This window comes from Jatrophihabitans sp. (assembly GCF_035474675.1).
In the GTDB taxonomy this organism is placed as follows: Bacteria; Actinomycetota; Actinomycetes; order Mycobacteriales; family Jatrophihabitantaceae; genus Jatrophihabitans_A.
Map to the genome: position 1 here is coordinate 1 of NZ_DATINC010000050.1, position 41,913 is coordinate 41,913.

The following is a 41,913-nucleotide window of genomic DNA, read 5'->3' on the forward strand; positions in this document are numbered from 1 at the left end:
CACCGCCGACCAGGGCAGCACCACGGCGGCGGCCACGAAGCCGGCGGCGAGCCAGCCGGACAGGGAGAAGGTGCTGGCAGCGCCGATGATGCAGGCCGCCCGCAGCGTCATCATCACCAGGTACCGCTTGCGCCGGCGATCGTATTCGTCGTCGGCATTGACCGGTGCCTCGGTGATGAGGATCGGCCGGTCGGAGGAACTTCTCGACGGGCGCACCAGTCCATGGTGCCACCGCAGTCGGAGCGGCGGGGATGTGAGATACCAGTCCAAACCGATCGGGCCGGGACTCCGAACAGCCGCCCGGACTCCTCGATGCCGGTGCCGATCCCGCTGCGGCACGATAGGCCGATGCCCCGGTTACCCATCGACGTGCCATGAGCGTGCGACCACTCCTGCCCGCCGCGGTCTGCGACCAGCTCGGCCAGGCGGTGGCCGACCGGTTCGGCTCGGTCGCGGTGAGCGAGGCGCTGGGCCTGGCCGGCGAGGCGGCCATGTCGCGCGGGGACCTCAGCGGTGCCGACCGGCTGACCCGGCAGGGCTCGGACACCGAGACGCTGATCCGGCTGTTCCTGCTCGGCCTGCCGGTGCCGGCCGCCGCGGCCGAGGCGGCCCTGCGGCCGTTGCCGCTGGCAGAGGCCGAGGCCGCCGGCCTGCTCGAGCGCGCCGACGGCCAGCTCCGGGCGACGCTGGACCTGCGGCCGTACTCCGAGACCGGCGGCCCGGACTGGTGGGTGGTCTCCGACCTCGGGGCCGAGGTCCGGCCGGGCCCGTTGTACGCCGAGCACGTGCTCGGCATCGGCTCGGCCGGGCTGACGCTGGCCGAGGCGACCGTGCGCGGTCCGGTGCGGCACGCCCTGGACGTCGGCACCGGCTGCGGGGTCCAGGCGCTGCACCTGTCCGAGCACAGCGCGACCGTGACCGCCACCGACCTCAGCGACCGGGCGCTGCGGATGGCCGCCACCACGGCGGCGTTGAACGGCAAGCACTGGGAGTTCCGGCAGGGTTCGCTGCTGGAGCCGGTGGCCGGGCGGCAGTTCGACCTGATCGTGTCCAACCCGCCGTTCATCGTCGGGCCGGGGTTCTCCCCCGGTGCCGGCGGCTTCCGCTACCGCGACAGCGGCCTGCCCGGGGATGCGGTGTGCGCCGAGCTGGTCGGCGGCCTGCCGGCCCGGCTGGCCGAGGGCGGCACCGGGCAGGTGCTGGCGAACTGGATCATCGACGGCTCGCGGAGCTGGCAGGAGCGGGTGACCGGCTGGTTGCCGGCCACCGGCTGCCAGGCCTGGATCTGGCAGCGCGAGGTGGCCGAACCGGGCGAGTACGTGGCGCTCTGGCTGCGCGACGCCGGCGAGCAGCCGGGTACCGCGGCCTGGCGGCAGCGCTACGACGACTGGCTGGACTGGTTCGCGGCGTCCGGGGTGGCCGGCATCGGAATGGGCCTGGTCAACGTGCGGCGCACCGGGCAGGAGGTCTCGGAGGTGGTGTGCCAGGACGTGCCGCAGCCGCACGAGCACCCAGTCGGCCCGGCCATCGAGGAGTGGTTCGGCCGCGCCGCGTGGCTGCGGGACCGCCCGGTGGAGCAGCTGCTGCAGGCCCGGCTGGTTGCCGTGCCCGGCCTGGTCCGCTCGTCCCACGCGCTGATCACGGACGAGGGCTGGCAACCGGCGCTGGTGCAGCTGCGGCAGGCCGGCGGCCTGCGCTGGGAGCTGGAGGTCGACGACGCGGTCGCCGGGCTGGTGGCCGCCTGCACCGGCCGCACTCCGCTCGGCGTGCTGCTCAGCCTGCTGGCAGCGGGCGTGTCGGCTGGTACCGACGAGGTGATCGCGGCGCTGTTACCTGTCGTCCGCGATCTTGTCGAACGCGGTTTTCTCGTTCCCGCCGAACTGGTGCCGGCCGGAGTGCCGGCCGGGGGCGCCGTGCCTATCGAGGGTGCGGCTGTCGGGGGTGCGGCTGTCGAGGGTGCGCCCGAGCCGGGGGCGGGCCGATGAGGGCGGTGGTGCAACGGGTGACCAGCGCCTCGGTGACGGTGGCCGGGGAGGTGGTCGGCCGGATCGGCGCCGGCCTGCTGGTGCTGGTCGGCGTCACCCACTCCGACACCGAGGCCGACGCCCGATGGCTGGCCGGCAAGGTGGCCGGGCTGCGGGTGCTGCGCGACGGCCACCGGGACGAGGCCGCGGCGAGCGCGCTGGGCGCGCCGGTGCTGGTAGTGAGCCAGTTCACGCTGTACGCCGACCTCAACTCCGGACGCCGGCCCAGCTGGTCGGCGGCGGCGCCGGGGCAGCAGGCCGAGCCGCTGGTCGCCGCGTTCTGCGCCGAGCTACGGGCCCTCGGGCTGCCGGTCGAGACCGGCCGGTTCGGGGCGAGCATGGCGGTACAGAGCGTCAACGACGGGCCGCTGACCTTGCTGGTGGAGACGCCGGCCCCGCGCTGAGCCCGCCAGCAGTCGTCACCGGCTGTGACCGCTCGGTCGCGCATCGCATCGGCGGCACGCTCGCGGGGCGGGATGCGGGTACTTCAAGGTTGCCGAATATATCTCCGGAGCGTCCGAGGTCAGGATCTGGGAACGTTTCGGGCTCCGAATCCGTTCTACAGACCGGGAGAACAACACCCCGAATCAGTGGACGGGACCCCAACGTGACGCAGCCAGCCATCAAGACACCTGCTAAGCCGACCTCCAAGAGCACCGCATCCAAGCGCCGCAACGCGGCCTCGCACACCCTTCCCGGGCACCGGGCCACCCGGACCGCCACGCCCGCTCCGAACGTACCCGTCGAGACCGACGACCTGACCGCCGACGCGCTGACCGCCGATGCCCTGACCGCGGAGGCGCTGGCCGCCGACACCGAGACCACCCCGGACGACAACCCGGTCGAGGCGACCGCCGATCTGGACGAGGTGGTCCAGGCGGCCGACCTGGTCCGCTCGTACCTCAACGAGATCGGCAAGGTGTCGCTGCTCACGGCGGTCGAAGAGGTGGAGCTGTCCAAGCGGATCGAGGCCGGCCTGTACGCCGAGCACCTGCTGGGCACCAGCAAGCGGCTGGCGCTGCCGCGCCGGCGGGAACTGCAGTCGTTGGTGGCCGACGGCGAGACCGCCAAGGACCTGCTGCTGCGTGCCAACCTGCGGCTGGTGGTGTCGCTGGCCAAGCGCTACACCGGACGCGGCATGCCGTTCCTGGACCTGATCCAGGAGGGCAACCTGGGCCTGATCCGGGCGGTGGAGAAGTTCGACTACACCAAGGGCTTCAAGTTCTCCACCTACGCCACCTGGTGGATCCGGCAGGCGATCAGCCGGGCGATGGCCGACCAGTCGCGCACGATCCGGCTGCCCGTCCACCTGGTCGAGCAGATCAACAAGATGCAGCGGATGCGGCGGGAACTGGGCCAGAACCTGGGCCGGGACGCCACCGACGCGGAGCTGGCCGGCGAGCTGGACATCACCGTCGAGCGGCTGCACGAGTTGATCGACCATGCCCGTGACCTGGTCAGCCTGGATCAGACGGTCGGCACCGACGAGGACTCCGCGCTCGGGGACTTCATCGCCGACAGCGAGGCCACCAAGCCCACCGAGGCGGTCGAGTTCGACCTGATGCGCCGCCAGCTCACCGCGATCCTCAACTCCCTGGAGCCGCGAGAAGCCGCCGTGGTTCGGCTCCGGTACGGGCTGGCCGACGGCAACCCGCACACCCTGGACGACATCGCCAAGAAGTTCAACCTGTCCCGCGAGCGAATTCGCCAGATCGAGCGCGAGACGATGGCCAAGCTGCGCCACCCGTCCCGGGCCCAGTCGCTTCGGGACTACCTGGACGCCTGATCGGTGGTGTCGCCGGCCGGGGTTGGCCCCGTCGGCCTCCGTCGGCCGGGTGTGAACCTGCTGGCCTCCGCCGACTGAGCTGATCGGCCGCTGAGCTGATCGGCTGGCCCTGAGCCAGTTGCGCCGGACCGCCCGGCACCCGCGATCCCCCTCGCCGGTGCCGGGCGGTTCGCTGTCGGGGTGTGGCTCACCGGGTGCCGGGGGCTCGGATGCGCCCCGACCTCGGGCTCTCTACGGTGTGCTGGTGGACCCTGTCGCCGCCCTGCGCCGGATCGCGTTCCTGCTGGAGCGCAGCGGCGCGCCCACCTACCGGGTGCGGGCCTTCCGCCGGGCCGCCGAGGTAGCGCTGACCAACGCCGCGCAGCTGCAGGAGCGGCTGGCGGCCGGCACCTTGGCCGACCTTCCCGGCATCGGGCAGGTGACGGCCGCGGTGATCACCGAGGCGGCCGCCGGCCGGGTGCCGGACTACCTGGTCAAGCTGGAGGAGCGCGAGGGCGCGCTGGTCGACCTGGATGCCGCCGGGGAGCAGCTGCGGGCGGCGCTGCGCGGTGACCTGCACAGCCACTCGGACTGGAGCGATGGCGGCAGCCCGATCGAGGAGATGGCGGTGACGGCCCTCGAGCTCGGGCACGACTACCTGGCCCTCACCGACCACTCGCCCCGGCTGACGGTGGCCAACGGGCTGACCCCGGAGCGGCTGGAGCGCCAGCTGCGAATCCTCGCGGCGCTGGCGCCCCGGCTGGCACCGTTCCGGCTGCTCAGCGGCATCGAGGTCGACATCCTCGACGACGGCGGCCTGGACCAGACCCCGGAGCTGCTCGGGCAGCTCGACGTGGTGGTGGCCTCGGTGCATTCCAAGCTGCGGATGGAGTCCGCGGCGATGACCCGGCGGATGCTGGCGGCCATCGCCAACCCGCACACCAACATCCTGGGGCACTGCACCGGCCGGTTGATGGGCGGCAAGCAGCGCCCGCAGAGCACCTTCGACGCCGCCGCGGTGTTCGCCGCCTGCGCCGAGCACGGTGTGGCGGTAGAGATCAACTGCCGGCCGGAACGGCTGGACCCGCCCCGGGACCTGCTCCGGCAGGCGGTCGAGGCCGGCTGCCTGTTCAGCATCGACACCGACGGCCACGCGCCCGGGCAGCTGGACTGGCAGCCCTACGGGTGCGCCCGGGCCGCCGAGTGCGGAGTGCCGGCGGACCGGGTGATCAACAGCTGGCCGGTGGACGAGCTGCTGGCCTGGTCCAACCGCAACCGCTAGCCCACCGGGATCGCCCGGACCACCAGGGCAGCGGCATCCGGTCAGCCGGTCGCCGGATCGCCGGTCGCCGGGCCGCCGGTCTCCGCTGGGCGACTCGGGTCGCCGGTCTCCACCGGGCGGCTCGGGTCGGTGATCCACTCGCTCCACGAGCCCGGGTACAGGACGGCGTCGATCCCGGCCGCCCGCATCGCGAGCACCGTGTGGGCGGCCGTGACTCCCGAGCCGCAGTACACCCCGACCGGGGCCGGCTCGCCGGCCCCGTCTCCTCCGTCTTCCCGGGCCTCGCCTCCCTGGGCTTCGGTTTCCCCGGCCCCGTTTCCGGACGCGCCGGACCCGCTCGGATCTCCACCGACCCGCTGGCCCACCGCGCCGGCCGCTTCGAACCGCTGCCGCAGCTCCGCCTCGGGCAGGAAGTGCCCGGACGGCTGCACGTTGGCAGTGGTCGGCAGGTTGACCGCTCCGGGGATGTGCCCGGCCACCAGGTCGATCGGTTCCACCTCGCCCCGGAACCGCTCGGCGGCCCGCACGTCGAGCAGCCGGCCGGCCCGGCCCCAGGCGGCCGCGGTGTCGGCGTCCAGGGTGGGCAGGCTGCCCGGCCGCACCGTGATCGAACCGGCGGCCGGTGCCGGCACCTCGGTGGACACGGGCTGGCCGCCGGCCAGCCACGCCTGGTAGCCGCCGTCGAGCACCCGCACCCCGGCCACCCCGGCCCAGCGGAGCACCCACCAGGCCCGGGCGGCCGCCACCGAGTTGCCCTGGTCGTAGACCACCACCTCGGACTGCTCCTCGATGCCCCAGGCGCGCAGTGCCACCTCCAGCCGGCGCGGATCCGGCAGCGGATGCCGGCCACCCGGACCCGGCGGGTCGGCCAGGTCGGACTCCAGGTCGCACCAGCGCGCTCCCGGCAGGTGGCCGGCCAGGTATTCCGGGTACTGCGACGGGCCACCGAGCTGCCAGCGGACGTCGAGCAGCACCGGCCGGTCGCCCCGGTCGAGAGCGGTCGCCAACTCGGCCACGCCGAGGAGGACCTGCTGGAAATGTTCTGCCATGCCGACGGTTCTAACATGGGTGTCAGCTACCGGGACGCGGCAGCACCCGTACGGGGCGGGACTGGTCGGGCACCGGAGCTTGGAGAGGGGTCGGCACGTGAATCATCACCACAGCGACCTGATCGACACCACCGAGATGTACCTGCGCACCATCTACGAGCTCGAGGAAGAGGGCGTGGTGCCGCTGCGCGCCCGGATCGCCGAGCGCCTCAACCAGTCCGGCCCGACGGTGAGCCAGACGGTCGCCAGGATGGAGCGGGACGGGCTGCTGCAGGTCGAGGCCGACCGCCACCTGCAGCTCACCGAGCGCGGCCGGCACCTGGCGGTGTCGGTGATGCGCAAGCACCGGCTCGCCGAGCGGCTGCTGCACGACGTGATCGGCCTGGAATGGGACCAGTTGCACGTCGAGGCCTGCCGCTGGGAGCACGTGATGAGCGACGCCGTCGAGCGCCGGATCGTCGGGATGCTCGACGGGCCGCTGGTCTGCCCGCACGGCAACCCGATCCCCGGCCTGGAGGATCTCGGGCTGCCGGCCGGCACCGAGGCAGCCCTGCTGCCGACGCTGGCCGACTCGGTGGCAACCGACGCCGTCACCGTCCGGATCGAGCGGATCAGCGAGCTGCTGCAGCCGAACGTCGAGCTGATGCGCCGGCTGTCCGACGCCGGCGTCACCCCGGGGCTGTCGGTGGCGGTGACCCGGACGCCGGCAGGCTTCCAAGTGGCCGGCGCGCCGGACGCCGAACCGGTGTCGGACGAGGTGGCCCGGCACATCTTCGTCTCGGTGCCGGCCTGATCCGCTGACCGGACCAGCCAGGCCAGCACCAGCTAGGCCGGCACCAGCCGGGCCCGTACCTGTCGCGATCATCCGAACCGGCCCCGGATCAGCACCGGCACCGTGCGCGGATCCAGCCCGCGCTGCGCCGCGGTGGCCAGCAGTTCCGCCGCGGAGTACCCCGGCTGCGACCGCAGCGCCCGGTCGGCCGCCATCGCCGCCAGCGTGGCGTTGCCGGCCCGCCACAGCGACCAGCCGTAGAGGAACAACGGCGCGGCGTCGTAGGGAGCGGGCAGCCGGGCATGCCACTCGCCCATCAGCAGGGCGGCCTCGGTGCATCCCGAGTCGATGGCCAGCCACAGCGCGTCCCGCACCGCCGGGTCGGTGAGCGCCACCGCGTGACCGGCCAGCTGCTCCGGCCCGGCCGGTGCCCGTTCCACCGCCGCGAGCAGTCCGGCGATCTGCGCCCGCCGCCACTCGGCCAGCCGGTCCGGCGGCACCGCCGCCCGGCGCCGCTCGGCCTCATCCAGCAGCGGCAGCAGCGCCGACCGCTGCTCGGCCCCGTGGCCGGCCAGGGAGGCGACCAGCGCCTCCCGGTCGGGCAGCGCCACCAGGCCGGCGAAGATGGCCTGGGCAGCTGCCACCGAGCTACCCGGCAGGCGCTGGTTCCCCTCGCCCGGGCAGCAGTCCGGCTGCTCGCAGCACAGCGACCACCAGCGCCGGTCGGTGGCCACCAGCACGTCGAGGACCTCGATGTCGGCGGCGGCCATCGCCACCGCCAGCAGGTCCCGGCAGGCCAGCAGGCCGCCGGCGGCCCGCGGGTCACCGGCCACCGAATCGGTCACCAGCACCGCGGCCACCGACCGGCAGCCGCCCCGCTGCAGCACCTCGCCCAGCGGTGCCAGCGCCTCGTCGTCGAAGCCGTCCGGCAGCCTGGCCGGCAGGTCCAGCCGGACGGTCACCTGCACCTGCTGCGGCCCGGCCGAGACCGCGGTGCCGGCGAAACCGATCAGCACCAGGCTCTCGTGCGGGTGAAAGCTCAGCAGGTAGGGCAGCGCGTCGATCAGCTCGGCGGGGTCGCTGATCCGGATCCGGGGCAGGTCACACGAGGTCATGCGGCCAAGCCTGGCCCGCCGGAGCTGCTCCCGAGCCGCCGATGAGCAGGTTGTGGACAACGTCGCGGGCTGTGTACAGCCCCGCCACATCCCCTACAGCGGGTTCTTGCGCCAGCTCTGCGCGGCCACGGTCAGCCCGTCGGCCACCTCGTCGTTGCGGTCGGCCAGCTGCCGTTCCCGCTCCCCCTCCGGACCGGGCTCGGCGGTCTCGCGCCGGCCGGTGGCGATCACCCGGAAGAAGGCCGCCGCACGTTCCAGCGCGACGTCGAACTCGCCCTGGTAGGCGCCGTGCAGCACCGCATCGGCGAGCGCCCCGATGGCCGCCGGGTCGGCGTCGTCCGACACCCCGGCGACCACCTCGTCGGCGGGTGCGTAGGGCCGCCCGGCGCGCCACAGCCGGGTCAGCTCGGCACCGTTGCCCTGGCACCACCGGCGCAGCAGGTAGAGCGCCCACAGGGCCCCCGGCAGGCTCGAGGGCTGCTCGTGCCGCCACAGCTCGGCGAGGGTGTCCAGTCCCACCCGGTCGGCCAGGTCCACCAGCGACTCCGAGTCCGCCGAGCGGCCGTGGGTGATGACCGCCGCGGCGGTGGCAGCAGCCAGCTCGGCCCGTTCGAACGGCTCGAACTCCTCCGACCCGGCAAGTGCTGCGAGGTCGGGCCGCCGGATCGGGCGGTGCGGGCGGTCAGCTGGTGGCACCCGTCCAGGGTAAGTGAGCCGGCCGCCGCGGCGCGGAATCCGGCTCGCCGGACCCGCCCCGACCGCGGGCGTTTTTGCCCTTTCGGCAAGGGTGTGGCCGGCGACTCGGCTGCCAGCGGCAGATCAGCGGCTAAACTGGAGCACGGCGTCGGCCCGATCCATGGCCCCCGGTCCCACAATCGCCGCCACGAGCGGCCTTCCGCCGAGAGGCGACCTGGCGGGTCGGCGTCACATCAGACTTTCGAACACAGCCCACCGGACCGCCGGACGAAGGACAGCCCCATGAGTTCCGGTGACGGCTGGACGACCTGTGCGGCAGGCCACCGGCACTGGGGCCTGTTCGGCGCCGCCGGGCTGCTGCTGGTGGGCGAGGACCGGGTGGTGCTGCAGCACCGCGCGCCGTGGACCCACCAGGGCGACACCTGGGGCATTCCGGGTGGCGCCCGGGACAGCCACGAGGACGCGGTGACGGCCGCGTTGCGGGAAGCCCGTGAGGAGGCCCGGCTGGCGGCGGCCGACATCGACCCGATCGGCACCTACGTCGACGACCACCAGGGCTGGAGCTACACCACGGTGGTGGCCCGGGCCGTCCGACCGGTCCGGCCGGTCGCCGCGAACGCCGAGAGCGTCACGGTCCGCTGGCATTCGGTCGCCGACGTCGCGGGCCTGCCCCTGCACCCCGGCTTCGCCTCCGCCTGGCACCGGCTGCGCGACGTCCCGCCGCCGCTGTTCCTGGTGGTGGGCGAGGCGGCCGCCGGCGACCCGCTGCTCACCCGGCTGCGCGAGACCGGAGTGGCAACCGACCGGCTGCCGGCCGGCCTGGTCGGCGGTGGCCTGACCCGGCTGCTGCCGCACGTGGTGCACGCCGGCCACCGCGCTGCCAGCGTCGCGCGCGACTACGCCGGCCGTGGCCAGGTGCTGCTGGCGCACGAGCCCGCCGACCTGCGTTCACTGGTCTGACCGGGCCGCGCCGGTTCCGTCTGACCGGGCCGCGCCCGGTTTCGTCGGAGCGCGCCGCTAGCGTTCCGGGCATGCGCATCCTGCTGCCGCCCAGCGAGGCCAAGAATCCGGGCGGGCGGGGCCTGCCGCTGGCCCGCCGGCAACGCCGGCAGCCGATCGAGGACAGCCGCGAGCTGGTGCTGCGGGCGCTGGAGGAGCTGCTCGCCGGCACCGCAGGAGCCGACCCGGCCCGGTCGCTGCTGCTGCCGGACTCGGTGGCCGACGCCGCGCTGGCCGACAACCGGCGGGTCCGCACCGCGCCGACCATGCCCGCGCTGGACCGCTACGCCGGCATCGTCTACGACGGGCTGTTCCTGCAGCCGCTCAGCGACGCCGCCCGGGCGGTGGCCAACCGCGAGGTGCTGATCTTCTCGGGCCTGTTCGGGGTGCTGCGCGGCGGCGACCCGGTGCCCAACTACCGGGTGCCGGCCAAGGCCTGGTTGCCCGGCCTGGGGGTGCTGTCGACGTTCTGGCGGCCCCGGCTGGACGCCCTGGTGCCGGACCTGCTGGACCGCGGCCCGGTGCTCGACCTGCGCTCCGGCGACTACGCCGCGATGTGGCAACCGGCCGGGCCGGCCGGCCGGCTGATCGAGGTCCGGGTGCTCTCGCCCCGTCCGGACGGGACGCTGGGCGTGATCTCGTTCGCCTCCAAGCTCGCCAAGGGCCGGCTCACCGCCGCCCTGCTGGAACGGCGGGCCGCGGGCCTGCCGGTCCGGACCGTCGCCGACATCGCCGCCGCCTGGCAGGTGGCCGGCGGCAGCGACCTGGTCGAACGCCGGACGCCCCGGGGTAGCGCGCTGGACCTGGTCACCCCCACCGCGGCGGGCCCGGCCGGCTCCACCGGCTCGGCGCGGGCACACCGGGCACGCAGCGCCGGAAAGGGTGCATAGCGCAACTCCAAGCCCACCCCGGTGGCCGCCTGCATTCTTGCCTCAGCCAGTATCGACGGCATGCGATTGGACCATCTCTCCTACGCCGCCGGCCCGGAAGGCATCGCCTCCTGCGTGCAGCGGCTAGGTTCCCAACTCGGCGCCGGGTTCACCGACGGCGGGATACATCCACGCTTCGGCACCCGCAATTTCGTGCTCCCGCTGGCCGGCGGGATCTACCTGGAGGTGGTCGAGGCGCTGGACCACCCGGCGGTGGAGTTCGCGCCGTTCGGCCGGGCGGTGCGCGACCGCAAGCTGGCCGGCGGCGGCTGGTTCAGCTGGGTGGTGGCGGTCCCCGACATGGCAGCCATCGAGCAGCGGCTGGGCCGCCGGGCCGTCCCCGGCCACCGCCGGCGTCCGGACGGCTTCGACCTGTGCTGGCGCCAGATCGGCGTGCTGGACGCCGCCAGCGACCCGCAGCTGCCCTTCTTCGTCCAGTGGGAGTCCGACCGGACCGAGCACCCGTCCGCCCCGGGCGGCACGGTGAACCTGGAACTGCTCGACATCGCTGGCGACCGGTCCCGGGTGGTGGAGTTCCTCGGCGACCGGGCGACCAAGTCGCTGGAGGACCTCAAGGTGCGCTGGCTGCCGGTGGAGGACAACGACGGCGAGAGCGGCATCGTGGCGGCGCACTTCATCACCTCCCGCGGCGTCGTCGTCATCGACTGAGGCCGCGGCCCGCCCGCGCAGGTGCCCCCGGGTCAGGCAGCCGCCACCGGGGTGATCTCCTCGCTGCGGTTGGCGGCGACCGTCCGGGACCGGCGGGCGGCCAGGATGGAGCCGGCCAGGATCAGCGGGAAGCCGACCAGCATGCCCGCCGTGATGTTCTCGCCCAGCACCAGCACGCCGAGCGCGATCGCGACGGCCGGGTTGACGTAGGTGATCACGGTGGAGCGGGTCGGCCCGATGGTCGCGATCAGCTGGAAGAAGAGCAGGAACGCCAGCGCCGTGCACACCAGCGACAGCACCACCACCCCCGACACCGCCGAGGCCGGCAGGTGCTCGGGCGGCTGCAGCAGCAGGAACGGCAGGTAGCACACCGCCGTCAGCGCCATCGACACCGCGATCACCCCGGCGCCCGGCAGGTCCGCCAGTGAGCGGGTCAGCACGATCGGCCCGGTCGCGTAGCAGACGCTGACCACCGCCATCTCGGCGAAGGCGAACAGGTTCAGCCCGGAGAAGTCCAGCCCGACCAGCGCCACCACCCCGACGACGCCGAGCAGCAGGCCGGCCAGCTGGCTGCCGGTGACCCGGTCGGCCGGGGAGCTGAACCTGGCCAGCAACGCACCGACCAGCGGCACCGCCGCCACCAGCAGCCCGGCCAGCGAGCTGGACAGCTTCCGTTCGGCGTCGGAGAGCAGCAGCCACGGAAGCATCACCTCGATGGCGGTGAACAGCACCAGCGGCCGCCAGCGGGCCAGCACCGGGGCCACCTGGGACCGGGCCAGCGCCAGCGGCAGCAGCACCACGGCGGCGCCGGCGGTCCGGAAGAACACCAGCGTGCCCGGCGTCAGGTACTCCACCGCGATCCGGATGAACAGGTAGGGCAAGCCCCAGATCACAGACATTGCCGCGAAGAGCAGCCAGCCACGCCGGGACACGGGCCTCCTGTCGTCGAAGATGCCGGTAGTACCAGCAGCCACGCTATGTTCCGGCCAGCCCCCGGGCCAGCGGATATCGGCCAAGTTACGCCGAAGGACTGACAACCTCGCCGGCCGAACTATTCCTGCCCGGCCCGGGCGAACACTGCTGTCCGGACGATCACTGCGGGTGAGAAGATCGAGTCCCGACATCGCGGCAGGTGAGGCATGACGCTCAAGATCTCTCCCGGCTCCGGCCACCACGACGTCCGCACGGTGCCGATCGGCGACTACGGCTTCCTGTCCGACGGCGAGACCACCGCGCTGGTTTCCCCCGGCGGCTCGGTGGACTGGATGTGCCTGCCGCGGATGGACTCGGCGAGCATCTTCGGTGCCATCCTGGGCCGGCACGCGGGCTCGTTCCGGATCGCGCCGGCCGACGTGACGGTGCCGGCGGCGCGCCGCTACCTGCCCGGCACGATGATCCTGGAGACCAGCTGGGGCACCGCGACCGGCTGGATCATCGTGCGGGACGTGCTGGTGATCGGCCCCTGGCGCTACGAGAGCGAGGTGGCCCGGGACTACCGCCGCACCCCTACCGACTACGACGCCGAGCGGGTGCTGCTGCGCACCGTCCGGTGCGTGTCCGGCGAGGTGCAGACGGTGATGGAGTGCGAGCCGGTGCTGGACTACGGTCGCACCCCGGTGCGCTGGGCGCACACCGACAAGGGCTACCACCAGGCCCGGGCCGGCTCCCCGGACGGCACCGTCGAGCTGACCCTGACCACCGATCTGCGGCTCGGCTTCGAAGGCGGCCAGGCCACCGCCCGGACCCTGCTCAAGGAGGGCGACGTCCGGTACGTGGCGCTGTCCTGGGGCGGGCGCACCCCGCCGGAGGACTACGCCGACGCTTACTCCCGGCTGGTGTGGACCGCCCACCACTGGCAGCACTGGCTGGCCCGCGGCACCTTCCCCGACCATCCCTGGCGCAGCTACCTGCAGCGCAGCGCGCTCACCCTCAAGGGCCTGACCTACGCCCCGACCGGTGCGATCGCCGCCGCGGCCACCACGTCGCTGCCCGAAACCCCGGGCGGCGGGCGCAACTACGACTACCGCTACACCTGGATCCGGGATGCCACCTTCGCCCTGTGGGGGATGTACTCCCTCGGCTTCGACTGGGAGGCGCTGGACTTCTTCTCCTTCATCGCCGACCTCGCCGAGCGGGACCCGGACCTGCAGATCATGTACGGCATCGGCGGCGAGCGCGACCTCGAGGAGCACGAGCTCGACCACCTGCCCGGCTACGCTCACTCCCGGCCGGTCCGGATCGGCAACGCCGCCTACGCCCAGCGCCAGCACGACGTCTGGGGCGCGCTGCTGGACTCGGTGTACCTGCACTCGAAGTCCGCCGACCACCTGGACAACCGGATCTGGCCGATCCTGGCCAACCAGGTCAACGCCGCGCTCAAGCACTGGCGCGAGCCGGACGCCGGGATCTGGGAGGTGCGCGGCGAGCCCAAGCACTTCACCTCGTCCAAGATCATGTGCTGGGTGGCGGTGGACCGCGGCGCCCGGCTGGCCTCGATGATCGGCCAGGACGCCGAGGCCGCGCAGTGGGAGCTGGCCGCCGAGGAGATCAGGCAGGACGTGCTGGCCCACGGCCTGGACTCCCGCGGCGTGCTCACCCAGTACTACGGCGGCACCGCGCTGGACGCCTCGCTGCTGCTGGCGGTGCTGGTGCGCTTCCTGCCACCGGACGACCCCCGAATCCGGGCCACCGTGCTGGCGGTCGCCGACGAGCTGACCGAGGACGGCCTGGTGCTGCGCTACCGCACCGAGCAGACCGACGACGGCTTCACCGGCGAGGAGGGCAGCTTCACCATCTGCTCGTTCTGGCTGGTCTCGGCGCTGTGCGAGATCGGCGAGTACCACCGGGCCCGCAAGCTGTGCGCCAAGCTGCTGTCCTTCGCCGGGCCCCTGGAGCTCTACGCCGAGGAGATCGACACCCACACCGGCCAGCACCTGGGCAACTTCCCGCAGGCCTTCACCCACCTGGCCCTGATCAACGCGGTGCTGCACGTGATCGCGCTGGAACGGGCCGAGCAGGACGCCGCCGAGCACGGGCCGCCGGTGGCCAGGCCGGTCGGCTGAGGCGGGAGTACTTCAGCAGTGCCTCGAAGTGGGCCAATGAGCCGCATCCGCAGATGCCGTCGGAGATAGTGGGCAGGTGCAGAACATCCAGCTCGGCTGGCAACCGGCCGCCATGCTCTCCACCGGCCTGTTCACCGGCGCCCTCACCGGCACCGCGGTGGGCGGCCGGCTGCCCCTGGGCAGGTCGGCGCGGCTGGCCGGGCGGGCGGCTGCCTACCTGCGCGAGGCCGGCCTGGTGGCGGCGCTCTACACGCTGTGGCAGCTGGCCTGCTCGGTGTCGGTGCTGGGCAGTGCGGGCGCCTTCGAACGGGCCCGGCAGATCGCCCGGTTCGAGCACGCCGTCCGGCTGCCGGGCGAGGACCGCGCCCAGCGGCTGGTGGTCGGGCACCCGCTGCTGACCCAGGCGGCGAACTGGTACTACGCGGCGGTGCACTTCGCCGCGCTGGGGGTGCTGCTGGTGTGGCTGTTCAGCAGGCATCGCCAGCGCTACCCCGAGGTGCGCAACGTCCTGGTGCTGCTGACCGGCGCTTCGCTGCTGATCCAGCTGCTGCCGGTGGCGCCGCCCCGGCTGCTGCCGGGCTATGTCGACACCGCCGCCCGGTACGGGCAGTCGGTGTACAACCTGTCGGGCGTCTCGGTGGACGAGCTGGGGGCGATGCCGTCGGTGCACGTCGGCTGGGCGTTGCTGGTCGCCTGGGCGGTGCTGCGAGTCAGCCCCAGCCGCTACCGCTGGTGGGTGCTGGCCCACCCGGTGCTGACCATGGCCGTGGTGGTGGTCACCGCCAACCACTGGTGGCTGGACGGCATCGTGGCGGGCATGCTGCTGGTGCTGAGCATCGCGGTGGTGCGGCTGACAGCCACCGGGTTCACTGCCGCCCGGCTACCCCGGTTCGCCGCCGGGGTGGATGACGGTGATGCAGGCCGGCGCCGCGCCGGACATGGCCGCCAGCGCCTGCCCCACCCCGTCCAGGCCGATCACGCCGGTGACCAGCTCGTCGGGTCGTACCGCGCCGGAGCGGACTAGCTCCAGCATCGCCGGGTAGTCGTGGGCGGCCATGCCGTGGCTGCCCAGCCAGGAGAGCTCGCGGAACGCCAGCGAGGACATGTCCAGCCGCACCGGCTCGGGCAGCAGCCCCAGCTGCACGTGCCGGCCGCGTGGCCTGAGCGAGGCCAGCGCGGTCTGCACCACCGACTCGGCGCCGATGGCGTCCATCGTCACCGCCGCGCCGCCGCCGGTGAGCTGGCGGATCTGCTCGGCGGTGCCGTCGCCCGGGCCGGCGGGGTCGCCGGCGCGACCGGCCAGCACGGTGTGCCCGGCGCCGTGCCGGCTGGCCATCGCCAGCGCCGCCGGGTTGGTGTCCACCGCGATCACCTGGGCGCCGGCGGCCGCGGCGATCATCACCACCGACAACCCCACGCCGCCGCAGCCGAACACCGCCAGCCACTCCCCCGGCTGCACGTTGCCGACCGCGGTGACCGCCCGGTAGGCGGTGGCGAACCGGCAGCCGAGAGCCGCGGCGCTGTCGAAGCCCAGCTCGTCCGGCAGCGCCACCAGGTTCACCGCGGCGTACGGCACGGCCACGTACTCGGCGAACGAGCCCCAGTAGTCGAAGCCCGGCTGCAGCTGCCGGGTACAGACCTGCTGGTTGCCCTCCAGGCACTGCTCGCACTCCCCGCAGGCACAGACGAACGGCACGATCACCCGCTGGCCGGCCTGCCAGCCCGGCACCGCCGGGTCGATCTCGGCGATGGTGGCGGCCAGCTCGTGACCGGGCACGTGCGGCAGTGAGACGGTGGCGTCGTGGCCGAGCCAGGCATGCCAGTCGCTGCGGCACAGGCCGGTGGCGCGCACCTGCAGGATCGCCCCGCCGGCGGGCAGCTCCGGCTCGGGAAGATCGGTGACGGTCGGAGCCTCGCCGAAGCGGTCGATCAGCACTGCGCGCATTCCACATTCCTATCAGCCCGGAGATTTCCGCGACTGCGGCACGGTGTCAGGGCAGCGCCCCTGAGGTCAGGAGCTCTGCAGAGCGGCGCATTTCTTCAGTCCGTAGCCGGACATGAAGCCGGCGATCGCCTCGCTGTGGTCGGGAAGCGCGTCCAGCACCTTCGCATCGACGGCGACGGCGTCGGAGTCCAGGGCCTTGACGTCGGCGAGGTACCTCTTCAGGACCGGTTCCACACCGGCGAAGTCGGACTTCTCCAGGCGCAGCCAGTTCCGGGTCAGCGTCGCCTTGTCCGAGGACCGGCCCACCAGCGCGTCGGCTTGCTTGAGGTACTGCGGGTACAGCGTGAGGATTGTCTGCGTGACCGTCACGATACCGGCGACGGTCTTCGGGTCCTTGGAGTTGGTCACGGCCTGAATCCGGGTATCGAAGTCGGCACAGACCGCCTCCATCTTGGTCACGAACTGGGCCTTGGTCAGCGTCGTCGCACTCGGACTGGGCTTCGGACGGGGTGTGCTCACGGCCGCCGCGGGCAAGGTGCCGGTGGTGTGCCGAGGTGCACCCGCGTCCACGGAGGAGGAGGCGCACGCGGACAGGCTCAGGCTAGTGAGGACCGCCAGTGGCAGGCAGAACCGGCGGAGAGAGGGAGTGGTCATGGATTCCTGATCGGCCGGAAGGCCCGGCAAGGTAGCGGTACGGGCCGATCAGCCGAGGTCGAGCCGGGCGAGCTGGCCGCGCGAGCTGATCCCGGTCTTGGCGAAGACGTTGCGCAGGTGGAAGTCGATGGTGCGCGGGCTGAGGAACAGCCGCGCGGCGACGTCCCGGGTGGACAGCCCCGACGCCACCAGGGCGGCCACCTGGCTTTCCTGGGCGGTGAGCCCGACGCCGGGCGGGGCGTCGCGCTTGCGGGCCGTCTCGCCAGAGGCGCGCAGCTCACTGCGCGCCCGGCCGGCCCAGCCGTGCGCTCCGAGCTCGTCGAAGGTGGCCAGCGCGGCCCGCAGCTGGTCGCGGGCATCGACCCGGCGGCGGCTGCGGCGCAGGAACTCCCCGTAGCCGAGCTGCCCGCGGGCGTGCTCGAAAGAGCGTCCGGACGTGGCCTGGTGCCGTAATGCCTGCTGGTACTGCGACTCGGCGGCCGGCCCGTCGGCCAGCAGAGCCCGGCCGAAGCAGACCGCGCCGAGCGCGCGCTCCGAGCCGACCGCGGCGGCGAACCGCTCCAGTTCCGCCAGCCACTCGGCCGCCTTGTCGAGCTGCCCGGACCGCACCGCCGACTCCAGCCGGTCGTAGCCGGCCAGCCGCACCAGCGCCGGTTGCGCCATCTGCTCCAGCTGGCGGACCGCCGCGGCAGGCTCACCGGCCCGCGCGGCGGCGATGCCCTGCGCCCATCGGGTGATGTCGGTGACCAGGCCGGCCAGGATGCCGCCCGGCTGGCCGGCCACCGCCGCCTCAAGCTCGGCCAGCTGGGCGGCATAGCCGTCCTCGCCGCGCAGCGCGGCGTCCAGGGTCAGCTCGGCGAGCGGCATCGCGGTCAGCGCCGGCTGGCCGATCCCCCGGGCCAGGTCCAGCGCCTCCGCCGCGTTGGACCGGGCGGCGTTCCACCGGCCCGCGGCCAGGTGGGCCAGCGCCAGCCGGGGCAACGCGAACAGCACCAGACCGATCGCGCCGCTGTCCCGGGACTGGTCGAGCAGCCGGCCGAAGCTGCGCTGGAAACCGGCGTCGTCGTCGAGGTGAAACGCGGCGATGCCCAGGTTGGTCAGCAGGTCGACCTCGGTCTCGGTCAGCTGCTCGGCGGCCGCGAGCGCGGTGCGCAGCTGCGGTACGGCCCGGGCCAGGTCGCCGCCGAGCAGGGAGTGGAAGCCGGTCAGCAGGCTCGCGAAGCACCGGTCCCGCGCCGGCGCCGGGACGTCCGGAGCCTCCAGCACCTCGGCCGGGTCGAGGTCGATCGGCGCCAGCGGGGGCAGGAAGGTGGAGCCGGACGAGGCGATCATCGCCAGTTCCCGGGCCCGCCCGCGGTCGAGTGGTGCGACAGCCCGGGCCGCCTGGGTCCAGAGCCGGATCGCGGCCGGAACCGATCCGACGTTGAACTCCACCCGGCCGCGCAGCTTGTCGATGTCGGCCTGCAGGGCCGGCGCCGTGGCGAGCGGGCGGGCGGTGCCGGCCAGCGCCAGGGCCCGGTCGACCTGCCCGGCGAACCAGGCGTTGGTCGCCGCCCCGAACAGCCGCTGCGCGCGGCCCTCGTCGTCCCGGGTCAGCTCGGCGGCCCGTTCCAGAGCCGCGCTGGCGGCCTCGTAGCCGCCCCGGTGCTGCGCCCGCTCGGCACTTGCGTCCAGTTCGGCGACCACGCTCTCGTCGGGTTCCTCGGCGGCGGCCGCCAGGTGCCAGGCCCGCCGGTCCGCGGCGTCCGCGCCGGTCAGCACGGCCGCCAGCGCACGGTGCGCCTGCCGGCGGGACAGGCTGGTGGCGCCCTGGTAGATCGCCGAGCGCACCAGCGGGTGCCGCAACTCCACGACATCGCCGGCGACCCTGAGCAGCTGCGATCCCTCCACCTCGTCGAGCACGGCCGGGTCGACGCCGAGGGCCGCGGCGGCCCGGGTGAGAACCGGCAGGCGGGCCGAGTCGTCGGCGGCGGCGACCAGCAGCAGGGCCTGGGCGTCCGGTGACAGGCGGCGGCTGCGGTCGAGAAAGATCCGTTGGACGCCCTCGGTCACCGGCAGCTGCGGCGGCAGCGGCCGGCTGCCGCCCAGCTGGGCCGCCGAGAGCACGCTCGGCAGCTCCACCAGGCCGAGCGGGTTGCCGCCGGTCTGGGCCAGCAACCGGTCCAGCACCCCGGGGGCGACGGGCACACCGGCCCGTTCGCCCAGCAACTCCGCGGCGGCGGCCGGGTCCAGCCCGGTGAGCTCCTGCTCCGGCAGGCCGGCGCTGTCGAAGCCGCGCAGGTCACCGTCCCGCGCGCCGAACAGCATGGCGACCCGCTCCGACCCCAGCCGCCGGGCGACGAAGGTGAGCGCCGCCGCGGACGCCTCGTCGAGCCAGTGCGCGTCGTCGACGACGCACAGCACCGGGGCCGACTCGGCCGCCTCGGCCAGCAAGCTCAACGCGGCCAGGAACACCAGGAACCGGTCCGCGGCCTGCTCGCCGCCCTGCCCGAAGGCAGTCCGCAGCGCGTTGGCCTGCGGTGCCGGCAGCAGCGCGGCGTGCCGCATGGCCGGCCGCAGCAGGCGTTGCAGGGCGGCGAAGGCCAGCGGAGCTTCCGACTCGATCCCCTCGGTGATGAGGACCTGCATCCCCTGGGCACCGTCGAGGGCATCGCGTAGCAGCGCGGACTTGCCGACGCCGGGCTGGCCGCGCAGCACCAGCGCACCGCCGCGGCCGTCCCGGGCCTGCTCGCACAGCTGCGCGATGCGTTCCCGCTCCCGCCTCCGACCGTGCAGCACGCCGGTCAGCGTAGGGCTCCGGCACTGTCCCGCGGGACTGCTGCGGCGTTGCCGGCCCGAGGCGCCGGCAGGGCAACCCGGTGATTTCACCGGCGCGAGCAGGTGCCGCGCCGGCCCAGGCTGGGCCGGACAGCACGCCCCTCAGCCAGCCGGAGCCCACCATGACGACCACCCTGCCGGGACGCACCCGCCGCCAGCTTCCGTCCCCGGTGCCGCGCAGGGACCGGACCGGCCTGTTCGTCGCGGTGTCGCTGCTCGGTGCCGCCGCCGGCGCGGCCGTCCTTACCCTCGGCGTCCTCGCCGGCGCCCCGGAACACGTCCTCACCGGTTCGACACTGCTGGTCTTCGCCGCCGGCTGGGGCCTGCTGGCGCTGCTGACGGCGCGCTGGACCGACCGGCCGCTGCGTTGGGCCCTGTTGCCCGCCGGGTACCTGGCGGTGCTGGGTGCGGGCATCCTCGCGCTGGCCCCGGGCGACGGGGCGCTCGGGGCAGCCGGCTGGTTCTGGCCGGCCGGGCTGCTCGCGCTCGCCGTTTGGGTCGCCGGTCGGGCCCGCCACTCGGTGCCCGGTTGGTCGCGGCGCTGGCTGCTGTACCCGGTCTGCGCCCTGATGGCGTTGGCCGCCGTCGGCGGCTGCACCGAGACGGTCTACGAGTCAGTCAGCCGGCCCGCCCCCGCGGCGGGACGCGGCTACGACGTCGACGGCCACCGGATGTACCTGCGCTGCGAGGGCACCGGCACCCCCACGGTGGTGCTGGCCAGCGGCTTCGGCGAGCACAGCTCGGTCTGGGGCTGGGTGGCACCGGCGCTCGCTGCGGACACCCGGGTCTGCGTCTACGACCGGGCCGGACAGGGCTGGAGCGGCCCGGCCGGCGCCCGGGACGGGGTCGCGCAGGCCGGCGACCTGCACACCCTGCTCCAGGTGGCCGGGGTGCCCGGCCCCTACCTGCTGGCCGGGCACTCCGTCGGCGGGATCTACGGCATGATCTTCGCCGCCCGCTACCCGGACGAGACCGCCGGCATGGTGCTGCTGGACTCGACCACCCCTGAGCAGTTCGCGCTGCCGAGCTACCCCGGCGCCTACTCGCTGGGACGGCGGCTCTCCGGCGTGCTGCCGCCGCTGGCCCGGCTCGGGGCGGCCCGGGTCGGCTACCGCGCCTCGTTCGGCAGCCTGCCCGCCCGGGCCCGCGAGGAGGAGCGGTCCTTCGCCGCCGACCCGGGCAACCTGCGGGCCGCCCGGGACGAGTGGGCGCAGCTGCCTGCCGCCTTCGGCCAGGCCGGGGCGCTGCGCGACCTCGGGGCCAAGCCGCTGGTCGTCCTCACCGCCGGGCGCGGCGCCCAGACCGGGTGGTTCGCCGCCCAGGACAAGCTCGCCACCCTGTCCCGCAATGCGGCCCACCGCACCCTGATGGACGCCAGCCACGACTCGCTGGTTGCCGACCGGCGGTTCGCCGGCTACGCCAGCCAGGCGATCCGCGACGTGGTGGCAGCCGTCCGCACCGGCCGGCACGTCGCGGCCTGATTTCCGTCTCTAGCAATCCCTTTCCGTCCACACCATTCCTAGGAGCCGTCATGCGTACCACCAGCCCGTCCGGTGCCACCAGAGTTCCCAGCGGGGAAGTTTCTCCCGCAGCCAGCCCGCATCCCGACCCGGACGGCGACGCCCGCCGGCCGTGGACGGTGCTGGCGGTCGCGCTGGCCGCGCAGATCCTCGTCGTGCTGGACGTCTCGGTCGTCAACACGGCGCTGCCGTCCATCGCGCACTCGCTGCGGCTGGGCAGCGGTGACCTGCAGTGGCTGGTGACCGCCTACCTGATGATGTCCGGCGGCGGCCTGCTGCTCGGTGGCCGGATCGCCGACCTGCTGTCCCGGCGCACCGTGTTCCTGACCGGCCTGAGCGCCTTCACCGTCGCCTCCTTGCTCAGCGGTTTCGCCACCGGTGCCGGCCAGCTGATCGCCGCCCGCGCCGGCCAGGGCCTGGCCGCCGCGCTGATGACCCCGGCCGCGCTGTCGCTGGTGATGACGACGTACTCCGGCGCCCAGCGCAAGAAGGGGCTGGCGCTGTGGGGCATGGCCGGCAGCTTCAGCGTCGCGGTCGGCGTGCTGGTCGGCGGGGCACTGACCACCTGGGGCAGCTGGCACCTAATCTTCTGGGTCAACGGGCCCATCGGTGCCGTTGCCTACCTGGTTGCGCTGAGGTCGCTGCCCAAGGACACGGCGGGGACTGCCGGCCTGTCCCAGTTCGACCTGCCGGGTGCGGTCACCGTGATCGGTGGGCTCGGCGCCCTCATGTACGGCCTGGGCGGTACCTCGACCGACGGCTGGTGGTCCGTCCGCACCGTCGCCTCGCTGGCCGTCGCCGGCCTGCTGCTGGCGGCGTTCACCAGGATCGAGCGGCGCTCGGTGCGGCCCCTGGTCCCGGCGCACACCTGGAAGGTGACCTCGCTGGTGTCGGGTACCGCCGTCATGGTGGGGGTCACCGGGCTGCTGGTCGGGATCGTGTTCCTGGCCTCGCTGTTCCTGCAGAGCGTGCTCGGGTTCTCCGCGCTGCGGGCCGGCCTGGCCTTCCTGCCGCTGGCGTTCGCCATCACCGCGGGCACCCATGTCGCGCGGCACCTGCTGGCCCGCACCGCGCCGCGCACCGTCGCGGCTGCCGGGGTGGCGCTCGCCGCGGTGGGGGCGGGGTTGCTGTCGCTGACCTCGTCGGCCTCGCACTACGCACCGGATGTGCTGCCGGGCCTGGTGATCCTCGGCCTCGGGGTGGGCATGACGTTCGTACCGGTGTCGGTGTCGGCGATGGCCGGCATCCCGCCCCAGCACGCCGGGATGGCCTCGGGCTTCCTGATGACCGGCCATGAGGTGGGAGCTGCGCTCGGCGTCGCGGTGCTGTCCGCGGTGGCGACCGGAGCCGGCAGCCTGACCAGCCGGGCCGGGGTCGCCGAGGCGTTCGCCGCCGGGCTGGGCGCGGCGGCGGTGATCGGTGCGGCCGTGGCGGTGCTGGCCTACTTCCGGATGCCGGCCACGGTCGTCGCGCCGGACGGCGGCGGGATGCACCTGCACTGAGGCCCTGCCCGTGGAGCCTCCACACGGGTGGCCGGGCGCCGCACCTCGGAAGAGGCCGCGGCACCCGGCCCAGGCCGGGTTCAGGAGAAGAACGCGTCGTCGCCCGGCAGGTCGGCGTGCAGCTCGAGCAGGTCGGTGACCTTGCCTCCCATCACGGTGAACAGGATGGAACCGCGGGTCGCCCGGGTGGCACCGTCGCGGGTGGCGACCGTCTGATGCAGTGCCATGACATGGCCGAGGGCGTCGCCGTGCACGTCGACGAGGTGGGCGCGGAACGTGCCGTCGGTCATCTCGGCGAGCTTGCCGTAGTACCCCAGGACGGCGTCGGGACCCTTGTAGGTGCCCGCCAGCGGCCCGTGTCCGGGCACGTGCTGCACCACGTCGGCGGCGAAGATCGAGCGCAGCGTGTCGACGTCCTGGGTGTTGAACGCCGCGTATCCCCTGCGAACCAGGGCCATTGCCTCGTCGTCGGCGGCTGCGATGCCCTCGGCACGGGCGTAGCGGGTGGCGTCCGGCGAGTAGTCCACCATCTCGCATGGCTGGTCGCCGACCACCCAGGCGTCGTGGCCGGCAGGCAGGTCGAACAGGTCGCCGGGACCGAGATCGGATTCGGTGCCGTCGGCCATCCGAACCCGCATCGACCCGGACAGGACGTAGCCCAGGTGCCGGGTCTGGCAGGAGTCGCCGCCGACGATCGGCGCGATGTCGGCCGACCAGCGCCAGCCCGGCTCGAACACCCCCCTCATCACGGTCAGGCCTCCCGCGGTTGCCAGGTCGGCGTGGCCGTGCTGGGCGAACGAGCGGTGTTCCCCGTCCCGCTCGAGGTTGCTGATCATGACCGCGGTCATGGCGGGTACCTCCTACCGGCGTCAGCCGGGTGCCGAAGTGCATCCGGCTGGCCCGATAGCTTTCCACCGCGCGCTGTGCCGGGCCAGGGGAGAAAAGGGGTACTCGACGCCGGTTTCCCTGCGAATGGCAAAGGGTGTGCGTCTGCACGGAGGAGCCGAGCGCTCCGGGTCTGGAAAGGCCTGGATCGCAGAACAGCCTTTAAGATCTCAAGGGTTGCTATAGCGACCGCTGGCCGACTACGGGCCGGATGACCCTTATGGCTCCTCGGCATTCAATGCGTCGCCAACGCCCGCTTCGTGCCCGTGGCAGCAGAACGCCCCGACCCTCGGGGGAAGGTCGGGGCGTTCTGCCGTTTCTAACGCGCCGGCTGCGGTGACCGGCTGGGCGGGATTGCTAGCTGCAGCCGGAGGTGCTGCCGCAGCCCTCGCAGACGAAGCACGAGCCTGCCGGACGCATCTTGGTGCCGCAGTTCATGCACAGCGGGGCGTCGGCCGAGGTGCCGATGATCGACTCCAGCAGCTCGGTGGAGCTGTGCACCGCGGACTGGGACTCCGGCTTGACCGCCGGCTTGGCCTCGACCGCCTCGGCCACCGGAGCTGACTGGGCCAGCCCCTCCAGGTCGTCCTCGGCCGGCGCGTAGCTGCCGGTGTCGAGCTGGCGAGCCCGCTCCTCGGCGGTGTAGATCCCCAGTGCGCTGCGGGTTTCGAACGGCAGGTAGTCCAGGGCGAGCCGGCGGAAGATGTAGTCAAGGATCGACTGCGCCATCCGGATGTCCGGGTCGTCGGTGAGGCCGGCGGGCTCGAAGCGCATGTTGGTGAACTTCGAGACGTAGGTCTCCAGCGGCACGCCGTGCTGCAGCGCGATCGAGATCGCGATGGAGAAGGCGTCCATCACGCCGGCCAGCGTCGAACCCTGCTTGCCCAGCTTGAGGAACACCTCGCCGAGGCCGTCGTCGGGGTAGGAGCCGGCGGTCAGGTACCCCTCGGCACCGCCGACCGCGAAGGACACCGTGCGCGACGGCCGCGACTTCGGCAGCCGCTTGCGCACCGGCCGGTGCTCGACCACCACCGTCTCAACGGGCGCCGCGGCGGCCTTCTTGGCCTCCTTGCCCGCCGACAGCGGCTGGCCGACCTTGCAGTTGTCGCGGTAGACCGCCAGCGCCTTCAGGCCGAGCTTCCAGCCCTGGAAGTACACGTCGGCGATGTCGTCGACGGTGGCCGACTCCGGCAGGTTGACCGTCTTGGAGATCGCGCCCGAGATGAACGGCTGGGTCGCGGCCATCATCCGGACGTGGCCCATGGCCTTGATCGCCCGCGCGCCCATCGCGCAGTCGAAGACGTCGTAGTGCTCCCGCTTGAGCCCCGGGGCGTCCTGCACGTGGCCGTGCTCGGCGATGTACTCGACGATCGCCTCGATCTGCTCCTCCTGGTAGCCCAGCGCCCGCAGCGCCCGCGGCACCGTCTGGTTGACGATCTGCATCGAGCCGCCGCCAACCAGCTTCTTGAACTTCACCAGCGCCAGGTCCGGCTCGATGCCGGTGGTGTCGCAGTCCATCATCAGGCCGATGGTGCCGGTCGGTGCCAGCACCGAGGCCTGCGCGTTGCGCCAGCCGTTGCTGGCACCGATCTTCAGGCAGGCGGCCCACTCCTCGGTGGCCCGGGCCAGCACCGCCTTGTCGGTCTCGTGGAAGAAGCGCACGCTGTCGTTGGCGGCGGCGTGCTTGCGCATCACCCGGGCGTGGCCCTCGGCGTTGCGGGCGAAGCCGTCGTACGGGCCGACCACGCCGGCCAGCTCTGCCGAGCGGCGGTAGGCGGTGCCGGTCATCAGCGAGGTGATGGCGGCGGCCATCGCCCGGCCGGCGTCGGAGTCGTAGGCCAGGCCGGAGGCCATCAGCAGCGCGCCCAGGTTGGCGTAGCCGATGCCCAGCTGCCGGTAGGCCCGGGTGTTCACGCCGATCGAGTCGGTCGGGAAGTCGGCGAAGCAGATCGAGATGTCCATCGCGGTGATGATCAGCTCGACGGACTTGACGAACTTCTCCGCGTCGAAGGCGGTGCCGGTGGTGCCGAGGAACTTCATCAGGTTCAGCGACGCCAGGTTGCAGGAGGTGTTGTCCAGGCTCATGTACTCCGAGCACGGGTTGGACGCGGTGATCCGGCCGGACTCGGGGTTGGTGTGCCAGTCGTTGATGGTGTCGTCGTACTGGATGCCGGGGTCGGCGCACTCCCAGGCCGCCTGGGCGATCTTGCCGAACAGCTCCTTGGCGTCGATGGTCTCGATGACCTCGTGGTTGGTGCGGGCCCGCAGCCCGAACTGGCCGCCCTCCTCGACCGACCGCATGAACTCGTCCGACACCCGGACGGAGTTGTTGGCGTTCTGGTACTGCACCGAGGTGATGTCGGAGCCGCCCAGGTCCATGTCGAAGCCGGCGTCGCGCAGCACCCGGATCTTGTCCTCTTCGCGGGCCTTGGTCTCGACGAACTCGACGATGTCGGGGTGGTCGACGTCGAGCACCACCATCTTGGCGGCCCGGCGGGTGGCGCCGCCGGACTTGATGGTGCCCGCCGAGGCGTCCGCGCCGCGCATGAAGCTGACCGGGCCGGAGGCGGTGCCGCCGGAGCTCAGCAGCTCCTTCGACGACCGGATCCGGGACAGGTTCAGCCCGGCGCCCGAGCCGCCCTTGAAGATCAGGCCCTCCTCGCGGTACCAGTTCAGGATCGAGTCCATGGTGTCCTCGACCGCGAGGATGAAGCAGGCGCTGACCTGCTGCGGCGACGTGGTGCCGACGTTGAACCAGACCGGGGAATTGAAGCTGAACACCTGGTGCAGCAGCATCCAGGTCAGCTCGTGCTCGAAGATCTCGGCGTCGGAGGCCGACCGGAAGTAGCCGTACTCCTCACCGGCCACCCGGTAGGTGTGCACCACCCGGTGGATGAGCTGCTTGAGCGACCATTCGCGCTGCTCGGTGCCCACGGCGCCGCGGAAGTACTTGGTGGTGACGATGTTGGCGGCGTTGACCGACCAGAAGTCCGGGAACTCCACCCCGCGCTGTTCGAAGTTGACCGAGCCGTCGCGCCAGTTGGTCATCACCACGTCGCGGCGTTCCCAGCTGACCTCGTCGAAGGGGTGCACCCCCTCGGTGGTGTAGACGCGCTCGATGACCAGCCCGTTGTCGGGATAGACCGGCTGGTCCTTGGCGGTGACCTTCAAGGCGCGCGGATCGCCGGCGTGCTTGGAACCAGCCGGCTTGCCGGCGTTCTTCGCGTTCGAGGAAGAACTGCCGCTGGACCCGCCTTCGACAACTTCGGTCATACCCGCTGTGCCCCTTTTCTTGGTGATCCCGTGTGTGGTTGGACGTGCGTGAGAACTAGCGCTGGTCTGCTGCCGGCTGGGCGGGCGCCGCGCCGGTGGACCGGCCGGTGTCGCCGCGGTGCTCGGCCCGCAGCTCAGTGATCGCCTTCTCGAAGTCCTCGATGGAACTGAACGACTGGTAGACGCTGGCGAAGCGCAGGTAGGCGACCTCGTCCAGGGCCCGCAGCGGGCCGAGGATGGCCAGCCCCACCTCGTGGGCTGGCACCTCGGCCGAGCCGGTGGCCCGGATGACCTCCTCGACCGTCTGGGCCAGCTGGGCGAGCGCGTCCTCGTCCACCGGCCGGCCCTGACAGGCCCGCCGGACGCCGCTGATGACCTTCTGCCGGCTGAACGGCTCGGTCACCCCGCTGCGCTTGATGACCGCCAGGGTGGCCTCCTCGACGGTGGTGAACCGCTTGCCGCACTCCGGGCAGCTGCGCCGGCGCCGGATGACCTGGCCCTCGTCCTGCTCGCGGGAGTCCACCACCCGTGAGTCGGGGTGACGGCAGTACGGGCACCGCATCGGTGGCTCCCTTCCGCTTTCCTGGGCCGGCCGGCGCGAACCGCGTCGAACCTGTTAAACCAGCGTTCAGTCCGGTGGGCTGCTAGTAGCTGTCCGATGACGCTGGGACAGGACATATCAACAGCCCTCTGTCGACAAGCTGGGGATGAGCCGTGGAGAACCTGGTCCGGCCTGTTGATGACCTGAGGACCGTCCAACCCCAACTTGTGGACGAAGTACATGCTTGTAACTACTACATGTAGGACGTTAGAGCGTCACGCCGACTTCCGCAAGTAGCGGCACCGAGCAATCTCGAAGCGTGTCGGGACCGGTCGCACCTGGTCGTCCACGGGTACGCCAGCACTGTGAAGATTTAGCCGACCTTGAGGGTTTGGCCAGGCGTCAGGGACGTAGAAGAGAGGTGGTTGACCTCCCGCAACCGCTCCACGACCTGGCGCGGATCCCGGCCCGGCGCCACCTGGCCAGCGATCGACCACAGGGTGTCGCCGGACTGCACGGTGACGACCGCACCGGGCGCCGACGCGGGGCCGGCAGCCGGCGAACCGAGAGACAGGTGCGCGACGAGCAGCATCAGGCTGCCCAGCAGGACGACGCCGAGGGCCAGCGCGACCGCGCCGCGCCGGGTCAGGCGCACCGGCCGGGCGCCGGGGGCGGCATCCCCGATCCGGTCGCCGGTCAGGGCGGGCGTCGCGCAGCCGGCGCCGACCGGGACCAGGTAGCCCCGCCGGACCACCCGCAGGTTGCCCCGCCGCACCACGCCGGTGCGGCCGGCGCCGGGTGGGCAGGCAGGCGTCGGGGGCACCAGCCGCAGCCGGGCCTGGTTGCCGATGGCGGGTGCCGCGGCCCGCGTTCCGGACCGGGGCGACACGTCGACGAACACCGTCGGCGGGTACTCGGTTGCGACTGACATGTCATAGCTCCTCACTGGATCTGCCGCACGGAAACTGCCGTGACCAGTACGCTGATGGTCGAACATGCGTTCGATCACCGCCTGTACGGATGTCTACTACAAGCCTCTGACACAAACCATGCTGACGACACGCCGATTCGAACAGGTGTTTGAATCGTTACTCCTGGGGCGCTAGTTTCAAGGTGTTCGTTCGAGGTCGCGGACCCTGGGAAGCCCCTTCCAGCCGGCCGCGAACCCTCCCGCGACGCCCGGCCGCCACAGACAGACAGGGAGACCCCGGTGCCCAAGCCCCCCCAGCCACCTACCAGACGAGGACCGGGACGACCCAGGAACAGCACCATCCGGGAGTTTCCCGACCACGACGGCGGCGACGGCCTGACCGCCCGGCAGCGGACCATCCTCACCGTCATCCGCAACACCGTCCAGCAGCGCGGCTTCCCGCCCAGCATGCGCGAGATCGGCGACGCCGTGGGGCTGCAGTCCACCTCGAGCGTCAGCCACCAGCTCGCGGTGCTGGAGCAGAAGGGCTTCATCCGGCGCGACCCCAACAAGCCCCGGGCGCTGGACGTCCGGGCACCGGACGAGCCGGCCACCGAGCCGCAGTCGGCACTCAGCGACGACGGGTACGCCGAGGCGCCCGACGCGGTGATGGTGCCGTTGCTCGGCCGGATCGCCGCCGGTGGCCCGATCCTGGCCGAGCAGATGGTCGAGGACGTCTTCCCGCTGCCCCGGACGCTGGTCGGCGAGGGAACCCTCTACCTGCTGCGGGTGCGGGGCGACTCGATGGTGGACGCCGCCATCGCCGACGGCGACTGGGTGGTGGTCCGCCAGCAGCCCAACGCCGACAACGGCGAGATCGTCGCGGCCATGATCGAGGGCGAGGCCACCGTCAAGGTACTGCAGCGCCGGGGCGGGCACGCCTGGCTGCTGCCGCGCAACGAGGCCTACTCCCCCATCCCGGCGGACGAGGCGACCATCCTGGGCCGGGTGGTGGCGGTACTGCGCAAGGTCTGACCGGGCAGTCCGGCCGCGGCGGTAACCGACCGGACCCGGTTACGGGCTGTCGACCGGGCAGTCCGGCCGCGGCGGTAACCGACCAAACTGTCAGCTGGTGCGGCTACCGGGCCGCAGCTACACGGTCAGGTAAGGGTCAGGTCCGCTGCTGGGGCGCCGGGTGCGGCTCCTCGACGACCGGCGGCAGCTGCTGGGCCGGCGTCACCGGGTACACCGGCGCGGGCGTGACGGGCGGCGGCTCGGCGACGACCGCCTGGCCGGTTGCCGGCGCCGTGCTGCCGGCCGGCGGGGCGGTGCCGGTCTCGGCAGACTCGCGGGCCTCGTCGTCCTTGCCCATGCCCTTCATCTCGGTCTTGAAGATCCGCAACGACCGGCCGACCGAGCGGGACATCTCCGGCAGCTTCTTGTATCCGAACAGCACCAGCACGACCAACGCGATGATCACCCAGTGCGACGGCGATTCCCAACCCGTCATGATGTATCTCCTGCCCAGCTTGCGAGTACGGCTAAAGTCCCACCCTACCCGGTGAAGGTGACCGGGCGCCGTGTCGCCGATTGCTGGTTCACCGGTTGCCGGCCGGCACCGCCGTCGGGAATCCGTCCAGCACCGCGGCGAGCTCGGAGCGCACCCGGGCCCGGATCAGCGTCCCGGCGCCGGTGTGCTCCTCGCTGAGCACCTCGCCCTCGGAGTGAATTCGGGCCACCAGGTCGCCGCGGGTGTAGGGCAGCAGCACCAGCACCTCGCGCTCCGGCCGCGGCAGCCGGGACTCGACCAGCGCGGCCAGCTCCGCCAGGCCCGCACCGGTGCGCGCGGAGACGAACAGCGCGTCCGGCACCAGGCTGCGCAGCCGCAGCTGGGTCTCAGCGTCGGCGGCGTCGACCTTGTTGAACACGATCTGCTCCGGCACGTTCAGGGCGTCGATGTCGGCCAGCACCTCGCGCACCGCCCGGATCTGGGCCTCCGGGTCCTCGTCGGCGGCGTCGACCACGTGCAGGATCAGGTCTGCCGAGCCGACCTCCTCCAGCGTGGAGCGGAACGCCTCGACCAGCTGGTGGGGCAGGTGCCGGACGAAGCCCACCGTGTCCGAGAGGGTGTACACCCGGCCGTCGGCGGTCTCGGCACGCCGGACGGTCGGGTCCAGGGTGGCGAACAGCGCGTTCTCCACCAGCACGCCCGCGCCGGTGAGCCGGTTCAGCAGCGAGGACTTGCCGGCGTTGGTATAGCCGGCCAGCACCACCGAGGGCACCTCGTTGTTGCTGCGCCGGGCCCGCTTGACGTCCCGGGCGGTCTTCATCCCGGAGATCTCCTTGCGCAGCTTCGCCATCCGCGCGGTGATCCGGCGGCGGTCGATCTCCAGCTTGGTCTCACCGGGGCCACGGCCGCCGATGCCGACACCGCCGGCGGCCCGGCCGCCGACCTGCCGGGACAGCGACTCGCCCCACCCGCGCAGTCGCGGCACCAGGTACTGCAGCTGGGCCAGCTCCACCTGCGCCTTGCCCTCCCGGGACCGGGCGTGCTGGGCGAAGATGTCGAGGATCAGTGCCGTCCGGTCGACCACCTTGACCTTGACGACCTGCTCCAGCTGGCGCAGCTGGCCCGGGGCCAGCTCGCCGTCGCAGATGACGGTGTCGGCGCCGCTGGCCGCCACGATGTCGCGCAGCTCCTTGGCCTTGCCCGAGCCGATGTAGGTGGCCGGATCCGGGCGGTCGCGGCGCTGGATCAGGCCGTCGAGCACCTCCGAGCCCGCGGTCTCGGCCAGCCGGGCCAGCTCGCGCATCGAGTTCTCGGCCTCGGTCAGGGTGCCGGTGGTCCACACCCCGACCAGCACCACCCGCTCCAGGCGCAGCTGGCGGTACTCGACCTCGGTGATGTCGGTGAGCTCGGTGGACAGCCCCGCCACCCGGCGCAGCGCCGCCCGTTCGGACAGGTCGTAGTCGCCCAGCGTGTAGTCGAGGTCGTCGGTGCCGTCCGCGCCGGTGCCGGTCGGGTCGGCAGCCGAGGCGTCCGGGTCAGCGGGAAAGTCCGGATAATTCTGTGGGTATGCAGTCATTGCTTCCATGGTGACAGTCCGACCGGCCGGAATGCGATGTAATTTCGCTCCCGGCGTGCTGTGGCGGGCCCGGGCGTCCCGGTCAGCGGTGCAGCGCCAGCCACTGCGGCGACAGCTCCAGGCTGGCGACCAGCACGGCGGGACCGGACAGCATCATCGCGCCGGCGGCGTTCCACCACACCTGGCACTGCCCGCCGGGCACCTCGACCAGCCACCGTTGCCGACCGGCCGAGCCGGCATCGGGGCCGGCCATCGCGGCCACCGCGGCGCAGATCCCGGAGCCGCACGAGCGGGTCTCGCCGGAACCGCGCTCGTGCACCCGCATCCGCAGCCGGCCGGGCCCGGTCCGGACCACGAACTCGACGTTCTGGCCCTCCGGCAGTCCGGGGACCACCCGCGGCGGCTCGGCCAGCCGGAGCGCGGCCAGGTCGGAGACGGTGGCCAGTTCCACCACCACGTGCGGGTTGGGCAGGTCCAGGGCGAGCGAGTCGTACTCGCCGGCCAGGCCCTCGGCGCTGACCCGGGGCCGCTCGGGCCGGACGGTGGCCGGTCCCACCTCGGCGGTGACGTGCTCGCCGTCGAAGCTCAGCGCCCGCGGCCCGCCGCGGGTGGCCACCGTGACGCCGGCACCGGGGTCGGCCAGTCCGGTCTGCTCCAGGTACCGCCCGAACACCCGCAGCCCGTTGCCGCAGGTCTCGGCGATCGAGCCGTCGGCGTTGTGGTAGTCCATGAAGTACTCGGCGACCCCGGCCTGGGCCTGGACGTCCGGCTCGGTGGCCAGCGCCGTCCGGGTCACCCGCAGCACCCCGTCGGCCCCGATGCCGGCTCGCCGGTCACACAGCGCCCGCACCATCGACGGCGACATCGAGATCACCGCGTCGAGGTCGGGCAGCACCACGAAGTCGTTCTCGGTGCCGTGCCCCTTCATCACCGCCAGCGTCCGGTTCACAACGCAAGAGCCTAGCCGGGCAGCAGTGCCAGCGCCCGGTCCAGCAGGTCGGGGGCGGTGGCGTCCAGCCAGTGCAGCCGCGGATCCCGGCCGAACCAGGAGCGCTGGCGGCGCACGAACCGCCAGGTCCGGCTGACGGTCAGCTCGACGGCGCCGGCCAGGTCGCCGCGCAGCTCTCCCTGCTCGTCGAGGACCGCGAGCAGTTGCTGGTAGCCCAGCGCCTTGCCGGCGGTGGGGCTGTCGCGCAGGCCCAGCGGCAGCAGCCGGCGCACCTCGTCGAGCAGGCCGCGCTCCATCATCCGCAGCACCCGCTGCCGGACCCGGTGCTGCAGGTCGGGGTGTTCCAGGGCGATCTGCACCGTGGGGTAGATCGAGGAGAAGCCCGGCATCCGGGCGGTGAACAGGCCGCCGGTGAGCTCCATGACCTCCAGCGCCCGCACGATCCGCCGGCCGTTGGAGGGCAGGATGGCCGCCCCCGCCGCCGGGTCCTGCCGGGCCAGCCGGGCGTGCAGGACGGCCGGGCCCACCTCGGCCAGCTCGGCCGTCAGCCGGGCCCGGATGTCGGCCGACTCGCCGGGGAACTGCAGCCGGTCCAGGGTGGCCCGCACGTACAGGCCGGAGCCGCCGACCAGCACCGGGGTGTGGCCGCGGCCGGCGATGTCGGCGATGGCGTCCCGGGCCAGCTGCTGGTACTCCGCGACCGCCGCCGACTTGGTGACCGGCCAGATGTCGAGCAGGTGGTGGGCGACGCCGCCGCGCTCGTCCGGGCTGAGCTTGGCGGTGCCGATGTCCATGCCCCGGTAGAGCTGCATCGAGTCGGCGTTGATGATCTCGCCGCCGATCCGCCGGGCCAGCGCTACGGCAAGATCGGACTTGCCGGTCGCCGTCGGGCCGACAACGGCCACCACGACAGGCCCGGAAGGGCCCGCCTCGGTGTCAGTCACGTTGCAAGAGGCTATCCGGCTACACCGCGAGGCTCGTCAGTCGTGTCTAATGCTCGCTATGAGTTCGGAATGGGGACGTATCGACGAGGCCGGCACGGTGTTCGTAAGGACCGCCGACGGCGAGCGGGTGGTTGGTTCGTGGCAGGCAGGTGACGCCGAAGCGGGCCTGGCCTACTACACCCGCAGGTTCGACGATCTGCAGACGGAGGTCAACCTGCTGGCCAAGCGGTTGGAGTCCGGCGCCGGCGACCCCAAGGCCACCAAGTCCCAGGCCATGACCCTGCACGCCTCGTTGCCGACGGTGGCCGCGGTCGGTGACCTCGCCTCCCTGGACAGCCAGCTGGTCGACCTGATCACCGCGGCCGACGCCAAGATGGGCGAGCAGGCCGAGGCCCGCGAGGCGGCCCGCGCCGAGGCGATCGCCAAGAAGGAGGCGCTGGCCGCCGAGGCGGAGACGATCGCCGAGAGCTCCACCCAGTGGAAGGCCGCCGGCGACCGGCTGCGGGCCATCGTCGAGGAGTGGAAGCTGATCAAGGGCATCGACCGCAAGACCGACGACGCGCTGTGGAAGCGGTTCGCCGCCGCCCGCGACGCCTTCGGCAAGCGCCGCGGCAGCCACTTCGCCCACCTCGACACCGAGCGCGACGCCGCCAAGGGGATCAAGGAGAAGCTGGTCGCCCGGGCCGAGGAGCTGTCCAGCTCGGAAGACTGGCGCGAGACCGCGGCGGCGTTGAAGCAGCTGATGACCGAGTGGAAGGCTGCCCCGCGCACCAACCGCAACACCGAGGACGCGCTGTGGAAGCGGTTTCGGGCCGCCCAGGACGCCTTCTTCGAGCGGCGCTCGGGAGTGTTCGCCGAACGCGACGCCGAGCAGACCCAGAACCTGAAGGAGAAGGAAGCGATCATCGCCGAGGCCGCGGCGCTGGACCTGAGCAACCCGCGGCAGGCCCAGGTGGCGCTGCGCGACCTGCAGGAGAAGCTGGAGAGCCTCGGGCACGTCCCGCGCGATGCCATGCAGCGGGTCGAGTCCCGGATGCGGGCCGCCGAGCAGCGGGTGCGCGACGCCCTCGACGCCGAGTGGAAGCGCGGCGCCAGCGAGTCCAACCCGTTCCTGGCCCAGCTGAAGGAGCGGCTGGCCGAGGCGGAGGCGAAGCTCGCCAGGGCCCAGGCCTCCGGGGATCCGCAGCGGATCGCCAAGGCCGAGGCCGAGGTCGACAGGCGCAAGGCGCTGATCCCGGACTAGGACTAGGACTAGAACTGGGTCGGCGGCGTTAGGTCGGCCGGGGTTCCTGCAGGCCGCCTTTCAGCGTTCCGCTCAGCCCGACGCCTGGCTGGAGCCTGCCGGTGCGGTCGGCTGGCTTGGCCGTGCACCAGGACGTCCCGCGGCTCGGCCGAGGTGTCCGGCTCAGTCGGTTCGGGGCGTTTCGACTCCGTTGGGCTGAGCCGTCCGGTGGGCTGAGCCGTCCGGCTCCGTCGGCCGAGACGTTTCGGCTCAGTCGGGCCGGCGGCCGATGCTGACGAGCGGAACCGGCCGGCGGGCCACCGGTGCTGTGCTGCCGGCAGCGCCGCGCCAGGGCCGGTGGGCCGAGATGCCGCCGTCGGCGACCAGGTGGTGCGGCGCGGCGTAGCTGACCCGGGCAGTCACCAGGTCACCCGGCCGCACTACCTGCTCGCCGATCGCGACGTGCACCAGCCGGCCGTCGCGGGCCCGTCCGGAGATGCGCAGGTTGGCGGCGTCCTTCTTGCCCTGCCCGGTGCTGACCAGCACCTCGACGTCGGTGCCGACCAGCCGCTTGTTGTCGTCCCAGCTGATCTGTTCCTGCAACTCGATCAGCCGGTCGTAGCGCTGCCGCACCACGTCCTTTCCGACCTGGTCCGGCATGGTCGCAGCCGGCGTGCCGGGCCGCGGCGAGTACTGGAAGGTGAAGGCGCTGGCGAACCTGGCCCGGCGGACCGCCTCCAGCGTCTGTTCGAAGTCCTGCTCGGTCTCGCCCGGGAAGCCGACGATGATGTCGGTGGTGATGGCCGCGTGCGGCATCGCGGCCCGCACCCGGTCGATGATGTCGAGGTAGCGGGCTTGCCGGTAGGAGCGGCGCATCGCGCGCAGCACCGCGTCGGAGCCGGACTGCATCGGCATGTGCAGCTGGGGGCAGACGTTCGGCGTCTCGGCCATCGCCGTGATCACGTCGTCGGTGAAGTCGCGCGGGTGCGGGCTGGTGAACCGGACCCGGTCCAGCCCGTCGATCCGGCCGCAGGCCCGCAGCAGCTTGCCGAAGGCCAGCGGGTCACCGAACGAGCGGCCGTAGGAGTTGACGTTCTGGCCGAGCAGGGTGATCTCGGTGACCCCCTCGGCGACCAGGGCCTCGATCTCGGCCAGCACGTCGCCGGGCCGGCGGTCGGTCTCCTTGCCGCGCAGGCTCGGCACGATGCAGAACGTGCAGCTGTTGTCGCAGCCCACCGAGATCGACACCCAGGCCGAGAAGGCCGAGTCGCGCCGGCTGGGCAGGTCGGAGGGGAAGTGCGCTAGGGCGTCGAGGATCTCGACCTGGGCCTCGCCGTTGTGCCGGGCCCGTTCCAGCAACACCGGCAGGCTGGCCAGGTTGTGGGTGCCGAAGACGACGTCCACCCAGGGTGCTTTCTCGAGCACCGCGGCCTGGTCCTTCTGCGCCAGGCAGCCGCCGACCGCGATCTGCATGCCGGGACGGGCCGACTTGACCGACGCCAGGTGGCTGAGGTTGCCGTAGAGCCGGTTGTCGGCGTTCTCGCGCACCGCGCAGGTGTTGAACACCACCAGGTCCGCCTCCCGGCCGCTCTGGTCGGCGGCCCGCCGGTAGCCGGCCTGCTCCAGCAGCCCGGACAGCCGCTCGGAGTCGTGGACGTTCATCTGGCAGCCATAGGTGCGGATGGCGTAGGTGCGGCCGGCCGGCTCGTCCGCACCTGGTCGGGCGGCGGGCAGGGCGGCGCTGTCGGTTTCGGTACCGGGGACGGCGTTCATATCGGCTCCAGGGTACGAGGCCGCGGTAACGGAGCTGGGCCGGAGTCCCCCGCTGCCCAGCCGGAGTCCCCGCTGCCCAGCCGGAGCCTCCGGCCCGCCCAGCGGTCCGGCTGGAGAACAAGGGACCTGTGGGCTCACCCCGGGATGCCGAGCCGGACTTCCCGTGAGGGCCCGGACCACTGGGTGCGCCGGTCTACTCTTGCTCATGCTCGACACCCCGGAGCCGGTACTACCCAGCCAGGATCCTGCCAACCAGGATTCCACCGGCCAGGATCTCCTCGGTGGAGCGCCACCGATCCGGCTGCGGCCGATGACCGCCGACGACCTGCCGTTGATGTGCCGGTGGCTCGCGGCGGCGCATGTGCAGCGCTGGTGGCGCGATTCGGCGGAGCCCGCCGCGGTCGCCGCGGAGTACCTGCCCTGCATCGACGGAACCGAGCCGTCGCATCCGCTGATCGTGGAGCTGCCCACCGGGCCGATCGGCTTCGGCCAGTGGTACCGGTGGGCCGACTATCCCGACTACGGCCGGCAGATCGGCGCCGCCGCGGACGAGGCGGGCTTCGACTACCTGATCGGCGAGCCGGCCTGCTGCGGGCACGGGCTGGGCACCCGGCTGATCGCCGCCCTGATGCGCCACATCCGCGAGCAGGACCGCACCCTCGGCGGTTTCGTGGTCGATCCGGAGGAGACCAACACCGCCTCCCGCCGGGTGCTGGAGAAGAACGGGTTGTCGCTGGTGATGATCACCCAGGTGGTCGACCCCGACAGCCCGCTGACCGGGCCGTCGGCGATCTACCGGTGCCGGTTCGCCGAAGAGCCGGCGTCCGAGGCTTCGGTCAGCGCGCCGGCCGGTCCGGCTGAGGGTTCGGTCAGTGCGGTGGCCGGTCCGGCCGGCGGTTCAGTGGGCGACCTCGGTCGCGCGTGACTCGCGCACCACGGTCACCCGGATCTGGCCCGGATAGGTCAGCTCGTCCTCGATCTGCTTGGCCACCTCGCGGGCGATCACGCCGGCTGCCAGGTCGTCGACCTGGTCGGGCAGCACCATGACCCGGACCTCGCGGCCGGACTGCATGGCGAACACCCGCTCCACTCCGGGCCGGGCGGTGGCGATCTCCTCGATCCGCTCCAGCCGCTTGACGTAGGCCTCCAGGGATTCCCGGCGGGCACCCGGCCGGGCCGCTGAGCAGGCGTCGGCCGCCTGGGTCAGCACGGCCTCGACGGTGCGGGGCTGTACCTCGTTGTGATGCGCCTCGACGGCATGGGCGACGGCCTCGCTCTCGCCGTACTTGCGCAGCAGCTCCGCGCCGATGATGGCGTGGCTGCCCTCGACTTCGTGGGTGAGCGCCTTGCCGATGTCGTGCAGGAACGCCGACCGCTTGATCAGGCTCGGCTCCAGCCCCAGCTCGCTGGCCATGATGCCGGCGATGTGGGCGGTCTCCTTGAGGTGCCCGAGGACGTTCTGACCGTAGCTGGTCCGGTACTTCAGCCGGCCCAGGGTGGGGATCAACCGCTCGTCGAGGTCGGTGATGCCGATCTCGGCGAGCGAGTCGCGGGCGGCCCGCAGGCACAGCTCGTCCACCTCGACCTTGGCCGTCTCGTAGATCTCCTCGATGCGGTGCGGGTGGATGCGGCCGTCCAGCACCAGCTTCTCCAGGGTGATCCGGGCGACCTCGCGGCGGACCGGGTCGAAGCAGGACAGCAGGACCGCCTCGGGGGTGTCGTCGATGATCACGTTGACCCCGGTGACCGATTCGAAGGCCCGGATGTTGCGGCCCTCCCGGCCAATGATCCGGCCCTTCATCTCGTCGCTGGGCAGGTGCAGGACGCTGACCACCGTCTCGGTGGTCTGCTCGCTGGCGACGCGCTGCACCGCGTCCACCACGATGGCCCGCGCCCGGTCGGTGGCTTCGGCGCGGGCTTCGGCCTCGATGGTGCGCACCAGCGCCGCGGCGTCGCGCCGGGTTGCCGCCTCGACCGAGCTGAGCAGCTCCACCTTGGCCTCCTCGGTGCTGAGGCCGGCCACCCGTTCCAGGGCCGCGGTGTGCTCGAGTTCCTGGCGAGTGGCCGCGTCCGCCAGCTCGGTGCGCAAGTCCTCCAGCGCGGCGCCCTCGGCGTCCAGCTCGGCCTGGCGAATCCGGAGATCCCGGACCGCGGCGTCGAGCTCGGACTCGCGCTGGTCCAGGGCCTCGGCTCGGGCCGACAGTTCCTCCTCGCGGGCGGCCAGGACCGACAGCCGGCTCTGCGACTCCCGCTCGGCAGTGCGCTTGGCGTCGGCGATCAGGTCCGCGGCCTCGGTCTGGGCCCGTGCCCGGGCGGCGTCGCCGCTGGCCCGGGCGGCCGCCATCTCCGTCTCGGCGGCCCGGCGCAGCGACTCGATCTCTGCGTCGGCAGCCCGGCGGGCCGCGGCGGCCTCTTTGAGCGCCCGCTGGCGCACCGCCTCGGCCTCGGCCTCGGCTTCGGCGATCCGGTCCGGCGCGGGCGTGGTGTGCTGGGGTACGGCGGCGCTGGCCGTGGCACGGCCGGCATAGAGCGACAGGAACCGAAGACCGAGGACCAGTACCAACACGAACACGGCAGCGAGGGCCGTCAACTCACCCAGGTGGCTCACTGAACGTCCTCCTCCTTTCGCGGAGGCGACGCGTCAGTCGCGACCCGTCGCACCAGCACTGCCAGGAGGCGGAGCCGTGGGACGAACGCCCAAGCGAATCTCGAGTGCAGACACCGGTCCGCGGCAGCGGCGGCGTTCGCTCTCTCCTTCAGTCCTCACCATGGCGATGGTCGACGGGCAAACATGACGCTATGTGTATGTCAGTGCACGGCGCCGGAACGCAGTGCATCCAATCTCCTGATCTTGTGAGGCTAGGAACCAATAGGCATGCCGGTCAAGCCAGCCATGCCGTCTCGTCGTCAACCGCTTCGTCGGAGGCCCTTCCCACGGCCTGTTGGACTATGGAAAAAGCCAGCGAGGGCGGATAGCCCTTGCGCGCCAGCATTCCCACCAAACGCCGCGTTTTGACCTCGGGCGTGAGCCGGGCCATCGAACGGAGCTTGCGGGCCACCAGCTGCCGGGCGGCTTCGGCCTCGGCGTCGCCGGCGATGTCGGCGACCGCTGCCGTGATCGCTTCCTCGTCGATGCCCTTGTCGCGCAGCTGGCGACTGATCTCGCGTACCGCCAGGCCGCGGTCCTGCTGCCGGGACCGGGCGTACTGACCGGCGAAGGCGTGGTCGTCGACCAGGCCGACAGCGGCGAGCCGGTCCAGCACCGCGGTCGCCGCCGAGGCTGGCACGCTGCGCGCTGTCAGCGCCTCGGCCAGCTCCGCCCGGCTGCGCGCCCGCGTCGTCAGCAGGCGCAGACAGATCGTCCGGGCTACCTCTTCGGGGTCGGCGTCGGGATCGGCACGCCGGTCATCGAGGTCGTCGGACGGTTCGGCGGGCGGGACCGACCGGCCCGCGCCCGCCGAACGCAGGCGACCCACCGCTGCTAGAAGTCGACCGGGGCCGGCAAGGGCGCTTCTTCAGTGACCTGCGCGCCCACCCCGAGCTTCTCCTTGATCCGCTTCTCGATCTCGTCGGCGAGGTCGGGGTTGTCGCGCAGGAAGTTGCGGGCATTCTCCTTGCCCTGACCCAGCTGGTCGCCTTCGTAGGTGTACCAGGCGCCGGACTTGCGCACGATTCCCTGCTCGACGCCGACGTCGATCAGGGAGCCTTCCCGGCTGATCCCCTGGCCGTAGACGATGTCGAACTCGGCCTGCTTGAACGGCGGGGCGACCTTGTTCTTGACGACCTTGACGCGGGTCCGGTTGCCGACCGCCTCGCCGCCGTCCTTGAGGGTTTCGATGCGCCGGACGTCCATGCGCACCGAGGCGTAGAACTTCAGCGCCTTGCCGCCCGTGGTGGTCTCGGGCGAACCGAACATGACGCCGATCTTCTCGCGCAGCTGGTTGATGAAGATCGCGGTGGTGCCGGAGTTGTTGAGGGCGCCGGTGATCTTGCGCAGTGCCTGGCTCATGAGCCTGGCCTGCAGGCCGACGTGGCTGTCGCCCATCTCGCCCTCGATCTCGGCCCGCGGCACCAGCGCGGCGACCGAGTCGACGACGATGATGTCCAGGGCACCGGAGCGGACCAGCATGTCCATGATCTCCAGGGCCTGCTCACCGGTGTCGGGCTGGCTGACCAGCAGCGCGTCGGTGTCCACCCCGAGGGAGCGGGCGTATTCGGGGTCCAGTGCATGCTCGGCGTCGATGAACGCCGCCACGCCGCCCGCCGCCTGGGCGTTGGCGACGGCGTGCAGTGCCACGGTCGTCTTGCCCGAGCTCTCCGGGCCGTAGATCTCCACGATCCGCCCGCGCGGCAGCCCGCCGATCCCGAGGGCGATGTCGAGCGCGATCGAGCCGGTCGGGATCACCTCGATGGGCACGTGGGGCCGCTCGCCCAGCCGCATCACCGAGCCCTTGCCGAACTGCTTGTCGATCTGACCCAGTGCGACCTCTAGTGCCTTGTCGCGGTCGAATGCTGCGGCCATCTTTGGTACCTCTCCTAGTGGCTGTTCCGTCGAGAGCAACGCTAGAACTGACCACCGACAGTTTTCGCCGGCGAAGCGGATCTGTGGACGACCGCGGTCGATTCCAGATTAGCCGAACAAGTGTTCGATTGCCCGCAACACGCCGACATCGTGACCCGTCCGAAGCCCGCCGCCGAGGCCGGCCGCAGGGCTCACCGAAGCTTCTGCGGAACGTCGAACTCCTGGCAGATCGCCCGCCACACCGACCGGGGCTCCTCCCCTCGCTCGATCGCCTCGTTGACCGTGCCGCCGAGCGCGGTGACCCGGTAGTCCGCGGCCAGCGAATGGGCATAGACCGCTCCGAACCGGGCTTCCATCCGCTGCCAGAACTCACTCAGTCGCACCCTGGAAACAGTAGTGCGGGGCATCGGCCCGGCGAAAACCGCACCGCGGGATCAGCCATCCGGGATGCGGCCGGCCGGAGCGCTCGGGCAGGATCTGCGCCATGCCGGTCCCCGCCTCCCCCGCCGACGAGCCTGCCCGCTGGTACGCCCAGGAGGTGCTGGCCGGCAGCAAGATCAGACTGGTGCCGCTGCAGCCCGAACATGCCGAGGGCTACGCCGCGGCGGCACGCTCGGACGACGGTGCCGAGGAGGTCTACCGATGGCTGGGCCGGGTTGCCCCGGCGGTGACTCCGGAGCTGGCCCGGGCCGAGATCCTGGTGGCACTGGCGGCCAGGGCCCGGGGCGAGCGCTTGCCCTACGCCCAGCTCGATGCCGACACCGGCGAGGTGCTGGGCACCACCAGCTACTACGAGGTGCAGCCCGCGGTGCGGACGCTGGCGATCGGCTACACCTGGCTGGGCCGGCGCTGGTGGCGTACCGGCCACAACACCGAGTCCAAGCTGCTGCTGCTCAGCCATGCCTTCGACGAGCTCGGGGCCGCCCGGGTGGTCTGGCACACCGATGTGCGCAACGAGCGGTCCCGGGCCGCCATCCTGCGCCTGGGCGCCACCTTCGAGGGTGTGCT

At 72.5% G+C, this 41,913-nt stretch carries 36 protein-coding genes and 1 pseudogene; 16 read left to right on the plus strand and 21 right to left on the minus strand.

Translation table 11 applies throughout. From position 1 onward, the window contains the following. A partial coding sequence (locus VLJ82_RS05525; RefSeq protein ID WP_408662325.1) for a DUF3099 domain-containing protein occupies positions 1–216 on the minus strand: 216 nt, incomplete at its 3' end. Between the two features lie 158 nt (positions 217–374). Here VLJ82_RS05525 and VLJ82_RS05530 point away from each other — a divergent pair. The 4 genes from VLJ82_RS05530 (at position 375) to VLJ82_RS05545 (ending at position 5,071) form a co-directional block, all read left to right on the plus strand. Then, entirely contained in the window at positions 375–1,985 is a 1,611-nt protein-coding gene (locus VLJ82_RS05530) for a DUF7059 domain-containing protein (RefSeq protein WP_408662326.1), read from the plus strand. Beyond that, the gene (gene dtd, locus VLJ82_RS05535; RefSeq protein WP_408662327.1) at positions 1,982–2,428 is read left to right on the plus strand and encodes a D-aminoacyl-tRNA deacylase; all 447 of its coding nucleotides are present in this window, start codon (positions 1,982–1,984) and stop codon (positions 2,426–2,428) included. The genes VLJ82_RS05530 and dtd overlap by 4 nt, the downstream gene beginning before the upstream one ends. A gap of 398 nt (positions 2,429–2,826) precedes the next feature. Continuing rightward, entirely contained in the window at positions 2,827–3,810 is a 984-nt protein-coding gene (gene sigB / locus VLJ82_RS05540) for an RNA polymerase sigma factor SigB (RefSeq protein ID WP_408662359.1), read from the plus strand. Between the two features lie 244 nt (positions 3,811–4,054). Then, entirely contained in the window at positions 4,055–5,071 is a 1,017-nt protein-coding gene (locus tag VLJ82_RS05545) for a PHP domain-containing protein (RefSeq protein WP_408662328.1), read from the plus strand. Positions 5,072–5,112: 41 nt separating this feature from the next. Here VLJ82_RS05545 and VLJ82_RS05550 read toward each other — a convergent pair whose 3' ends face one another. Continuing rightward, positions 5,113–6,120 carry a sulfurtransferase gene (locus VLJ82_RS05550; protein WP_408662329.1) on the minus strand — a complete coding sequence of 336 codons (1,008 nt, stop codon included), beginning with the start codon at positions 6,118–6,120 and terminating at the stop codon, positions 5,113–5,115. Between the two features lie 97 nt (positions 6,121–6,217). Between VLJ82_RS05550 and VLJ82_RS05555 the strand changes: the two genes are divergently transcribed. Continuing rightward, the gene (locus VLJ82_RS05555; protein WP_408662330.1) at positions 6,218–6,913 is read left to right on the plus strand and encodes a metal-dependent transcriptional regulator; all 696 of its coding nucleotides are present in this window, start codon (positions 6,218–6,220) and stop codon (positions 6,911–6,913) included. A gap of 68 nt (positions 6,914–6,981) precedes the next feature. Here VLJ82_RS05555 and VLJ82_RS05560 read toward each other — a convergent pair whose 3' ends face one another. Continuing rightward, complete coding sequence (locus VLJ82_RS05560; protein ID WP_408662331.1) at positions 6,982–8,007, minus strand: DUF4192 domain-containing protein; 1,026 nt, start codon at positions 8,005–8,007, stop codon at positions 6,982–6,984. 93 nt (positions 8,008–8,100) lie between these two features. Then, positions 8,101–8,703: a hypothetical protein gene (locus VLJ82_RS05565; protein WP_408662332.1), complete on the minus strand. Its 603-nt coding sequence runs from the start codon at positions 8,701–8,703 to the stop codon at positions 8,101–8,103. Positions 8,704–8,985: 282 nt separating this feature from the next. Between VLJ82_RS05565 and VLJ82_RS05570 the strand changes: the two genes are divergently transcribed. The 3 genes from VLJ82_RS05570 (at position 8,986) to VLJ82_RS05580 (ending at position 11,300) form a co-directional block, all read left to right on the plus strand. Then, positions 8,986–9,663, plus strand: a complete 678-nt coding sequence (locus VLJ82_RS05570) for an NUDIX domain-containing protein (RefSeq protein WP_408662333.1) — start codon at positions 8,986–8,988, stop codon at positions 9,661–9,663. Positions 9,664–9,734: 71 nt separating this feature from the next. Next, positions 9,735–10,592, plus strand: coding sequence for a YaaA family protein (locus tag VLJ82_RS05575; protein ID WP_408662334.1), 858 nt, complete (start codon positions 9,735–9,737; stop codon positions 10,590–10,592). A 60-nt stretch (positions 10,593–10,652) separates the two neighbouring features. Then, positions 10,653–11,300, plus strand: coding sequence for a VOC family protein (locus VLJ82_RS05580; protein WP_408662335.1), 648 nt, complete (start codon positions 10,653–10,655; stop codon positions 11,298–11,300). Positions 11,301–11,332: 32 nt separating this feature from the next. Here the strand turns inward: VLJ82_RS05580 and VLJ82_RS05585 are convergent, their stop codons facing one another. Beyond that, entirely contained in the window at positions 11,333–12,199 is an 867-nt protein-coding gene (locus VLJ82_RS05585) for a DMT family transporter (RefSeq protein WP_408662336.1), read from the minus strand. A 240-nt stretch (positions 12,200–12,439) separates the two neighbouring features. On the opposite strand from VLJ82_RS05585, the gene VLJ82_RS05590 reads away from it, so the two are divergent. Together VLJ82_RS05590 and VLJ82_RS05595 are read left to right on the plus strand one after the other, a co-directional pair. After that, positions 12,440–14,362: a glycoside hydrolase family 15 protein gene (locus tag VLJ82_RS05590; RefSeq protein ID WP_408662337.1), complete on the plus strand. Its 1,923-nt coding sequence runs from the start codon at positions 12,440–12,442 to the stop codon at positions 14,360–14,362. A gap of 112 nt (positions 14,363–14,474) precedes the next feature. After that, a pseudogene (locus VLJ82_RS05595) lies at positions 14,475–15,191 on the plus strand (phosphatase PAP2 family protein); the annotation flags it as partial. A gap of 51 nt (positions 15,192–15,242) precedes the next feature. Here the strand turns inward: VLJ82_RS05595 and VLJ82_RS05600 are convergent. From VLJ82_RS05600 to VLJ82_RS05610, 3 genes are all read right to left on the minus strand, one after another. Beyond that, on the minus strand, positions 15,243–16,307 hold the full coding sequence (locus VLJ82_RS05600; protein WP_408662338.1) for a zinc-binding dehydrogenase: 1,065 nt from the start codon (positions 16,305–16,307) through the stop codon (positions 15,243–15,245). 66 nt (positions 16,308–16,373) lie between these two features. Next, positions 16,374–16,877: a hypothetical protein gene (locus VLJ82_RS05605; protein ID WP_408662339.1), complete on the minus strand. Its 504-nt coding sequence runs from the start codon at positions 16,875–16,877 to the stop codon at positions 16,374–16,376. A 132-nt stretch (positions 16,878–17,009) separates the two neighbouring features. Beyond that, positions 17,010–19,739, minus strand: coding sequence for an AAA family ATPase (locus tag VLJ82_RS05610; protein WP_408662340.1), 2,730 nt, complete (start codon positions 19,737–19,739; stop codon positions 17,010–17,012). Between the two features lie 161 nt (positions 19,740–19,900). Here VLJ82_RS05610 and VLJ82_RS05615 point away from each other — a divergent pair, with 161 nt between their 5' ends. Then, positions 19,901–21,259 (plus strand): alpha/beta fold hydrolase, encoded by a 1,359-nt coding sequence (locus tag VLJ82_RS05615; protein ID WP_408662341.1) that lies wholly within the window; start codon positions 19,901–19,903, stop codon positions 21,257–21,259. A gap of 50 nt (positions 21,260–21,309) precedes the next feature. Continuing rightward, entirely contained in the window at positions 21,310–22,800 is a 1,491-nt protein-coding gene (locus VLJ82_RS05620) for an MFS transporter (RefSeq protein WP_408662342.1), read from the plus strand. Positions 22,801–22,880: 80 nt separating this feature from the next. Here VLJ82_RS05620 and VLJ82_RS05625 read toward each other — a convergent pair whose 3' ends face one another. The 4 genes from VLJ82_RS05625 to VLJ82_RS05640 all read right to left on the minus strand — a co-directional run bounded on the left by VLJ82_RS05625 (position 22,881) and on the right by VLJ82_RS05640 (position 28,430). After that, positions 22,881–23,648: a nuclear transport factor 2 family protein gene (locus tag VLJ82_RS05625; RefSeq protein ID WP_408662343.1), complete on the minus strand. Its 768-nt coding sequence runs from the start codon at positions 23,646–23,648 to the stop codon at positions 22,881–22,883. 394 nt (positions 23,649–24,042) lie between these two features. Next, the gene (locus VLJ82_RS05630) at positions 24,043–26,958 is read right to left on the minus strand and encodes a vitamin B12-dependent ribonucleotide reductase (protein WP_408662344.1); all 2,916 of its coding nucleotides are present in this window, start codon (positions 26,956–26,958) and stop codon (positions 24,043–24,045) included. Between the two features lie 55 nt (positions 26,959–27,013). Beyond that, positions 27,014–27,520: a transcriptional regulator NrdR gene (nrdR, locus tag VLJ82_RS05635; RefSeq protein ID WP_408662345.1), complete on the minus strand. Its 507-nt coding sequence runs from the start codon at positions 27,518–27,520 to the stop codon at positions 27,014–27,016. A 352-nt stretch (positions 27,521–27,872) separates the two neighbouring features. Next, positions 27,873–28,430: a LysM peptidoglycan-binding domain-containing protein gene (locus VLJ82_RS05640; RefSeq protein WP_408662346.1), complete on the minus strand. Its 558-nt coding sequence runs from the start codon at positions 28,428–28,430 to the stop codon at positions 27,873–27,875. A 279-nt stretch (positions 28,431–28,709) separates the two neighbouring features. Here VLJ82_RS05640 and lexA point away from each other — a divergent pair, with 279 nt between their 5' ends. After that, complete coding sequence (gene lexA, locus VLJ82_RS05645; protein WP_408662347.1) at positions 28,710–29,444, plus strand: transcriptional repressor LexA; 735 nt, start codon at positions 28,710–28,712, stop codon at positions 29,442–29,444. 136 nt (positions 29,445–29,580) lie between these two features. Here lexA and tatA read toward each other — a convergent pair whose 3' ends face one another. The 4 genes from tatA to miaA form a co-directional block, all read right to left on the minus strand. After that, positions 29,581–29,919, minus strand: coding sequence for a Sec-independent protein translocase subunit TatA (gene tatA / locus VLJ82_RS05650; RefSeq protein WP_408662348.1), 339 nt, complete (start codon positions 29,917–29,919; stop codon positions 29,581–29,583). 88 nt (positions 29,920–30,007) lie between these two features. Then, positions 30,008–31,504, minus strand: coding sequence for a GTPase HflX (gene hflX, locus VLJ82_RS05655; protein WP_408662349.1), 1,497 nt, complete (start codon positions 31,502–31,504; stop codon positions 30,008–30,010). Between the two features lie 73 nt (positions 31,505–31,577). After that, positions 31,578–32,444, minus strand: a complete 867-nt coding sequence (gene dapF, locus VLJ82_RS05660; RefSeq protein WP_408662350.1) for a diaminopimelate epimerase — start codon at positions 32,442–32,444, stop codon at positions 31,578–31,580. Between the two features lie 11 nt (positions 32,445–32,455). After that, positions 32,456–33,388: a tRNA (adenosine(37)-N6)-dimethylallyltransferase MiaA gene (gene miaA, locus VLJ82_RS05665; protein ID WP_408662351.1), complete on the minus strand. Its 933-nt coding sequence runs from the start codon at positions 33,386–33,388 to the stop codon at positions 32,456–32,458. Between the two features lie 58 nt (positions 33,389–33,446). Here miaA and VLJ82_RS05670 point away from each other — a divergent pair, with 58 nt between their 5' ends. After that, positions 33,447–34,631 carry a DUF349 domain-containing protein gene (locus VLJ82_RS05670; protein WP_408662352.1) on the plus strand — a complete coding sequence of 395 codons (1,185 nt, stop codon included), beginning with the start codon at positions 33,447–33,449 and terminating at the stop codon, positions 34,629–34,631. A 249-nt stretch (positions 34,632–34,880) separates the two neighbouring features. Here VLJ82_RS05670 and miaB read toward each other — a convergent pair whose 3' ends face one another. Further along, positions 34,881–36,272, minus strand: coding sequence for a tRNA (N6-isopentenyl adenosine(37)-C2)-methylthiotransferase MiaB (gene miaB, locus VLJ82_RS05675; protein ID WP_408662360.1), 1,392 nt, complete (start codon positions 36,270–36,272; stop codon positions 34,881–34,883). Positions 36,273–36,588: 316 nt separating this feature from the next. Between miaB and VLJ82_RS05680 the strand changes: the two genes are divergently transcribed. Beyond that, positions 36,589–37,308, plus strand: coding sequence for a GNAT family N-acetyltransferase (locus tag VLJ82_RS05680; RefSeq protein WP_408662353.1), 720 nt, complete (start codon positions 36,589–36,591; stop codon positions 37,306–37,308). Here the strand turns inward: VLJ82_RS05680 and rny are convergent. From rny to VLJ82_RS05700, 4 genes are all read right to left on the minus strand, one after another. Next, complete coding sequence (rny, locus tag VLJ82_RS05685) at positions 37,282–38,991, minus strand: ribonuclease Y (RefSeq protein WP_408662354.1); 1,710 nt, start codon at positions 38,989–38,991, stop codon at positions 37,282–37,284. The two genes, VLJ82_RS05680 and rny, sit on opposite strands and share 27 nt — an antisense overlap. A 274-nt stretch (positions 38,992–39,265) precedes the next feature. Further along, entirely contained in the window at positions 39,266–39,859 is a 594-nt protein-coding gene (locus tag VLJ82_RS05690) for a regulatory protein RecX (protein WP_408662355.1), read from the minus strand. Between the two features lie 5 nt (positions 39,860–39,864). Continuing rightward, complete coding sequence (gene recA / locus VLJ82_RS05695) at positions 39,865–40,905, minus strand: recombinase RecA (protein WP_408662356.1); 1,041 nt, start codon at positions 40,903–40,905, stop codon at positions 39,865–39,867. Positions 40,906–41,096: 191 nt separating this feature from the next. Continuing rightward, complete coding sequence (locus VLJ82_RS05700; protein WP_408662357.1) at positions 41,097–41,288, minus strand: DUF3046 domain-containing protein; 192 nt, start codon at positions 41,286–41,288, stop codon at positions 41,097–41,099. Positions 41,289–41,389: 101 nt separating this feature from the next. On the opposite strand from VLJ82_RS05700, the gene VLJ82_RS05705 reads away from it, so the two are divergent. After that, positions 41,390–41,913: GNAT family N-acetyltransferase (locus VLJ82_RS05705; protein WP_408662358.1), on the plus strand; the 524-nt coding region annotated here is incomplete at its 3' end.

Coding starts and splice junctions, on each gene's coding strand:
- VLJ82_RS05530 (WP_408662326.1), top strand. CDS start 375: ATGAGCGTGCGACCACTCCTGCCCGCCGCGGTCTGCGACCAGCTCGGC.
- dtd (WP_408662327.1), top strand. CDS start 1,982: ATGAGGGCGGTGGTGCAACGGGTGACCAGCGCCTCGGTGACGGTGGCC.
- VLJ82_RS05550 (WP_408662329.1), bottom strand. CDS start 6,120: ATGGCAGAACATTTCCAGCAGGTCCTCCTCGGCGTGGCCGAGTTGGCG.
- VLJ82_RS05560 (WP_408662331.1), bottom strand. CDS start 8,007: ATGACCTCGTGTGACCTGCCCCGGATCCGGATCAGCGACCCCGCCGAG.
- VLJ82_RS05570 (WP_408662333.1), top strand. CDS start 8,986: ATGAGTTCCGGTGACGGCTGGACGACCTGTGCGGCAGGCCACCGGCAC.
- VLJ82_RS05575 (WP_408662334.1), top strand. CDS start 9,735: ATGCGCATCCTGCTGCCGCCCAGCGAGGCCAAGAATCCGGGCGGGCGG.
- VLJ82_RS05580 (WP_408662335.1), top strand. CDS start 10,653: ATGCGATTGGACCATCTCTCCTACGCCGCCGGCCCGGAAGGCATCGCC.
- VLJ82_RS05585 (WP_408662336.1), bottom strand. CDS start 12,199: ATGTCTGTGATCTGGGGCTTGCCCTACCTGTTCATCCGGATCGCGGTG.
- VLJ82_RS05590 (WP_408662337.1), top strand. CDS start 12,440: ATGACGCTCAAGATCTCTCCCGGCTCCGGCCACCACGACGTCCGCACG.
- VLJ82_RS05600 (WP_408662338.1), bottom strand. CDS start 16,307: ATGCGCGCAGTGCTGATCGACCGCTTCGGCGAGGCTCCGACCGTCACC.
- VLJ82_RS05615 (WP_408662341.1), top strand. CDS start 19,901: ATGACGACCACCCTGCCGGGACGCACCCGCCGCCAGCTTCCGTCCCCG.
- VLJ82_RS05620 (WP_408662342.1), top strand. CDS start 21,310: ATGCGTACCACCAGCCCGTCCGGTGCCACCAGAGTTCCCAGCGGGGAA.
- VLJ82_RS05625 (WP_408662343.1), bottom strand. CDS start 23,648: ATGACCGCGGTCATGATCAGCAACCTCGAGCGGGACGGGGAACACCGC.
- VLJ82_RS05630 (WP_408662344.1), bottom strand. CDS start 26,958: ATGACCGAAGTTGTCGAAGGCGGGTCCAGCGGCAGTTCTTCCTCGAAC.
- nrdR (WP_408662345.1), bottom strand. CDS start 27,520: ATGCGGTGCCCGTACTGCCGTCACCCCGACTCACGGGTGGTGGACTCC.
- VLJ82_RS05640 (WP_408662346.1), bottom strand. CDS start 28,430: ATGTCAGTCGCAACCGAGTACCCGCCGACGGTGTTCGTCGACGTGTCG.
- tatA (WP_408662348.1), bottom strand. CDS start 29,919: ATGACGGGTTGGGAATCGCCGTCGCACTGGGTGATCATCGCGTTGGTC.
- hflX (WP_408662349.1), bottom strand. CDS start 31,504: ATGGAAGCAATGACTGCATACCCACAGAATTATCCGGACTTTCCCGCT.
- VLJ82_RS05670 (WP_408662352.1), top strand. CDS start 33,447: ATGAGTTCGGAATGGGGACGTATCGACGAGGCCGGCACGGTGTTCGTA.
- miaB (WP_408662360.1), bottom strand. CDS start 36,272: ATGAACGTCCACGACTCCGAGCGGCTGTCCGGGCTGCTGGAGCAGGCC.
- VLJ82_RS05680 (WP_408662353.1), top strand. CDS start 36,589: ATGCTCGACACCCCGGAGCCGGTACTACCCAGCCAGGATCCTGCCAAC.
- recA (WP_408662356.1), bottom strand. CDS start 40,905: ATGGCCGCAGCATTCGACCGCGACAAGGCACTAGAGGTCGCACTGGGT.